Here is a 54,206-nt window from a genome sequence, read left to right as displayed (position 1 = left end):
TTCGACGGCGGCATCCTCCGCATCTTCGACGCCGGGCACCAGTTCGAGGCGCTGTCGATCCGCTGGCTGCGGCAGGCGGGCTTCGATTTGCGCGATCGCGGCGCCGATGGCGAGCAGTTCGGCTTTGCCGCCGCGGGCGATAGGCTGCGGGGCCATGCCGACGGCGTCATCGTGGCGGGGCCCGATGTCGGCATCCGCTGGCCGTCCCTCTGGGAGCATAAGGCGCTCGGTCAGAAGTCCTGGACCGATCTGGTCAAGCGCGGGCTGCGCCTGTCGAAGCCGATCTACTTCGCCCAGGTGCAGCTCTACATGGCCTATCTGGAGTTGGACGTCGCGCTGCTCACCGCGCTGAACCGCGACACGCTCGCCCTGCACCATGAAGTGGTGCCCTTCGAGCCGGACGAGGCCCAGCGCCTCTCGGATCGGGCCGTCGACATTCTGCGCGCCGCCGCAGCCGGCGAGCTCCCGCCGCGCATCGCCGTGGCACGCGACTTCTACCTCTGCCGCTTCTGTCCCTACGCCACTCGTTGCTGGGAGAACGCTCAATGATGCAGGCCGCGCCCTCGTGCACAACGCCGTTCGCGTTCAGCCTAATGCGCCACATCCTCCAGCACGAGCACCGCCTCTGGCGTCCCATCGTCGCTCACGAGGCGGCTGCCGCGCCGATCTACATTTTCCCAGATCAGGCGCGGTTCAATGACGATGACATCGAGCAGCTTGCCATCAGGAACCTGGAAAGCAGCCTCAAGCTGCCGCACCCGCACTGCATCTTCGAGGTGCCTGAGCAGGAGTATCCCGGCGCCTGCTTGGCGACCTACGCACGAGAGATCGGAACCGGCGTCGAGAGCTTTCTCTTCCGCTTCGATCCGGAGCAGCGGCGTTGGGGAGATGTGCTCTCCTATATCGAGTTCCTGCCAGATGGCTCGGCACGAGCGCTTGCCCATCCCCGGTTGGAGGCTCCGGCGCAGCAACAGATGCACCTGGAGGTTGCGTCCTCGATGGTCTGGCGCGCGCTCGGTGTCCTGTCGGTCCCGGGTCTGCTCACCGAGCAGCGCCTGTCGCGGCTGCGCCGGACACCCCTCGCGAAGGCCGGCCTGCGCGGCTGGAAGTACCACGTCGCCGATATTCGTTCGGCCGTGATCGCGCCGGCCTTGGAGGCACATCGCGGCTCCCATGCATCGCCCCGCTGGCATATCCGGCGTGGCCACTGGCGGATGCTCCAGGACGGCCGCCGTCTGTTCGTCCGCGAATGCCAGGTCGGCGATCCCTCCCGCGGCCGGGTGGTGAAGGACTACCAGGTCCAGCTGGGAGCGGCGGCATGACGGGCATCACGCCCTCCGACACCCAGTATCGCGCGATCGCTGCCATCCGCGACTGGTTCGAGAACGATACCGAGCAGCAGCAGGTCTTTCGCCTGTTCGGCTATGCCGGCACCGGGAAGTCGACCGTGCTGCGCTTCGCGCTGGAGGAGCTCGGCCTCGAGCACCAGCGCAGCGATGAGGATGGTGAATCCTGCACGCCGGGCGTGGTGACCGCCACCTTCACCGGCAAGGCGGCGCTGGTCCTCCGCCGGAAAGGCACGCCGGCGCGGACCATCCACAGCCTCATCTATTCCGTCATCGAGGCCACCGAGGAGGAGGTCGAGGCCGCGGAGCTCAAGATCGATGAGGCCGTCGCTGCCGCCCGCCACCTCACGGGCTTCGACCGCACCACCGCCCAGGCCAGCATCGAGGCCATGCGCCAGGCTGTGGCCGAGATGAAGCGCCCACGCTTCGCCCTCAATTCCAAGAGCGATGCCGCCCATGCCAGGCTCATCGTGCTCGATGAGGTGTCGATGGTCGGCGAGGAGATGGCGCGCGACCTGATGAGCTTCGGCAAGCCGATCCTGGTGCTCGGTGATCCGGGCCAGCTGCCGCCGATCCAGGGCGAAGGCGCCTTCACCAAGGACGCGCCGGACATCATGCTCACCGAGATCCACCGCCAGGCGGAGGAGAGCGCCATCATCCGCCTCGCCACCATGGCGCGGCAGGGCGAGGCGATCGCGTTCGGTCAGTACGACAGCCACGTCTGGAAGATGCGCAAGGGCGATGTCTCGCCGGAGCAGGCGCTGCGCGGCGGCCAGGTGATCTGCGGCATGAACGCGACGCGCCTGCAGCTGAACAATGCCATGCGCCGCGCCGCGGGCTTCGGGCCGGGCATGCTGCCGACCGGACCCGCCGAGAAGATCATCTGCCTGAAGAACCAGAATGACCTCGGCCTGATCAACGGCATGTTCATTACCCTCGACGACGTGGTCGATGAGGGAAGCCTCTACTTCTCGGCGGTGGTGACGGACGAGGACGGCAATCGGATCGGCCCGCCGCAGCAGGACGGCAGCCGCGGCCGGCTGCGCATCTACAAGGGCCACTTCGAGGATCACCTCGCCTTCGACAAGCAGCGCCACGATCGCGACTGGAAATCGAAGCGCATGCTCACCGAGGCGACCTTCGGCTGGGCCATCACCGGCCACAAGAGCCAGGGCTCGCAGTGGGAGAACGTGGTGGTCTGGGACGATGGTCTCGGCCGCACCGAGCTCGACCGCCGGCGCTGGCTCTACACGGTGATCACCCGTGCCGAGCAGGGGCTGGTCATCCTGGCATGACCCTGGTGCTGATCGATCTGAACGACGCGGGCGCACCGCCGCTCCGGCATGACCTGGCCGAGGTGCGGCGGCGGCTGGCGGACACCGCGCGGGACTGGCTGCCGCCGCTGTTCCCGAGTGCCCGCCGGGCGCCGGACGGAAAGACGCTGCGCTGCGCGGATCTGTCCGGCCGGCCGCCGCGGGGTGAGGGATCCTGCATCATCCATCTCGAGGGCCGCTTCGCGGGATGGGGCTTCGACCATGCCACGGGCGAAAGCGCCGGGCCGATCGACATCATCCGTCATGCCATTGGCGCCTCCGAGCCCCGGTTGTTCGACGAGGCCGCACGGCTCGCGCGGATGGATCTCCCTGCTCCACCGTCACGCGCACCAGAGCCCCGCCCGAACCACAGTCGCGAGGTCACGCGCCTGCTGGGCGCCTGCCAACCGCTGACCGGCACGGTCGCTGAGACGTACCTCCGCAGCCGAGGGCTGGCAGTACCGGACAGCCCCGACCTGCTGTTCCACCCCGATCTGCCGGACTTCGAAACCAAGCGCGGCTGGGCCGGGATGGTAGCGATCGTCCGCGACGGCGCCGGCGAGGCCACCGGCGGCATCCATCGCACCTACCTGTTGGACGATGGCTCGGCGAAGGCGCCGCCGGGGAAGAAGATGCTCGGGCCCGTCGCCGGCGGCTCGGTCCGGCTCACGGCATTCCCCGCAGATGGCCGCATCGGTGTCGCCGAAGGGATCGAGACGGCACTTTCCGCCCAGGCGATCTTCGGGGTGCCGACCATGGCAGCGCTCTCTGCGGATGGGCTGCGTCGGTGGCGGTGGCCGGAGGGCACCACCCACGTCACCATCTTCGCCGATGCTGGCCTGCCGGGCATGCAGGCCGCGGCGACGCTCGCCGATCAGCTGAACCTCGCGAACATTCCCTCCCGCATCGTCGCACCGCTGCATGGCGATGACTTCAACGATGACCTGCGGCAGGGCGCGCGCAGCGAGAACTATGCGGAGCCGGCACCAGCATCTCCATCTGAGGCAGGCGCGCTGCCCGCTGGCACCGCCACGCTGGACGAAATGCTCGCCGCGGCATCGGCGCTGACGAACCCACCGGATATGGCGCCGCTGTCGGCGCTGCTCGGCCGGTTGGTGACGGCGCGGCTGGAACCGCTGCCCGAACGGCAGGTCCTTGCCGCGGTGAAGTCCGCCACAGGCATCGCCGTCTCCATTCTGGAGAAACAGCTAACGGAGCTTCGCCGCCGGCTGAATGCCACCGGTGATGTCCACACCGCGCCGATCCGACCGCGCTGGTCCGCCCTACTACGGCTCGACCTCAGCGGCATCCCTGAGCGCAACGAGGCCAACGTCATAACGGCCCTATCCCTGGATCCCGCGTTCGCCGGCGCACTGGCATTCGACGAGTTCAGCCAGGAGATCATGATCGCCCGGCCGTTGCCCTGGGAGGGCACCGAGATCGCGCTGCCGCGCCCGTGGGGCGAGGCGGACGACGTACGCTGTGCCGAATGGCTGCAGCGGCATGAGATCAACGTCCCGCCCATCGTCGTTGGGCGCAGCGTGGTGGCGGTGGCCCGCAATGTCCGCGTGCACCCCGTGCAGGACTATCTCAGTGCGCTCGCCTGGGACGGCACGCCGCGGCTCGATGGCTGGGCATTGACCTATCTCGGCGCAGCCGACACGCGCCTGAACCGTGCCATGGCGTCGCTGTGGATGATCTCCGCCGTCGCGCGGATCATGCAGCCCGGCTGCAAGGCCGACCACATGCTCATCCTGGAGGGGCCGCAGGGTATCCGGAAATCAACAGCGCTGAAGGTGCTGGCTTCGGAGCCCTGGTTCACCGACGAGCTTGCAGAGCTGGGATCGAAAGACGCCGCGCAGCAGATGCGGGGCGTGTGGATCATCGAGATGGCCGAGCTCGACGCGATGGGCCAGGCTGATGTCTCCCGCATCAAGGCCTTTCTGAGCCGCACGACCGATCGATACCGCCCTCCCTATGAGCGTTACGTCGTGACTGTGCCGCGGCAATGCGTGCTCGCCGGAACGGTGAATCCGGACACCTATCTGCGCGATGAAACCGGCAATCGGCGCTTCTGGCCGGTGCGCTGTGGCGACATCGACCTCGACGGGCTGCGTCGCGATCGCGACCAGCTCTGGGCCGAGGCCGTCGTCCGCTATCGCGCCGGCGCACCATGGTGGATCGAAGACCGGGCGATGGTTGCCGAGGCTAGTGCCGCGCAGGAGGAGCGCTACCAGGGCGACGCGTGGGATGGGCGTATCGAGCGCTGGCTGGTGTGCGAAAGGCGCCCGGTCAACGTCGGCTTTGGGCAGCACGAGGATTGGCAGGATCGCTACGTGCCACGGCAGAAAGCGCTGGCCGATGTCTCGATCGGCGAGGTGCTTGAACAGGCGCTCGGCATCGAGGCCGCCAAATGGACGCGCGCCGAGCAGATGCGCATCGGGGCGTTCTTCCGCGCGAGGAAGTGGGTGAAGTATCGGACGAGGACCTCACCTCGTGAATGGCGATACGTGGCGCCCGGGATGCCGGTGCCATGACGCGCCGGCTCCGCTGTCCAACCTCGTCCAACCTTGTCCAACCTGCTCGGCGGAGGTTGGACAGCCGGAAGTCCAGGTCTTCTGGGACTTTCCGCGCATCACGCCGTCGTTGTCCAACCTGTCCAACCTTTTCCCTTAGAGCCATATGCGAAGGGTGTAGGTTGGCCAGACATACATTCTCCTATACGGGTTTAAGGAGATGGTCGGCAGGTTGGACAGGTTGGACGGATCACGCCAACCGACTGATTAGTAATGGAAATTCCTGTCCAACCTGGGCGAGCCAGGTTGGACGGGGTTGGACGGCCAGCCTCCAACAGCGTCGAGGCCCGATCGCCCGAGCGCCGCCGGCACCTCGATCAGTTCCTCGAATCCGGACGACGACGGCGAGCTCCGCCAAGAACCGCGCCGTCGCCGCCCTCACCACGATCATCCCCTCTCGGAGACCATCATGGCTGTTGCGACTCTCACCATGCCCGCCGCGCACGCAAGCGGCCCGCCTATCGCCCTCCCCCCCGCGATCAGCCTGGCGCACCACGCCGTACTCGCTCTCGACCTCGGAACCACCACCGGCTGGGCACTGCGGTCGCGTGACGGCGGAATCACCTCCGGCACCATGACCTTCAAGCCGACCCGGTTCGAGGGTGGCGGGATGCGCTTCCTGCGCTTCCGCGGATGGCTGGCCGAGGTCGCCGCCCTGTGCGGCGGCGTGGCGCGGATCGTGTTCGAGGAAGTCCGCGCGCATGCCGGCACCGACGCGGCGCACATCTACGGCGGCTTCCTCGGCACGCTGAGCGCCTGGTGCGAGGAACACGAGGTCCCCTATGAGGGCGTCCCGGTCGGCACGATCAAGCGCTATGCCACCGGCCGCGGCAATGCTGACAAGGCGAAGATGGTCGCCGCCATCGAGGCCCGCGGCTTCGCTCCGGCCGACGACAACGAGGCGGATGCCATTGCCCTTCTGCTCTGGGCAACCGAGCCTGCGGGAGGCCGCACATGAGCATGCACGGTGCACCGCTGGCGCCCCGCTCCTGCCTCAACCGTGGCACGCGCAGCCCGACCAGCGACACGGAGGTCAACGCCATGCGCGCCGCCGCCTGGCATCGGCACGGCGTCGCCGCCTTGCCCGTCGCCGACATCACCGACGACTGGCTGCGCCAGGCGATCACCAACGAGGCCAACCGGCGCTGGGGCCGACGCAACGGGGAGATCCACCATGGCCGGTAAGCGCAGGACCAGAGCCGCAAAGCCGAAGGGCGAGGACCTGGCAATGCCCTCGAAATGGCGGCTGCAGCACGGGCCAGTGGGGGAGCCGATGCGCGAGGCCGATCCCGAGACTGGCCTGCCGGTGGTGCATCGCCGCACGGTCGACACCCTCGGCCAGATGCTGGCCAACGGCACCATCACGCAGGAGATGCACGACGCCGGCGCAGTGTTCCGCCGGCAGTTCCGCGTCGCGGCGCTGGATCAGCTGCGTGCCATGCCGCTGATCCGCATTCCCGGCGGTTCTGGCGATTCCCTCACCGATCGCCAGGTCGCAGCACGCGAGCAGGTCGCGCATGCCATGATGGCGCTGGGCGGCTTCGAGAGCGCCGCCGGCTCCTGCGCCTGGCACGTGGTCGGGCTGGAATGCTCGGTGCGGGAATGGGCGCTGCGCCAGGGCTGGGGTGGGCGCAGCGTTGGCCACGCCCAGGCGCAGGGCATGCTTGTCGCCGCACTGGGTGTCCTGGCCGCGGCCTATGGGCTGGTGCCGACCCAGCGAGCGGCATGAGTCCGTCATTCCATGCCGAGCACGAAGGCGGCGGCCTCGCCGATCAGCGTGAATGGCAGGGCGGGATGATGGGCCAGGATGGCGTCGTGCACCGCCTTGCTGGTGTCGATCCTGGTGAAGGGATCAGGAGGTCGCCGCGCAGCCCACGCGGCGGCCAGCGTCGAGACGCTCAGCCACGGCGGAGGGAGGCGGGGCGGCTCGCCATCGGGCATGCCGACGCATATCGCCCCTATGAGAACAATACAAGAACATGATAGAGAGACCGTGCTCACGAAGGAGGACGGTCATGGCAGCACGGCAGCGGGCGGCGATGCGCCCTCTCGATGTGGCGCTCGTGCGTCTGCAGACCATGGCGGCGCGCGGGGTGCAGCCGACCCGAATGGCCCGCGAGGTCGAGATCATCATCGGCGAATGGCTTGGTGAGGTGGATGCCGATCCGGCTGACGTGAAGACCCGGCTCGACGAACTGCACGAGCAGCTGGCGTCCGGTGTCGTCGATGCCGAGGAGCAGGTGTCCTACGTCGATCCAGACGAAGCAGCCGCGGTGAAGCAGGCAGGCGTCACCTTAGCGGCGCTGGTCGCAACGCGTGATGCGGTGGAGCGGGCGCGCGACACGCTGTAGCGGCGGTGCTGCTGCAGCGTGCTGCGCTGTTACAATTCACCCGCTGGCGGAGCGGAATCCGCATCTCGTAGACTCTGCCCACGATGACGAATTGCGGGTGCAGCCTTCTGCACCGCGGCTCGCCAGCCACAGCGTCGCTCAATCGAGACAGTGGCTCGCGAGCCGCAGGGTCCTTCCTGGGCCCGGCATATGCGGGGGGCGGAAGCGCGCGAGGTTCCTAGCGCTAGGCCAGTTTTCCAGGTTGCCAGCGTCGCGCCGTTGCCAGCCGCGCCGGCCACCATTCCACGATCACGCAGGTGCAGATGCCCCAGGCCCCATGGTCTGCGAGCGCCGTCGAGGCGCGCGCGGTCGCCGCGCTGCTGCCCTATGCCGGCAATGCGCGCACGCATTCCGCCGAGCAGGTGGCGCAGATCGCGGCCAGCATCCTCGAGTTCGGCTTCGTTGCGCCGGTGCTGGTCGACGAGCGCGGCGAGCTCATCGCCGGCCATGGCCGTCTGCTGGCCGCGAAATCCCTCGGCCTCGACACCGTGCCAACCATCGTCCGCGCCGGCCTGACCGACGCGCAGAAGGCCGCGTATCGCCTCGCCGACAATCGCATCGCGCTGAATGCCGGCTGGGACGAAGCGCTGCTCGCGGCCGAGGTCGCGAAGCTGCAAGAGATGGGCGGCGTCGATCTCGCCCTGACCGGCTTCGACGGGACGGAGATCGAGCGGCTGCTGGCCGGGCTGGAAACCGATGCCGGCAACCTGCCGACGCCGGCGGTTGCCAGCGGTGCCGAGCCGGCCCCTGGCAACCAGCAACCCGCGGAGCCGGCGGAGGACCCCGCGGATGCGGAGCCGGAGCCACCGCGCCAGGTCGTCGCCCGGGTCGGCGACATCTGGCTGCTGGGCGAGCACCGCCTCGCCTGCGGCGACAGCACCGACCGCTCCAGCGTGTCGCGCGTCATGGCGGAGGATCGCGCGGCGCTGCTCTTCACGAGCCCGCCCTACGGGAACCAGCGGGACTACACCACCGGTGGCGTCTCGAATTGGGACGCGCTGATGCAGGGCGTGTTCCAGCATCTCGATGGCGTGCTCCGGCGCGATGCGCAGGTGCTGGTGAACCTCGGTCTGATCCATCGCGAGGGTGAATGGCAGCCCTACTGGCAGAGCTGGCTCGACTGGATGCGGACGCAGGGCTGGCGGCGCTTCGGACTGTATGCCTGGGACCAGGGCCCGGGCTTGCCCGGTGACTGGAACGGCCGCCTCGCGCCGGCCTTCGAGCTGGTCTTCCACTTCAATCGTGAGGCGCGGCAGGCGAACAAGGTCGTGCCCTGCAAATGGGCCGGCACGCCGAACAAGGGCAGCGGGCTGCGCGCCGCCGACGGCGAGGTGAAGGCCTATACCCATGTCGGCCTCCCCGTGCAGGAAATGCGCATCCCCGACAGCGTGCTGCGCATCACCCGTCACAAGGGCCGAGGGATCGAGACCGAGCACCCGGCGGTGTTCCCCGTCGCGCTGCCGGAACTGCTCATGCAGACCTATGCCAATCTCGGTGACGTCGTTTTCGAGCCGTTCGCAGGCTCCGGCACCACCATCCTCGCCGGGCAACGGACGGGTCGGAAGGTGCGGGCGATCGAACTGGCGCCGACCTATGTCGACCTCGCCATCGCGCGCTACCGCATGCTGTTCCCTGAATTGAGCGTCACGCTCGACGGCGACGGGCGTGACTACGACGCCGTCGCTGCGGCACGCGCGAGCCTTCAGGCAACGCCCGATCAGGGCGGTAAGGGTCTCTCCGATGCTGCCTGACCTCCGCGTCGAGATGATGCCGGTAGCGTCGCTCGCGCCCTATGCCGCGAACGCCCGCCTGCACCCGACCGAGCAGGTGGCGCAGCTGGCCGCTTCGATCGGCGAGTTCGGCTTCAACGTGCCCGTGCTGGTGGACGATGCAGGCGTGCTGATCGCCGGGCATGGGCGCGTCCTTGCCGCGAAGGCGCTCGGCCTCGAGGAGGTGCCGGCGATCCGGCTCGGGCATCTGACCGAGGCGCAGGCGCGGGCCTTCAGGCTGGCCGACAACCAGCTGGCATTGACCTCGACCTGGGACGAGACCCTGCTGGCCGCCGAACTGCGCGCGCTGCGCACCGATGAATTCGACCTCGGGCTAATCGGCTTCGACGGCGCGACGCTCGATCGACTGCTGGGCGAGGCGTCGTCAGATGCGCCGGCTGCACCCACCGGGGATCCCGACGCTCCGGCGCCCGAGCCCTCCGAAGCTCCTGTCGCTCGGCCCGGCGACCTCTGGCTGCTGGGCTCGCACCGCCTCCTCTGTGGCGACGCCACCAGTGCCCGCGATGTGGCCCGGCTGCTGGATGGCGCCCAGCCGCATCTGATGATCACCGACCCGCCCTACGGCGTGAACTACGATCCGGAATGGCGGAACGAGGCGGGCGTGTCGGCCACGATGCGTACCGGCAAGGTGGCGAATGACGACCGCGCCGACTGGCGCGAGGCCTGGGCGCTGTTCCCCGGCGACGTCGCCTATGTCTGGCATGCCGGGGTGCATGCGCGCACCGTGATCGAGAGCCTGGAAGCGGCCGGCTTCGTGGTCCGCAGCCAGATCGTCTGGGCGAAGTCGCGCTTCGTGCTGGGGCGCGGCGACTATCATTGGCAGCACGAGCCCTGCCTCTATGCCGTCCGCAAGGGCGCGACCGGCCATTGGCAGGGCGCGCGGGACCAAGCGACGCTCTGGCCGATCAGCACGGGCGGCGACGAGGATGCCGCGACGGTGCACGGCACGCAGAAGCCGGTCGAGTGCATGCGCCGACCCATCGTGAACAACAGTGCGCCCGGCGACGCCGTCTACGAGCCGTTCTCCGGCAGCGGCAGCACCATCATCGCGGCGGAGACGACGGGGCGCATCTGCTACGCGATGGAGCTTGATCCCCGCTATGTCGATGTCGCCGTGCGGCGCTGGCAGGCCTTCACCGGCCGTGCTGCCGTGCTCGCTGGGGAGGAGCGGGTCTTCGATGACGTCGCCGCCACCCGCGGGGTGCGGGCGGCGGCGTGATCCGCGTGCGCTGCGCGCGTCAGGCCGGCAGGTGGTAGATGGTGAAGGAGCCCTTCGAGCCCTCCTTGTTCGGCCCGACTTGGCGAACCCGCTCCAGCACCTGCACCTCGATGCCCTGGCGCTTCTTCAGGCCCGCGAAGAACCCGCGCACCGTGTGCTGCTGCCAGCCCGTGGCCTCGCAGATCTGCGCGATGGTCGCGCCCTCCGCGCGGCGGAGCATCGCCAGCACCGTCTCCTGCTTCGTGCCCTCGCGCGGCTTCCGCGGGGCGCCGGGCTCGCGCGGCGCGCGGGGCGGCTTGCCGGCGAGGCTGCTGCGCAGCATCTCGATCGCGCGGGAGATCGGGTTGTCGGTGGCGTCCTGCGCCGGACTCGCGTCCCAGGCGGCCAGCACCGCCGCGGCGGAGTCGCGCAGGCTGGCGCGCGGGGCGGGTGTGGGCGCGCCCTGGGCAGGTTCGGCTTCCTCCGCGGGGGCATCCTCCTCGGCGGCGTCGTCCGCGCCTGTGGGCGCCGTGTCGGGCACGCTGCCCTCGATGCCGGAGCAGTCTGGCTCGCCGACTCCTGCGCCGCCCTCGTTCGGGTCGATACCAATGGCGCGCAGCCCCTCGTCGGTGATGCGCGCCACGATCCAGGTCCCGTCGTCATCCTGGCGCCAGCCGAGCCCGACATGCTCCCGCGGCGCGTTGATCTCGGTGAGCAGGTTGTTCTTGATCAGGCTGCGGAACACCGCGTTGCGCGCCGCCGCCGGCAGCGTCTTCGGCGCGCGGGCGAAGCCCATCTCGTGCTGCGCGGCGGCGCTGAGGATCACGCGCTGGCTGTCGGAAAGCTTGGTCATGATGGTGATCTCCGGTTCCGGGCGCCGACCGTCGGCCCCTACTGCCGGGAGCCCCGCCGGCTCGCCGGTCGGGGCCGCGGCGGGGTTTGCCTCGCGCTACTCGGCGAATTCGCCGCGCTTGAAGTAGCAGTCCGTCACGCTCGCCAGCCGGCTGTTCCAGTGTTCCAGCGTCGCGGCCTTGCCCCAGAGGACGTCCTCTGCATCCGCCCCGAAGTGATCCGCGCTCATCTGCTGAAGCTCCGCCACCATCGCGTCGAAGCGGGCCTTCTGCTGCAGGAAGGCTTCGAGGCTCCTTTCCTGGTTGCGGGCGGTGCGGGCTTCGCGGTCGGTCATCGTGCTCTCCGTCGTGGTGCAGGGGATCCCTGCGCGTGACGGACCATTCGCGCTGCGGCGGGGGCTGAGCCAAGCGCCATCGCCGCGATGGCAATTGCTATCTTCGAGGGATCTCGATCACATCATGATCGCCACCGCGCAGCCGGGCCGCGTGGCCTCGCAGCGCGAGGTGGCGCGCCGCCTCGGCGTTTCCCACACAGCGCTGCAGAAGGCGCAGCGCGCCGGCCGCATCGCGCCCGAAGCCGATGGCGCTTGGGACGTCGAGAAGGTCCGGGCGCGGCTGGCGGACAGCAGCGATCCCGTCCGGAAGACGGCGACTCTGGTGCAGCCAGTGGCTTCAGCACGCCGGCCCTCGCCGCCGCCGCCCGTCGCTGCCGTGCCACAGTCCGCCGACCCGCTGCCGCGCGCCGCGCAGAACACGTTCCACGACGCGCGCACCGCGAACGAGGTCCTCAAGGCGCAGGAGCGCCGACTGCGACTCGACGAACGCAAAGGCAAGCTGGTCGATAAGGCGCGCGCCCTGCTGCTGGTGCATCGCCTCGCCAAGGAGGAGCGCGACGCCATCCTCGCCTGGCCCGCCCGCGTCGCCGCCGAGATGGCGGCCGAGCTCGGCGTCGATGTGCATCGTCTGCAGACCATGATGGACACCCGCCTGCGCCAGCATCTCGCCGCGCGCCACGACGTCCGCGTGCAGGTGTCGTGATGGCGGGCGAGCATCTGTTGGAGGAACTCGGCCGCTTCGACGGCGACGCCGAGATCCTGCAGGCCTGGCGCGACGGCATGGCGCCCGAGCCAGCGCTGCTGGTCTCGGAATGGGCCGACCGGCATCGCCTGCTCGGCTCGCGGGGCTCGGCCGAGCCGGGACCCTGGCGCACGGCGCGCACGCCGTATCTGCGTGAGATCATGGACGCGCTGTCCCCGGCCCATGCGGCGCGGCGCGTCGTGTTCATGAAGGGCGCCCAGGTCGGCGGCACAGAGTGCGGCAATAACTGGATCGGCTATGTGATCCACCACGCGCCGGGGCCGATGCTGGCGGTGCAGCCGACCACGGAGTTGGCCAAGCGCTTCTCGGACCAGCGCATCGATCCGTTGGTGGAGGAGACGCCGGCGATCCGTGAGCGGGTCGCGCCGGCGCGGTCGCGGGACAGTGGCAATCGCCAGCTCAGCAAGGAGTTCCCCGGCGGTCAGCTGGTGATGACCGGCGCCAACAGCGCGGTCGGCCTGCGCTCGATGTCGGCGCGCTTCCTGTTCCTCGACGAGATCGACGCCTATCCCGGCGATGTCGAGGGCGAGGGCGATCCGATCGCACTGGCCGAGGCCCGCGCGCGCACCTTCGGTTGGCGGCGCAAGATGCTGCTGGTCAGCACGCCGACGATCGCCGGGCTGTCGCGGATCGAGCGCGAATACCTTGCCACCGACCAGCGGCGCTATTTCGTGCCTTGCCCGCATTGCGGCGCGATGCAGTGGCTGCGCTTCGAGCGACTGGTCTGGGATGAGGGCGAACCCGACACCGCCCGATACCTCTGCGAGGCCTGCGACGCGCCGATCGGGGAACAGCACAAGGCGGCGATGCTGGCCGGCGGGGCCTGGCGAGCGACCGCGGAGCCCACCGATCCCCACGCGGTCGGCTTTCACATCTCGGCGCTCTACTCGCCGCCCGGCTGGATGCCGTGGTCGGAGATCGCCCGACTGTGGCTCGCCGCGCAGGGCGACGACCGGGCGATCAAGACCTTCCGCAACACCGTCCTCGGCGAGACTTGGCAGGAGGCGGGCGAGGCGCCGGACTGGCAGCGCCTCTACGACCGCCGCGAACACTGGCCGGTCGGCATGGTGCCGATGGGCGGCCTGCTCCTGACCGCCGGCGTCGACGTGCAGCGCGACCGTCTCGAGGCCTCGATCTGGGCCTGGGGGGAGGACCGCCAGTCCTGGCTGGTCGAGCACCGCGTGCTGGCGGGGAACCCGTTCGAGGGCGCGGTGTGGGAGGAACTCCGGCGGCTGCTGGGCGAGACCTGGCGCCATGCCTCGGGCCATCGCCTGCCCATCGCCATGGCGGCGATCGACAGCGGCGACGGCATGACCACGGCGGAGGTCTATGCCTTCGTGCGGCGGGCCGGTGCCGGCCGCGCCATCGCGGTCAAAGGCCAGGACGGGTTGCGCGCCGCGATCGGCCAACCCGCGGCGACGGAGGTGCGGCGCAACGGGCGCAAGCTCGGCGGCCTCAAGGTCTGGCCGGTCGGCTCGTCCTTCCTCAAGGCCGAGACCTATGGCTGGCTGAAGCTCGATCGCCCGACCGAAGAGAGTGGGGATCCCTTCCCCGCCGGGTTCCTGCACCTGCCGATCCATGCCGCCGGGGAGGAGTTCTGCCGGCAGCTCACCGCCGAGCAGCTGGTCGCACGCGCTGGCCGCAACGGCTTTCGCCGGCTCGAATGGGTGAAGACCCGCGAACGCAATGAGGCGCTGGACTGCCGCGTCTATGCGCGTGCGGCCGCCGCCGCGCTCGGCATGGATGGCTGGGGCGAGGGACGCTGGGCGCGGATGGCCGACGCGCTGTCGCTGCCGGCCGACGAATCATCCTCCGCGGCGGCGCAGACATCGTCCGCCGCTGCACCGCCGACCCGCCCTCGCGCCTGGCTTGCCCCGCGTGGTGGCTGGCTGCGCTGAACCTGGAGATCATGATGACTGCCATCGTCCCGGTGCGCACCAGCATCGCCGCCGGCCAGGCTCTGAGCGGACCCGTCGCCAGCGTCGGCTACGGCGTCTGCCTGCTGCTGCTCCCTGCCGCCTGGACCGACGCCCCAGTCACCCTGCAGGGTTCGCTCGACGAGGGCGAACCCGCGGCGTGGGCGGATCTCTACGACCACCTCGGCAACGAGGTGGTGCTGACGGTCGCCGCCGGCCGGGCGCTCACACTGCCGCCGACGCTGCTGCTCGGCTGGCGTTGGCTGCGGCTGCGCTCGGGCCTCGGTGCCGCGCCAGTGAATCAAGCGGCGGAACGCCTAATCACCCTCGGTATCCGGCCGCTCGCATGACCGCACTGTTCCAGCACTACCTGCCACCGGCGCCGACGATGCTGCCCTATGTGTCGGGGCGGTTCTACGCCTCGCAGCATGCGCGCGCCGTTGGCGGCGCCGTCGCGGTGACGGCGAACCGGCTCTATTGCGTGCCCTATGTCCTCGCGCGGCCGGGGCTGTTCTCGGCCATGGCGGTGAGCGTGACGACCGGCGCCGCGGGCCTCCTGCGCATGGCTTTGGCTGCTGACGATGGAGCGGGGCATCCCGGGCGCCTCATCGAGGAGCCGGCAGTGGACGCCGACACCACCTCTGCCGGCAACGCGCTCTGCCCCTTCGCGCAGCCACGCTGGATCCCGGCCGGGGTCTGGTGGCTGCTGCTGTGCTTTTCCGGCACGCCCTCGGTGCGGGGCACCAGCACCCAAGCATTCAGCGGCGGCAACACGCTGCTGCTCGGCTCGGCCGCGGCGGATGGCGGGGCCGGCGGCGGCACCACCGGCAGCGAGAACGGGTTCTTCGCGGCGCTGACCCACCAGGCCGGTGCGCCGATCATGCCGAACCCGCCGAGCGGTCTGTCCTATCTCGTGAACGCCGCAGCACCCCTGCCGACGCTGCGGGCCTCCTGATGGACCCCGCTGTCCTCGCCTGGGCGCTGGCGCAGCCGGCCGGCAGCCGGGCTGCGGTGCTGGCCGCGGCCTATACCGGTGGCACCACGCGCGTCACCTTCGACGGGCGCACCGTCGAGTACCGCAGCCTCGACGAACTCGGCCGGGCCTTGGCGGTGCTCCGCGGTGCGGAGATGGCCGCGGCGCGGAGGCCTTCAATGACGCTGGCGAGCTTCACGCGCGGGGGTGGTGCGTGATCGATCGCATGACGCGCCGCCTCCGCGATGCCTTAAATGTTCTGCGCGGCTATGCCGCCGCCCAAGACCATCGCACTTCGACCTGGGCGCCCTCCGGCGGCAGCGCGACGGCCGAGGTCGGCACGGCGGCGGCGACGGTCGCCCGCCGCGCACGCGATGCCGTGCGCAACGACCCCTACGCCAGCCGCATTGTCGATCTCTGGACCGGCAATGCCATCGGCGCCGGCATCACCACCCGCTGGCCGGACGACGCCCACGGCCGCACCTGGCAGCGCTGGGCGGAGAGCACCGCCTGCGATGCGGAGGGGCGGCTCGACCTCTATGGCCTGCAAGCATTGGTGATGCGGGCGGTGGTCGAGAGCGGCGAATGCTTCGTGCGCTTCCTGATGGTGCCGCCATCGCCGGCCAACCCGATCGGCTTGCGGCTGCAGGTGCTGGAGGCGGATCACCTCGACACGGCAAGGAACGGGGTGGTGGAGGGCGTGCCGACGATCCAGGGCATCGCCCTCGGCGAGGCGGGCGAGCCGATCGGCTACTGGCTGCACCGCGTGCATCCGGGCGCTGCCTGGATCCTGCCTGGCGCGACCTGGCAGAGCAGCCAGCGGATCCCGGCGTCGGAGGTGCTGCACGTCTACCGCAAGCGCCGGCCCGGCCAGCTGCGCGACGTCTCCTGGCTCGCGCCCATCCTCCTTCGCCTGCGCGACCTCGGCGACTACGAGGCCGCCCTGCTCATGAAAGCCAAGATCGAGGCCTGCCTCGCCGCCGTGGTGACGGAGGAGGGCGACGAGGCGCTGACTGGCGCCGCCGCCGGCCTCCTACGGGATGCGCAGGGCCGGGCGGTCGAGAGCTTCGAGCCGGGCATGATCCTGTATCGCCGCGGCATGGGCTCGGTGGAGGTGGTGAACCCGTCCGGCGGCGGATCGCACGCCGCCTTTGCTCGGCGCGCCCTCGAGGCTGCTGCGGTGGGTGCCGGCCTCACCTACGACCAGGTCTCCGGCGACCTGACCCAGGCGAACTACTCCTCGCTCCGCGCCGGCAAGATCGAGTTCCGCCGCCTCTGCGAGCAGGTGCAGTACGGCATGCTGATCCCCATGCTGGTGCGCCCCATCGCGGAGCGCTTCCACGTCCAGGGCGGGCTGCTCGGACTGTGGGGCGCGGAGATGCCGGACGGCGTCAGCCACGTTCCCCCGGCGCACGAGATGATCGATCCGCTGAAGGACACCACCGCGCTGATCGCCCAGGTCCGCGCGGGCTTCGTGCCGCAGCCTGAGGCGGCTGGCGCCTTCGGCTACGACTTCCGCGCCGCGGTGGAGATGATCCGCGAGGCCAACGCCCTGCTCGACGAGGCCGGCATCTCGCTCGACACCGACCCGCGCCGGGTCGCGAAGTCTGGCGCGGCGCAGGACGCCGCGCAGATGGCCGCGGTCGAGATCGCCGCGACCGGTGCCGCGGTGCCGCAGCGCGAGACCCCAGCACAGGCCTGACCATGACCGAACCTATCGAACCGGGCGGCAGCAATGCCGGGCCGGAGCCTGCTGCTGCGCCCACCGCGGCGGACGTTCCGCTCGTGGCGCAGCGCGCGATCACCGCGCCTGCCACCGTCGACCGCGCCGCGCGCACCGTCGAGGTGGTGTGGAGCACGGGCGCCCGCGCGCGGAACTTCGTCCCGGCCCTCGGCCTGATCACCGAGGAGCTGGAGATGTCGCCGAACGCGGTGCGCATGGAGGCGCTCCGCTCCGGCCGCGCCCCGGTGCTCGACACCCATCGCCGTGGCGGCGCGCGCGACGTTCTTGGCCGCGTCACCGCCGCCCGCCTCGAGCGCGGGCGCGGCTACGCCACACTGCAGTTCAGCTCCGCGGCCGACGTCGAGCCGGTTTGGCAGCGCATCGCCGACGGCACGCTGCGCGCGGTGAGCGTTGGCTATCGCGTGCACCGCTACGAGCCGCGGCCCGACGCCGCGACCGGCGAGACGGTCCACCGCGCCGTGGATTGGGAGCCCTTCGAGATCTCCATCGTGCCGGTTCCCGTGGACCGCGACGCGGCGGTGCGTGGTGAGGCGCCGCAGGGCGCGCCCGCCACCGCGATCGAGCCTGCCCTGCCTGACGAGGATCCACCCATGCCCGAGACGACGCCGGCCGAGCCGGCTGCTGCCCCGTCGGCGCCGCCCTCCGCCGCGCCGTCCACCCCGCCCCAGGAGCCCACCGTGACCACCACACCCGAGCCAACCCGCGCAACACCGGACCTCGACGCGGTCCGTGCCGAGGCGCAGCGCGCCGAGCGCGAGCGCATCACCGGCATCGACACCGCCGTGGAGGCCGCCCGCGCCCTCCTGCCCGCCGAGCACATCACCCCGATCCGCGCCGAGGCCATCGCCCAGGGCTGGACCGGCGACCAGGCCCGTCGCGCCCTGTTCGATGCCCTGGTGGCGCAGGGGCCGCGTCCCTCCATCCCCGCCCGCCCGGAGACCGGTCCGGGCCACAACGATCCGGCGCAGATCCTCGACGCCATGGCCGAGGCACTCGCCGCCCGCGCCATGCCCGGCTACCAGCCCCAGGGGGATAACGGACGGGCCGGCCGCCACGCCGAGTTCATGGGCTGGCGGCCCTCGGACATGATCGGCGAGCTGCTCCGGGCCCGCGGCGAGCGCAGCGTGCCCCGCAACCCCACGCTGCTCGCCGAGCGCGCCTTCCACACCAGCTCCGACTTCCCGCTGCTGCTCGCGGCCGCGGCCAACAAGATGCTGCTCGCCGCCTACCAGCCCGCGCAGCCGACCTACCGCCAGATCTTCCTCCGCCGTGACTTCCGCGACTTCAAGCCGCACCGGCACCTGCGCATCGGCGACTTCCCGACCCTGCTGCCGCTCGCCGAGAACGGCGAGATCCAGGTCGGCACCATGTCCGAGAGCCAGGAGATCGTCCTGCTGCAGACCTTCGCGCGACGCATCCGCGTCACGCGGCCGATGCTGGTCAACGACGACCTCGGCGCCTTCACCGACTTCGCCGCCGCCATCGGCCGCCGCGTCGCCGAGTTCGAGAACGCCACCGCTTACAACTTGCTGAACTCGGCCAATGGCGACGGCCCGACGCTGACCACCGGCAGCGCGCCGGTCTTCGCCACCGGCGTGGCGAGGGCCAACAAGGCCAGCACCGGCACCGTGCTCGACACCGACACCATCGGCGCCGGCCGCACCGCCATCATGAAGCAGCGCACGCTGGACGGGCTGCCCATCTCCATGGGCCAGGCCATGCGCCTGCTGGTCGGGCCGAACCAGGAGCTGGCGGCGCGGCGCGCGACCGTCACCGTTGCCGCGAGCGAGATCGGCAAGGCGAACGTCTTTGCCGGCTTCGTGCAGCCGGTGATTGAGCCGCTGATCCAGGCGAACCGCTGGTACCTGTTCTCCGACCCGGTCGCCGCACCGGTCTATGTCTACGGCTATCTCAACGGGGCGGAGGGGCCGCAGGTCACGACCGGCCCCGTGCAGGGCGCGGATGGCGTCGAGGTCAGCGTGATCTTCGACTTCGGGGTCGGCGCCATCGACTGGCGCGGGGCCTGGTTCAACCCGGGCACCTGATCCCGCCGCTTCCCTCCTTGCCACCCGCTTCGCGCCAGGGCGCCGCCGGAACTCCGGTCGGCGCCCTGGCACTTTCAGGAGACCCTTCCATGCGCAACTGCATCCGTCCCGACGCGCGCTCCATCCCGATGGTGGTGCCCTACGCGGGGGGCATCCTCTCTGGCCAGGGCATGCTGGTTGGCGCCTTCTTCGGGGTGGCGGCCTCCGACGCCGCCCAGAACGCCAGCGTCGACTGCGAAACCCGCGGTGAGTTCGAACTGATCAAGGAGCCCGCGCTTGCCATCAGCCAGGGCGCGCGGGTGTTCTGGGACAACACCAACCGCCGCATCACCACCACCGCGACCGGCAACTTTCAGGTCGGGCTCTGCACCGCGGCGGCGCTGGCGGCCGACGCCACGGTGCGGGTGATGCTGGCCCGCGTGCCGGCCTCGGGGGCGTGATGGCCGCGCTCCTGCCGCGCGACCGTGCACGGCTCGGGGGCGTGCACCGCGACCTGGTGCGCGTCGTCGAGCGCGCCCGCCAGGCGGTGCCCTTCATCGTCACCGAGGGGCTGCGCTCCCGCGAGCGCCAGGCCCGGCTGGTCGCGATCGGTGCCTCGCGCACGATGAGCAGCCGGCACCTCACCGGCCATGCCGTCGATCTGGCCTACTGGCTCGACGACGGCGACGGTGCGGTGGAGCAGGGCGAGATCCGCTGGGATTGGATGCTCTACGAGCAGATCGGCGCGGCGATGAAGGCCGCGGCGAGAGACCTCGGCGTGCCGATCGTCTGGGGCGGCGACTGGGCCTCCTTCCGCGACGGGCCGCACTTCGAACTCGACCGCAAGGCCTATCCCTGATGGGCGCGGCGATCCTCGCGCTGCTCGGCCGGCACGCCGTGCCGCTCGCGCTGGGCGGCGCGCTGCTGCTCTCGGCGACTGTTGCCTGGCACTTCCGGTCGCAGCGCGACGCCGCCCGGCTGGATGCCGCGACGGCCCTGCGCACCGCCGAGGCCAATGCCGCTGCGCTCGCCCGAGCCACCGCCGAGCACGCGCGCCACATCGCCGCGCTGACCGGCGAGGCCGAGCGCGCCCGCGCCCAGGCCGCGCGCCTTGGTGCCAATCTGGAGGCCCTCCGCCGTGACCCGAGCCATGCTGCCGGCGCTGCCCCTGTGCTGCGCGATGCTGTCAAGCGCCTGCGCGCCGGCCGCACCGCCGGAGATCCGGCTGCTGCCGCTGCGCCTCCCTGACGCGCTGCTGGTCTGTGCCGCGGCGCCGGTCCTCCCTTTCGGGGATGGCCTGACCCAGGGGCAGGTGGCGGAACTGCTGCTGGCTTACGACGCCGCCCATGCCGACTGCGCCGGGCGGCTCGCCGCGGTACGGCGGCTGAATCCCACCGACAGGGGCGAGCAGTGAACGCCTTCGCCGATGCCATGACCGCGCTGGTCGCCGATCCGAACCTGGGCGCCGAGGCGGTCTATCGGCAGGGCGGCACCGGCCCGGCAGTTCCGGTCCGCGTTCTCCGGTCCTCGCCCGACCGCGTGGCCGACGCCTTCGGCACCGAGATCCTCGCGGCCACCGACATCCTCTCCGTCGCCATCGCCGTCCTGCCCGAGCTTGCCGCCGGCGACAGCTTCGCCCTCGGTCCTGACCTGCTCACCGTCACCCATGCCGAGCGCGATGCCTCCGGCACCGCCTGGCGCGTGCTTTGCCGGAGATAGGAGCCCCATCCCATGCCGCAGAACGCCCTGACCCTGCTGGAGATCCTGCGCGACCTGCTGCTCGGCGCCGCCGCCGGCCTCGCCGGCGGCTTCGTACGCTGGAACAACCCGGAACGCCGGCGCTTTGGCTGGTGCCTCGCATGGGAGGTGCCCTCCGCCGCCCTGGTCGGCAGTGCCGGCTATGCCCTCGGCGGCTTCCTCGAGTTCAACGAATACGGCCGGTTTCTCTTCGCCTTCGTGTTCGGCTACCTCGGCCAGGCGGCGCTGCACGACCTTGCCGTCGCCATCATCCGCCATCGCACCGGCCTGCCGCCCGGCGGCGGCACGCCGTGAGGCTCGCGGCCCGCATCGTCGGCGACCTGCGCCAGGTGCTCGCCGCCGAGGTGCGCGCCGGCGAGCGCGCGGCGATGACGGCGATCCGCGCCGAGACCGAGCAGGTGAAGCAGGAGCTGCGGCGGCAGGTGACCAGCAGCTTCGGCGGCAACGCGCGGGGGATCGCCAATGCCTGGCGCTCGCAGGTGTTTCCCCGCAGCGGCCAGTCACTGCGCCCCGCCGGGCTGGTCTGGACCAAGGTGCCGAACGTCATCGACGCCTTCGAGCGTGGTGCGCTGATCCGCGCCAAGGGTGGAGGGAAGTTCCTGGCGATCCCGACCGGCTTCAATGCGGCGCGGGGGCGGCGGGGCCGCGGCGAAAAGGGCCTGCGGGTCACGCCGGCGCAGATGGTCGCCTCCGGGCAGGGCTTCCTCCGGCCGTTCAAGTCCGGTCGAGGCTTAGTCTGGTGTCTGCCGCTCCGTCAGGGCGAGCAGACCGGTCGGCGCCGCCGCACCCGGCTGCTCGCCGGCGGCCTCGCCGAGATCGGCACCGGCAACCGCAAGGGCCGCGAGGCCTGGGCCCGCGGCATGCTTGCCCGCGGCATTGTGCCGATGTTCCTGCTGCTGCCGCAGGTGAAGCTCGCCAAGCGGCTGGACGTGAAGGGTGCCGCCGAACGCGGGCTGCGCCGGCTGCCCGGGCGCTTCGTCACGGCCTGGGGTCGGACGCATGCGTCCGACGAGAGCGGGAGGGCGGCGCCATGAGCGTGCGCGAGACCGCGATCGCGGCACTGCAAAGTCGGCTCGGCACAGCCTTGGCCGGCAGGAACCCGGCACCTCTGGTCCTGCGCGGCGAGACCGCGCCGCAGCGCCTGCCGCCGGGCGGGCTGGTGGTCATCCGCGACGGCGAGACCGTGGAGGAGACGGCGATCCTCTCGCCGCTCGCTTGGGCCATCGAGCATCGCGCCGAGGTCGAGGTCACCGTTGGTGGCGCGACGCCGTCGGCGCGTAGCGCGCTGCTCGACGCCCTGCTGGTGGACATCGCTGCCGTCATCACCGCCGACCGCACCCTCGGTGGCGCGGTGGAATGGGTCCAGCCCGGCGCGCCCGATTTCGAGGATGTCGAGTTCGAGGGCGCCGCCGCAGCACGCGCTGCCTCGGTCCCCGTCGTGCTGTTCTTCACCGTCGCCGGCTCGCCGCTGGCCTGACGCTCCTTCCTCCCGCTGATCCCGGAGATCTCCGATGCCCCGTGCCATCGGCGCCAATTGCCGTCTGCTCATGATCCCCGAGGCCACCTACGGCACCGCGCCTGCGGGCGACTGGCTGCGCATGCCGTTCCTGTCCTGCGACCTCGGCGCCGAGCAGCCCTTGCTCGATGCCGACGTGATCGGCGTCGGCAGCAGCCGCGATCCCGCCGCACCCTTCCTCGACACCGTTACCGTGCAGGGCCAGGCCGTGGTGCCGGTGGACTTGGTCAACATCGGCCACTGGCTGCGCCTGCTGCTCGGTCCGCCGACCACCACCGGCACCAGCCCGAACTTCATCCACAGCTTCGGCTCGGGTGCCGCGGCGCTGCCGTCCAACAGCATCGAGATCGGCTATCCGGATGTGCCGAACTACGATCTCTGCACCGGCGTGCGCGCCGACACGCTGGAGATCGACTTCTCGCCGACCGGTCCCGCCACCGCGACCTTCGGGCTGATGGGGCAGGGCTCGACGCGCGGCGTCTCGAGTTCGGGCGGCACGCCGACCAGCGCCGCCTATACCGCCTTCCACAAGGCGCAGGGGGCGATCAGCCGGAACGGCGCGGCGCTCGCCCAGGTGACGGGCGCGCGGCTCACCTACGCCAACGGCATGGAGATGGTGCGCACCATCCGCGCCGACCGGAAGGTGGAGGGCGTGGATCCAGGCATCGCGCGCGCCACCGGCCAGATCACCGCGCGCTTCGCCGACACCACGCTGCTGACCCAGGCGCAGAACAACGCGCCGGCGGAGTTCGCCTTCAGCTATGCGATCGACGCCAACCGCTCACTCACCTTCACGCTGCACGAGGTCTATCTGGCGCTGGCAAAGACCCCGGTGGAGGGCCCGGGCGGCGTCGAGGCGAGCTTCGAGTTCCGCGCGGCCTATAACGCAACCGCCACGCGCATGATGACGGCGCTGTTGAAGAACCAGCAAGCCGCAGCCGGGTACGCGTGATGCTCATGCCTGCGTAAGGACAGTCTTGGATGAAGAGCCCGACCTTCCGCAGCAGCATGCCTTCAGCAAAGGGCCGACTTGGCCTCCTGACCAGCCTTCGACGCGGGCAGAGGTCCTACCCTACCAACTCAGCTCCCGATTTACGCTGGCATGGACAATCCCGAGATCAATGGACCTGAAGTACGGGTGCCAGGGTCGCGGCGCGATGAACGCCATCCGTCCTCCACCGCCATCCCACACGGGCACGACCGTGCCAGCGAGGCCGGCGCCGCGCGATCGCAGTTGGATCTCTGCAATCACAGCCCGCTGCGTCTCAGGGGCCTTGAGGCCAAAATCGGAGGCGAGCGGCGCAATGATGAGATCGACGCCTTGCTCGCGGATGTGGGCGATGGTCAAGCTCGGCATGGTGCGACTTTCCTCCGCTCAGCGCGCGAGTAACGCGGGCAGAAGGTTGTGCTGCTCATTGAGCGTCGGCGCGTAGTGCCGGATCAGACGCCGCTCGGCTTCGGCGTAACCGATCAGATCGGTGACAGCCGGGACATGCACGAGCAGGTAACGGGCGCCGCGACGGATCGCCTCATCGCGTCGTTCGTGGCTGGAAAGACGCCGGCTAAGCGACTCGGCGCGGCCGACGTAAATGGGGATGTAGGTTAGCCCCTGACGCGCCGCGAAGATGTAGACCGCGTTCGCCGCCGATGGGTAGGCGTGGATGTCGTAAACTGCAAAGCGGTAGCGATAGTCGACGCCGTCGTCGCCCCAGACCTGGTCCAACGGGACCGGCGGCGGCGGCAAGCCGGCGAAGACCGATGCAAGGGGGCTGTTCCGGGGGGACAGGTAAGACATTGATATCGCTCCTGCAAACGCGCGGGACCTGCCGCCGTCGAAGCTGTTGACGGAGTCGCAGGCGATGGTTTACAAGACATACCAATGAGGCAATTTTGTCAATGATAAAGGAGGATGTCATGCTCGGTGACCGCTTGCGCCTCGCACGAAAGCGGTCCGGTATGTCGCTGCGCGCGCTTGAGGATGCCGTCTCCGGAAAGGTCACCGCGCAAGCGCTCAGCAAGTACGAGCGCGGCGAAATGACCCCGAGTTCAGACGTGCTGCTGGCGCTGAGTCGCGCGCTCAAGGTGCCGGTGCCCTACCTGCTGGCCGTCGAGGAAGCGAAGCTCGGCGAGGTGGACTTCCGCACCCGTGCGAGCACTTCGGTGAAAGACCGTGCGCGTGTCGAGGCCGCGGTGCTGGAGTGGGTGGAGCGCTACCTGCAGCTCGAACGCATCCTTGGCCTCGACAGCGCGTCGTGGTCGGCGCCGTTCGGCGCGCTCCGGGGCGTGAAGTCGCTCGATGACGCAGAGGCACTCGCCGATGACGTGCGAGAGGAGTGGAAGCTCGGACTCGACCCGATCCCGAACCTAACCGAACTCCTCGAAGAGAAGGGGCTGAAGGTTCTGCTTGAGGATCTGCCGGATTCGGTATCTGGCTTCACCTGCCTGGTGCAGCGGCCAGGTGGGCTACCACCAGTGCCCGTCATCGTGGCGAACTGCAGGAAGTCGCTTGAGCGTCGGCGCCTGACTTTGGCGCATGAGCTCGCGCATCGCATCATCGATCCGGCTGGCCTCACCGAGAAGGAAGAGGAGCAGGCGATGACCCGCTTCGCCGGCGCACTCTTGATGCCGCGCGACCATCTGATCCGCGAAGTCGGCGCGCGACGGCACCTGCTGAGCTACCGCGAGCTCATCGATCTGAAGCGCATCTACCGCGTGAGCGGCGCGGCACTGCTCGTGCGCCTACGCGATATCGGCGTCATCGATCAGGCAAGCCTGACCTACGCCTTCCAGAGCGTGGCGCGCAGCTGGCGTTCGCAGGAGCCGGAGGAACTCGAACCAGTGGGCGAGCGCGGCATGCGCGAGAAACCGCGCCGGCTTCGGCGGCTCTGCATGCGGGCGGTCGCAGAGAAGCTGATCGCGCTGCCAAAGGCGGCCGATCTATTGCGCGAGCCAGTGGCCCATGTCGAAGCGGAACTGAAGGGGCCGCAGGCGGTCGATGCGGATCATCATCAGTGACACGAGCGCCCTGATCGACTTGCGCAAGGCGGCGCTCCTCGAGGCGCTGCTGCGGCTGCCCTACGAGATCCAGGTGCCTGATCTGCTGTATGAGGACGAACTCCTCAGCATCCCAGCGGGCGAGAAGCGGGCACTGGTCCGGCAAGGCCTACGCGTGATCGGCCTGAGCGGCGCACTGATCGACCGCGCAGTCGCCCTTGAACGTGAGAACCCGGCGCTGCGGCTCTATGACTGCTCCGCCTGGGCCCTGGCTGAGACGACGCAGGACTGCATCCTGCTCACCGGCGACGGCCGATTGCGCGCAGCGGCTGGCACAGCCATCGAGGTTCACGGCGTGCTCTGGGCGTTCGATGAGGTCCATCGCCATCGCACCGCAGATTCGGTCGTATTGCGCGCTGCGCTTGTCGCCTGGAGCGAGGATGCGACTGTCTGGCTCCCCGACGGCGAAATACGGGCACGGCAGCGCCGACTTGGCGGGCGCGGATAGTCGGTCGCAGCGGGCCGAATAGGGTAGCGGACAGAAACAGGTGTTCGCCATCCGCGCGCTATGGCCGCCGCCGTCGTTTCTCAACGTGCCCAAGCCCAAATTGCGAGGTTTTCTCGATCTGAGATTCCGCGCTTCTCTCCGTGCGCCGGCTACCTGAAGCAGCCAATACATCGCCCCCCGATCGCGCCGCTGTGCCGGAAGGCTCACGCGGATCATGCGCTCCCGCTATTTCATCGGAGAAGCTGATGCTCACCCTCGACCTTCCGGCCGAGCCGTACTGGCTCGACCTGCCACGCGGCGTCCGCGTCGAGATCCGCCCGGTGACCACCGCAGTGATGGCCGCCGCGCAGGCGGCGGCCGCACGTCGCCTCGCCGCGATCCGCATCGCGGACCCGGACCTCGATCCGGACATGTCGCGCGGCCTGTCCTTCGCCTTCCTGGTCAAGGGGCTCGCCCGCCACGCGGTCACCGCGTGGGAGGGCGTCGGTGATGCCGCCGGCAAGCCGCTGCCGCTCTCGCCCGAGGCGGTCGAGCGCTTGATGGACCACGACGACATCGCCGCCGCGTTCTGGGACCGCGCCACCGCGCCCGTCGCCACGGTGGCCGCCGAGGGAAACGGCTGAGGGCTCGCGCCGCCTGGCATTTCGGCCGCGGGCCCGACTACTGCCGCGGCTGCGCCGCCCTGGAGCGCGACTGCGCCGACGCTTGTCCCTATGCCGCCCACGCGCCAACCAGCATCGAGGGCCACGCCTGCTGGGCCGCCGGCACTGCCTGCGCCGAGGCGACGATGGTCGGCCTGACGCTCGACACGGCCGGCGCGTTGGCTGCAGCGCGCGAGATGGGCGCGGCAGGATGGGCCGCCACCGAACTGCTGCTCGCCATGCGCATCGGCATGGCCGAGGGCGCCGCCACCCGCCGCGAGGGGGAGACGACCTGACATGGCCGACGCCACCCGCCGCGTCTCGGTCCGCCTGTCGCTGGACGACGCCGCCCGGGTCAAGGCCGGGCTGCGCGAGGTCGGCGAGACGGGCCAGCGCTCCCTCGATCAGATCAAGGGTGGCGCCGAGCGCGCCTCGCGCTCGCTGGAACTGCTGGACGTCGCTGTGCGCGGCATCCAGCTCGCCGGCGTGGCGGTGGCCGCGCGCGCCTTGGTCCAGGCCGGCGATGCGCTGACCCAGAGCCTGTCGCGCCTGCAGAACGCCACAGGCTCGGTCGAGCGCGCCAGTTCGGTCTACGAGGCGCTGTACCGCAACGCGCTCTCCACCGGCGTCGCCGTCTCCGAGAGCGTCGACGCCTTCCAGCGCTTCTCGATCGCCGCCCGCGAGATCGGCGCTACCTCCGACCAGGTGGTACGCCTGGTCACCGGGCTCCAGCGCGTCGCTATCGTCTCCGGCGCTTCCACCAGCGAGATCTCCTCCGCCACCCTCCAGCTCGCCCAGGCCCTGGCCTCCGGTGTGCTGCAGGGTGACGAGCTGCGCTCCATCCTCGAGGCCATGCCGCTGCTGGCCGAGGGCTTGGCCCGCGAGCTCGGCGTCTCCATCGGCGAACTGCGCAAGCTGGGGAGCGAGGGCAAGCTCACCGCCGAGAGGGTCTTTCCCGCGCTGCTACGCGCCACCGAGCGGCTCGGTGCCGAGCTCGACAAGGCGCCGCTCTCCCTCGGCCGCGCCTTTGGGCAGCTGACGGCGTCCACCGAAAACTTCCTCGGCCAGCTCGATCGCGCCATCGGTCTCTCCAACGCCCTGGCCCGCGCGCTGTCGGCCGCCGCCCGCGCGGTCGATGGTGTCCGCCAGGGCGCCGGCCTGCTCAGCGAGGAGGAACGCTTCGCCGGCATGCGCCGCCAGGCCGAGGCGCTGGCGGCGCAGATCGCCCGGATCGAAAGCGAGAATGACGGCCGGCCCAGCCTCACCGCCCCAACCCGCCGCGGCAGCATCCGCCCCGGCCTGGTCGGCGCCGCCGAGCAGCAGGCCGGGGTGGATCGTGCTGCCCGGCTGGAGGAGCTGCGTCGGCAATACACGGAGCTCCAGGCCGAGATCACCCGTGGTGAGCAGGCCGCCGGCGAGCGCCAGCGCAGCGAGCAGGAGAGCGCCGCTGCTGCCGCGGCCGAGGCCCGCCGGCGCCGCGCGACGCAGGATGTCCAGGAGCTCACCCGCGACCTCGACGACCGCTTCCGGATCAACCGGGAATACGAGGAGCGCGTCCGCCGGCTGCGTGAGGCCGAGGCTGCCGGTGGCGTCACCGCCGCCGAGCGCACCCGCCTCGAGACCCTGGCGCTGCAGGAGCGCGACGAGGCGCTACGCCGGCTGGAGCCGCGCGTCGCCGCCGTCCGCCGTGCCAGCACCGAGGGCGCGCGGGAGGCGCGCGAGGCCGAGCGGGAGCTCAACGAGCTGCTGCGCGAGCGCGAGCGGCTGATCCAGCAGAACGAGACCGCCTATGAGCGCTACCAGCGCCGTCTCGCCAATCTCTCCAGCCTGATGGAGCGCGCCGAACGGGCCGGCCGGGCGGTGCCCGACGAGACCATCCAGCGCGAGGCGGTCGCGGCGATGGAGGAACTGGAGCGCGCCGAGCGCCGCGTCGAGGAGGGCGCCTCGCGCACCTCGGACGTGGTGCGGGAGCTGGGCCTGACCTTCTCCAGCGCCTTCGAGGACGCCATCGTCAAGGGCGAGAAGTTCTCCTCCGTGCTGGAGGGCCTGCTGCAGGACATCACCCGCATCCTCGCCCGCAAGGTCATCACCGAGCCGTTGGGCAATGCCGTCTCGGCGGGGCTATCGAGCATGGGCGCGGGGAGCTGGCTCGATTCCATCGGGGCCGCGATCGGTGGCCTGTTCCGCGCTGAGGGCGGGCCGGTCGCCGCCGGCCAGCCCTATGTCGTCGGCGAGCGGGGCCCCGAATGGTTCGTCCCGCGCCAGGCAGGCACCGTCCTGCCGAACGGCACCGCGCTGGGCGGCCCGACCATTCACACCAGCATCACCATCGACGCCCGCGGGGCCGATGCCGGCGTCGAGGCGCGGCTGCGGCTGCTCGCTGGGCAGATCGCCCGCCAGGCCTCGGCGATGACGCTGGACGCCATCCGCCGCGGCGGCGCGGCCTACGACACGGTGCGCGGATAGCGGGGAGGGCGAGCCATGACCGAATACGCCTGGCCGCCCTCGCTGCGGCCGTCGCGGCTGAGCTTCTACCTGCAGCACAACACGCTGCGCTTCGTCTCGCCGGTCAGCCGTGCCACCCAGGTGCTGCGGCGCGACGGGGCGAGGTGGATCGCCGAGGCGAGCTTCGATCCCCTCAACCGCGTCCAGGCTGGCGTGCTGGAGGGGCTGCTCGCGGCGCTGGCCGGATCCGCCAACACGGTGCGCATCTGGGACTGGCGGCGCGAGTACCGCACGGGGGATCCGCGCAGCCAGGGCGAGGTGCCCGCGGGGCCGTACTCCTTCTCGGACGCCACCATCTTCACGGACGGGACGGGGATGGTGGTGGGGAGCGGCACGCCCTCACTGGCGGCCGGCGCCGCGCGCGGGGCGCTATCCCTGCAAACCCAAGGCTGGTGGCCGAACGCCGTGGCGGTCGGGGCGGGGGACCATATCGGCCTCGCCGGCCGGCTCTATATGGCGACCGAGACGGTCAGCGCCTCCGGCACCGGCACCGCCACCATCCCGATCGCCCCGCCGCTGCGCGCTGCGGCCCCGCTCGCCGAGCCGCTGGTGCTGACGACGCCGACCGTCGCCATGCGCCTCGCCTCCGACGACGAGGGCGCCAATCCGACCCGGCCAGGGCGCTTTACCGCCATCACCATCCGCCTCGAGGAGGCCTTGCCGTGAGCGAGGGCATCACCGCCACGCCGCGCCTCTCGCCCCAGGCCGCGGCGGCCGCCACGGCACCGGTCGCGACGCCAGTGGTGCTGGTGGAGCTCGACTTCGCCTCCGGCCCCATCCGTGCCTGGACCGGGCTCGGGCCGCTGCAATGGGCCGGTGTGACCTATGAGGGCATGGGCACCATCGGTGCCGTCTCCGACATCGAGGAGACCGCCGAACTCAGGGCGGTGCGCATCACGCTGACGCTCTCGCCCGTGCCGCAGGAGGTGGTGGACATCGCGCTGGCCGAGCAGTCCTTCCGCCTGCGCCCGGCGCGGCTGTGGGGTGCGCTGCTCGATGCCGAGGGCGCCTTCGTCGCCGACCCGTTCCCGCTCTGGGCCGGGCTGATGGACACCATGCAGGTGGTGGACGGCGCCGAGCCCCGCATCTCGCTCACCTGCGAGAGCCGCCTCGTCGACCTCGAGCGCGCCGAGGTGCGCCGCTACACCGATGCCGACCAGCAGGCCGAGTATCCGGGGGACCGCTTCTTCGAGTTCGTCCCCGCCCTGCAGGAGGCGGAGATCCGGCTGCCCGCCAGCTGATGGCCCGGCTGCCGGATTGGCCTGTCCGGCTGGCAGCCCTGCTGGCCGCAGCGGAGACACGTCCGTTCGATGCGCATCGCTGGAACTGCGGGCGGTTTGCTCTCGCCTCTGTCGAGGCGTGCACGGGTGCACGGACGGGGATCCGGATGCGGTCCTCCCTCGAGGCCACGGCGGATGGCGCCGGCTTCCCGCGCATCCCGCCCGCTTTCGCGCGGGCGGGCGATGTCGTCCTGGCGGGCGATCCGCCGCGGCTCGGCGTCGTGGTCGATGGTGGCCGTGCCGCCTTCGTCGGGCCGCGAGGTCTGATCCGCGTCCCGCTCACCACCTGCATCACCGCGTGGCGCATCGACTGACGCCTCGGAGGACCGCGCCCGATGCCTGCCGCTGTTCCCCTCATCGCCGTCGCCGCGGCCGGCGTCGCCTCCGCCGCGGTCGGCGGCGGGCTGATCGGTGCCGTGGTCGGCGCTGGCGCCGCCTTCATCGTCTCCGCCATCGGCCAGTCGGTCTTCCCGCAAAAGCAGAAAAAGCAGGTCAGCCTCAGCCCGCAGGCGGCGGCGATCGCCGGCTTCGACGCCGGCCAGCCCGGCGCCGGCCGCACCCAGGCCTTCCGCCAGCCGGTCACCGAGCACCAGATCGTCCTCGGACGCTGCAAGGTGTCGGGGCCGATCGTCTTCCTGCACTCGGCCACCGACGATGAGGGGCGCGCCGACGGCTACTTCTATTCGGTGGTGGTGCTCGCCGCGCACCGCGTCCGCGCCATCGGCGAGGTCTTCCTCGGCGACAAGGTCGAGAGCGATCCGTCGCTCGCCGGGCTGGTCCGCATCGACCGCCATCTCGGCGAGCCCGACCAGCCGGCCGACGCCAACCTGATCGCCGAGACCGGCGGCCAATGGACCAGCGAGCATCGCGGGCGCGGCCGCGCCCATGTCGCTGTCCGGCTCAAGCTCACCGCCGAGGCCTTCCCCGCCGGCCCGCCCAACATCGCCGCCATCGTCGAGGGCGCCGACACCATCCTCGACCCACGCACCGGGGCGACAGGCTGGTCCGACAACCCGGCCCTGCTGCTCGCCTGGCACCTCACCGCGCCCTTCGGCTGGCGCGCGTCCTGGTCCGACATCGACATCCCCGCGCTGATGGCGGCCGCCAACATCTGCGACGAGCTGGTCGGCACCAGGGCCGGGATCTACGAGCGCCGCTACACCGCCAACGGCGTGCTGTCGCTCGCCGAGGGCAAGATTGCCATCACCCGCAAGCTCGCCGCCGCCATGGCCGGCGCGCTGGTGGTCTCCGGCGGGCGGTTCTTCATCCATGCCGGGGCGCCGGCGCTGCCCGCCGCCACCCTGACCTCGGATGATCTCCGCGGCGACGTCACTATCCAGGGCGCCCGGCCACGGCGGGATCTCTTCAACGGGGTGCGGGCCGTCTATGTCGAGCCCGCTGCCAACTGGCAGCCGACCGACGCCCCGCCGCTGCTGGCCTCCAACTACGTCGCCCAGGATGGCGGCGAGATGATCTACCGCGACCTCGAGTTCCCGCTCACCACCTCGGTCAGCACGGTGCAGCGGCTGATGAAGGTCGAGCTGGAGCGCAACCGCCGCCAGCGCACCGTGGCCTTCCCCGCCAACCTCTCGGCCCTGCGGCTCAGGCCCTGGGAGGCGGCGACGGTCGCCCTCGACCGCCTGACACCCTTCCCTGCGCGGGTCACCGCCTGGTCGCTCGCCGCAGAGGGCGGCGTCGACCTCACCCTGGAGGAGGAGGACGCCGCGGTGTGGGACTGGAACCCGGCGGTCGACGAGCGCGCCACCGGGTCGAACCCCGCCGTGGTGCTGCCCAACCCGGGGGTCATTGCCGCGCCCGTCAGCATCACGGTGGAGACGCCGACGACGACGGCCTTTGCCGCGCTCTCCCTGTCCTGGTCCGCGGTCGGCTCCTCCCACCTTGTCGGCTATCAGGTCGAGTTCCTGCCGGCCTCGGTGGCCGCCTGGCAGGGCTACGGCGGCTCCCTCGGCGCCACGGCAGCCGCGATCCCCACGGCCGAGCCGAGCGGCTTCCGGGTGCGCGCGGTGGCGCGCAGTGGGGCGGTGTCGGGCTGGCGGCAGGCGCTGGTCCCCGCGGCGGTGGCGACGCCCACGGCGACGGGGATCAGTGGCGGGGTCCGCCTCTCCGGGGGCTTCCCGTCTGGCGCGGTGAAGTTGCAGGTGTTCGAGGCGACGACCAGCAGTCTCGCCGCCGCGGCCAAGCTGCCCGAGGAGCCGACCAGCCTCTTCTGGGACCGCGCCGGCCTCAGCGCCGGCGACACCCGCTGGTACTGGCTGCGCGCGGTCTCGGCCGAGGGCAACGTCTCGGCCCTGGCCGGGCCGGTGACAGCGACCGCGCTGTAGGGAATTTTACCATGCCCGCCCGCATCGACGACCTGCTGGTGCTCGACACCGCGGTCAGCAAGACCGATCTTGCCAAGTACCTGCGTGACCGCGAGACCGTGCTGCCGTCCGACTTCGGCGGCCTCGGCGATGGTGTTGCCGACGACCGTAGCGCCATTCAGGCGGCCTTCGATCGCGCCGCGACGGACCAGAAATTCGCCGTCATCCCGCCCGGCACCTGGAACGTCTCCGCCGGTGTGGTCCTCGGCGGCGGCGCCCGCGGGCTGATCATGCACGGGGTGCTCCGCTACACGGGCACCGCGCCGGCCACTGTGCTGACGCTCGGCGATGGCGGCACCACGCGGAACGGCGAGAAGCACTTTGCCGGGCTGCAGGTCGTGCGCGCCACCCAGTCCGACTGGCTCGACGAGGCCGACATCGGCATCCTGGTGCGCAACATCGACGCCTCGGTGGTCGAGCTGCGCCTGGTCTCGGGCTTCACCATCGGCCTACGGACGCTGGGCGACGGCCGCGGCGTCGAGGACAGCACCTTCCATCTCGGCCGGATCCTCAACAACCGGATCGGCCTCGACATCCGCTGCGCCACCGCCACCGCCTGGAACACCTCGATCCGCTACTATGGCGGCCACTTCGCGATCGCGACGGGAATCAACCCGACGATCGATCGCTTCGGGATCCGGCTGTCCAAGGCCGATGGGGCCTATGCCAACCACAACCGGCACGTCTTCGATGCGCCGAACTTCGAGCTGCGCCAGCTCGATCCCAACCTCGCCATCCCTTTCCTGAACGAGACCAGCGGCTCGGCCATCATCGGCCGGGCGCTGCGCATGGAAGCCTGCTCGCCGATCGTCGCCCGGCACACCGCCGCGGCGCAGGATTGCGAGTACGAGGTCGCCTGGTCCAACACCTACCAGGTCGGCATTGACTACGCGGCGACCGCGACCCGCTGCGGCAACACCGTGCTCAACCGGCATCGCGCTCCGGCGTCGCGGCACCTCCGGCTGCTGGGGTCCGTGCCCAACGTCCGGGCCAAGGCTTTCCGCCACAGCGCGACCGAGATCGGCGTCGAGGGGCTGGCGGTGGTCGCGACCTCGACGACCTCGGCCACGACGCTGGCCGGGCTGTCCTTCAACGGGTTGGACGACATCACGCCGACCTCCCGCGGGTTGCTGCTCGAGGCGCAGCGGGGGCTGGCCTTCGTGGTGGAGTGCGGGCAGGCGAAGGAGTTCGCCCTGGTCCATTCGCTCGTCGGGGGCGCCGACGGCGGGCGGATCTTCGTGCGCTGCTTCGATGCGGCGATGAATGTGCGGGACAATGTTGCCGGCGACGCCCTGGCCTCGATCACCACGCTGCTGTGGAATGTCCCGTCCAAGGCCTGGACCGGCGGTGCAGCCATGGCCGACGCCTCACTGAACAAGCGGATGACGGTGCGACTCGGCGCAGGCGTGGCCTTCGCGCAGATCGGCATCGTCGGCTTCGATGGGCAGATCGAGGTCGAGGCGCTGCGGCTCTACAGCTTGCCGGAGGCCGCACCAGCGCTGCTCTGCGGCACGCCCGCACTGTCGGTGGGGCAGCGGGAGTTTGCCGCGGAGATGGCGTTGGATCTTCCAAGCCTCGCACCCGGCGCGACCAGCCTGCTCGACGTCACCGTCAATGGCGCGCGTCAGGGCGACCTCGCCTACGCGGCGCTGGCCTCCTCGACGCGCTTCATTGAGCTCGACGCCGCGGCGTGGTCCAACAACACCGTGCGCGTTATGGCCAGGAACATCTCGCCGACGGCGACCTTCGACCTGGGCGCGGCAACGCTGTCAGTCACTACAACAAAGCGGCGCGTGCCATAGCGAGATATGTGACGTTCGCCTTGACCTTCCCATGCCAGAAGGGTGCAGGCTGATTCTTGCTCGATGCCGAGAGAGGGCGAATCGATGCCGTGCCCACGTCCGGTTGTGCTCGAACGCGAACTGCTAAGCCTGCTGCGGCGGGCCATAGCGGAAGAACGCCTCGATGTGGCCGATCACCTGCTGCGCGCGCTCGAGATCCTCGCGCCGAGCCTTGTCCCGGGATCGGCCTTGGCCCAGGCATACCTCACCGTCAGCAAAGCTCCGCCGACACATCGACGCGAGCATGGCGCCCTAAGCGTGGAAGCCGAAACACCCCACTCCTCCACTGGCCATGTTGGCCCGGGCGCTCGCCGCGCGACTGCACGGCGATCCCGCCCCCGCTGACCGAAGCGGCCCAAGACCGCTTCAGGCGACCGCTCGCCCATCGGCGTCTCAGCCGATGTAGCGCACCTCCGTCATCATCCCCGATGCGAGATGCGGCATGTGATGACAGTGGAACATCCATTGCCCCACATTCTCGGCGTCGAGGGCGATCGTGACACGTCCCATCGCCGGGACGTGAATGGTATCCCGAACGGCCCCCGCATAGCGTTGTGACCCAAAGCCAACCACCTGGAAGACATGACCGTGCAGGTGCATCGGGTGCGCCATCATGGACGCATTCTCCATCGTCAGCTCGATCCGCTCGCCCTTCCCGACCTCAAGGATCCGGTGCCGACCCCAGGGCCGACTGTCGATCGACCAGGAATAGGGCGCCATGCTGCCGTTCAGGGTGACACGGAGCGCCCGATCGGGGTGCTTCGCCAGCAATGGGCTGCCGGCGTGAAGGCGCAGCTCCTGCGCGCCGTCGAAGGGTGCTGATGCAGCTTCCGCCAGCAACGGAATCCGCGCAATCGCGGCCCTGGCTGTCGCGAGCACCAACCCCGTCCGTTCGCGGGCGCCTTCGCGTAACGCGAGGATCGGAAACGCGCCGCCCCCACGCGGAATCTCGAGCTGGATATCCACCCGCTGCCCCATCGACAGTCCGAAGCGGCCTTGCGCCTTAGGTTCCACGGCATGTCCGTCGACTGCCACCACCGCGCCTTGCAGCGCGTCGGTGTCGATCCAGAACACGGTCGCGCTTGCGCCGTTGATGATGCGCAGGAGCACGCGCCCGCCGGGCTCGACCCTGATCACCTCGGGATCGGTCAGCGTTCGGTCATTTGCCAGGTAGGCGTCGAAGTCGATGTCGTTGAGGTCCATCGCCGCGGCTGCTGGGCCAGAATGGCCCGCTGCTCCATGGCCACCGCCAGCACCGTGGCCAGCCCCACCGCCGTCAAGGCGGGCAAGATGTGCGCCGAGCGGCGCGAAGGAGTAGTCGTGCAGCATGAGCACGACTTCCTGCCGATCGGCCCGAATGTCCTGTGCCGTGCGGACGATCAAGGGTGCGGCGAGCAACCGCATTTCCTGGTCCGGAACGTGGGCGTGCATCCAGTGCGTGCCGGCATTCGGGGCGAAGTCGTAGTCGCGCTGCGCCCCGGGTGCGAGCATCGGCAATGGCGCATCGGGCACGCCGTCCTGCTCGACCGGTGGCGTCTGGCCGTGCCAGTGGATGATGGTCGGCTCGGCAAGGCCGTTCAGCAGTCGGACGCGGAAGCGCTCGCCCGGCGGCAGCATGATACCGTGTCCGCCATCCTCACGGACAAGCCCCAGGACGGTGGCGGCGCGTCCATTGATGTCGAGTACTCGCGTCGTGGCACGCAACAGCGGTATGTCTGTCCCGGCGCCCCCTGCACGGCTGCCGCCGCCGATAGTAGCCATGCCGGCTGCGGCTGCGGTGAGCATGATCGATCGACGTGAGAGCGGCATGTCTCGGTTCCTCGAAGGAGAGCGACGACGAAACATTGGTCGCCGAACGAGACCGCAGGCTTTCAGCTTGATGACAAAAGATGTCTGGGCGTCGAGCGGAAGACCCTAGCGGGAGGGTGAGGACTGCCCCGGCGCGGCCTGCTGCCGGGAAGACCCGCCTGATGTCCCGATGCCCGGCAGGTCGCCATAGAGGGCGCGGAAGCCAAACTCGAAGCTGATGTCGCGGAGTCGACGCATGGTCCTGACAGTCACGGTCGTCTGCTCGATGGCCGCCTGCTCCATCGTCCGCCAGGGGCTGTCGGTCGGCAAGCCAGCGCCCTCGCTGCGAACGTGGCCGGCGAGGGTCGCGACGCCGTACATCCAGGGAACGAACTTCTCCGAGAGCAGATAGCGGCTGCTGCGCATCGGATGCAGCCACTTCAGCATCGCGGCCGCGACCGGATTCGACATGGCGCGGACCCAGGGGGAGACGAACACCCCGTAGGCCTGATCCATCGCCTCCGAAAGCCGGCGCACGTGCTCGAAGGACGCTGGTGGCGCGTCGAACGGAAGATCCTCGATCCGCCGAGCCTCGAAGGCGATACGATACTGCGGGCGATGGCAGTTGGGATCGCCTGTGGGATTGTCGATGATCATTTCGTAGAGCCCGGGGTCGAGCGCGTCGACGTCCGGCAGGGCTTCCAGGATAGCCCGGTGCTCGAAGCGGGCGACCGACGCCGACACGAAGATGCCGAGATGTCCGACCTTCCTGTCGATGAGGTAGACGATGCGCTGCCCTGAAGCCTTCAGTTCTTCGGTGCTGCGGTAGACGCGCCGGATCCAGGCCAGCGACTGGTGCGGCGGGCTGATGTCGTCGCCGTAGGAGGTGAAGACGACCAGCGGGCTCTTCAGGCTCCGAAGATCGATAGGTACGCCGTCGCCGAGATCCAGCACACCACGCTCGAGTTCGTTGCCGATGAAGAGATGGCGGACGATGGCAGTGATCTCTTCTCGGCTCAGCGCATAGAAGCCGTGCCACCAGCGCTCGAAGGCGAGGAAGCGATCGTGCTCGCCGATCGGATCCTGGAATAACGCTGCGTACTTCTCCCACAGCGTGTTCTCTGGCTTGAGCATCTCGAAGTTCTGCACGAGCCAGGCGCCGTCGAACTGGCCGTCGCCGAGATCGGCGAGTAGTCGCACCGGCCAGATGCCGCCTGTCAGCCCGCCAGCCAGGCGCATCGGGTTTACTCCGGGTTCGCCGGACCAGTAGGAGAGCGGCGAACCGTTGAGGACCACGGGCCCGAGCGCGCCCTTGCAGTGCAGCGCGAGCAGGATGGCCGCCCAACCCGCCTGGCAGTTACCGTAGAGGATTGGCAGCTTGCCCGGATGCCGCGCGATCACCTCATCCGCGAAGCGGCGCAGCGCATGCAGCACATGGATCAGAGTCTGGTCGGGACAGGGCGCAGGGAAGAAGCTGACGAAGTAGACCGGATAACCTTCGTGCAGGGCGATGCCCAGCTCCGACGCGCGGCGGAAGCCACCGATGCCTGGCCCGTTGCCCGCGCGCGGGTCCATGACGATCAGCGGTGGCTTGTCGGGATCGAGGCAATGGTCTGCCTCGTCCGTTCCGTAGGCGGTGATGCGGAGGAGGGCATAGTTGACCGGCTGCTCGAAGCGGCGTGCGTCGAGCAGCGTTTCATGCCGGAACGCGAGTACGTCCGGCGCGCCCGAGGCTTCGCGTTCCAGCACGTCGTTCGCGCGTTCGCGGAGCGCGTCCCAGAACAGGATCGAGCGTTTCCAGGCGTCCATGCCGTAGGCCCAGGCATCGCCAGGCCCTGGGACCGCTGGCGGCTCCAAGGGACGCTGCGTCAGCTTCGTTGCCGGACCATGCATCGACCACTATCCCAGTTGGAGGAAAGCCGCTGCCGGCGGGGCATGCGCCCGCCGGCAGCGGGGCGTCTCAGCGGGCTGGACCGCCCATGCCCCGCGCCATGGGGCCTGGACCAGCACCAGGCACGATGATCCAGGACAGCGCCTCGACGGTGCGACGCTGGCCATCATCCAAGGCCGGGAGCAAGGCAGCAGCCGCCTCGCGGCAGGCTCGGGCGCGCTCGAGTTCGGCGGACAGGCGTGCCTCCTGGGCTGCAAGCCGCTGGTCGAGCCCAGCACCGGCGGCGGGGACCGAGATGCGCTCGCGCGCGGTGCGGAACCGCGTTGCTGCCTCCCGGATCTTGGTAGCGAAGGCATTCCACGCCGCTTCCTGGTCGGGCCGGACGCGCAATTCCGTGCGCAGGAAGGCGAGGCCGCCTTCGAAGCGTTCGGCAAGCAGGTCGTGAATCTGGTCGGCCATCGGCCCGCCAGGACCCATGCCGGCGCCCGGCCCGCCGGGCATGTCCCGCATGGGCATGCCGCCGCCCATCATCCCCGGCATGCCATCGCGCATCATGCCGCGCCGGCCCATACCACGGCGGCCGTCGTCATCCTCGACATCAACCTGGATGCCAGGGCCGACATTGATGATGACGTTCATCGGCGAACCGTAGCCGCCATGATGGCTCATCATACCCATGCCGGGCCGGCCTTCGCCGCCGCCCATCATCATCGGCATGCCACCCTGGCCACCACCCATCATACCCATCATCCCCATGCCGCCACCCGGGCCAGGGCGGGGTACGGCAGGCGCCGCGGTCGATGGAGCCGGCTGCGCCGGTGCTCCCGGGGCAGCAGCGGCATCTGCCGGATGGTGCGGATCCGCCCCTGGCGGCTGCTGCGCCATCACCGGCCAGGCGAGCAGCAGGGCGGCCACCGCGGCACCGCCTCTGGTCATGTATGCGGACATGGCACTCCTCCTTCGATCCAGCCGGTCCGGCGTGCTCCGGCATGGGGCACGCAGGACGGCCAAGCAGATGATCCGCCGTGTCGGGCATGCTGGTCGCCGACCGCGACCAAGCCGTCCGGCGCATCCTGTCTCATGCAGACACCTCGGCGTTTCGCCGCGCGATGTCCTGCCGCAGGGCGGCCAGCCGATGTTCGCCCTGCCGCCCAAGCAACCGCGCGTTCAGCGCCACCACCACGGTCGAGAGCGACATCAGCGCCGCGCCCATCGCCGGCGTCAGCAGCAAGCCCCAGGGGATCCCCACGCCGGCGGCGAGCGGGATGGCGATCACGTTGTAGCCCGTCGCCCAGGCCAGGTTCTGCGCCATCTTCGCGTAGGTCGCGCGGGCCAGGGCCAGGATCGCCACGACGTCGCGCGGGTCGTTCCTCACCAGCACGATGTCGGCCGCCTCGGCCGCGACATCCGTCCCGGCACCGATCGCGATGCCAAGATCGGATTGCGCAAGAGCCGGGGCGTCGTTCACGCCGTCGCCGACCATGGCGACCGTGAGGCCATTGGCCTGGATGGCCTGCACGGCCTCGGACTTCTGGTGCGGCAGCACCTCCGCGCGCACCTCGTCGAGACCGAGTTCGCGCCCGACCTGCTCGGCAACTGGCTTCGCGTCGCCCGTCAGCATCATGCAGCGCAGGCCCAGGGCCTGAAGCTGGCGCACGGCCTCGCGGCTCTCCGGCCGCACGACATCGGCGAGCGCGACCGCGCCGGCGACAACACCGTCGGCCACCACGAAGACCACGGTGCGTCCGGCCTGCTGCTCGGCCGCAACACGGCTGTCCGTGGCGTCGATCCCGCGCCGGCGCAGCGTGCCGGGGCTGACCACCTCGATCTCGCGCCCATCGATCGTCGCCCGCGCACCCTCACCGGGGAGGTTGCGGAACCCGGTGGCCGCCGGCAGGGCGATGCCGCGCTCGCTCGCGCCGCGCAGGATGCCCTTGGCGATCGGATGCTCCGAGGACGCCTCGAGCCCGGCGGCGAGGCGCAGCACCTCCGCCTCGTCCATCCCAGCGCCGAGCGGCACCACCGCGGCGACACCGAACCGCCCCTCGGTCAGCGTGCCGGTCTTGTCGAACACCACGGCCTGCAGACTGCGCGCGCGCTCGAAGGCGGCGCGATCGCGGATCAGCAGCCCGTTGCGCGCGGTGAGCTCGGTGCTGACGGCGACCACCAGCGGCACCGCAAGCCCCAGCGCATGCGGACAGGAGATGACCATCACGGTCACCATCCGCTCCAGCGCGAAGGCCAGCGGCGCGCCGAGCAGCAGCCACACCACGAAGGTGCCGCCACCCACGCCGATTGCGACCCAGGTCAGGATGCCCGCGGCGCGGTTGGCAAGATCCTGCGTGCGGGACCTCGTCGCCTGCGCCTGCTCGACGAGCCGGATCACCTGCGACAGGTAGGTCTCGCCGCCGGTGTGGTCGATCCGCACGGTCAGCGCACCGTCACCGTTCACGGAGCCGCCGACCACGCGCCCCCCCGCGGTCTTGTCCACCGGGCGGGATTCGCCGGTCAGCATGCTCTCGTCCACCGAGGAACTGCCCTCGGTCACGGTGCCATCCGTCGGCACCTTCTCGCCGGGCCGCACCAGCACCAGGTCGCCGGGCTTGAGCGCGGCGATCGGCACTTCCTCCTGCGCGCCGTCGGCGCTCAGGCGCGTCGCCGTCGAAGGCATGAGCCGCACCAGGGCCTGCAAGGCGCCGGATGCGCCGAGCACCGACTTCGCCTCGAGCCAGTGCCCGAGCAGCATCACCAGGATGAGCGTCGCGGTTTCCCAGAAGAAGACCTCGCCGGCGAGGCCGCCCAACACCGCGACGGAATAGATGTAGGCAGAGACGATGGCGAGGCTGACCAGGGTCATCATCCCCGGCTTGCCCTGGCGCACTTCGCTCGACAGGCCGGTGATGAAGGGCCAACCGCCGTAGAAGAACACCACGGTGGCGAGCGCCGCCTCGACCAAGCGGTCGCCGGGGAAGGCGATGATGCCTGGCAGGCCGACCAGCATCTGGATGTGCTGCGACAGCAGCACCACACCGAGGGTCAGCGGCAGGCAGATCCAGAAGCGCCGCCGGAAATCGGCGACCATGGCCCCGTGATCGTGGCCGGCATGGCCATGGCCTGCATGGCCGTTTCCGGCATGCGCGCCCTCGGTCGGCGTGGACATGGTCATGGCGCCCGAAGGATGGCCCTGATGGTGGTGATGGTCGTGATGGTGCTCGGCAGTCATGCCTTCATGTCCTTGCCTGTGTGCCGTGGTGCCGCTGTCGCTGCTCATGACGATCGGGCGGCCCCCGAGGCCCCTCCGCCGAGGCGGGGGAACCAGGCCGGAACCCGCGCCTGCCAGGCCGCGTATTCCTGTCCGAAGCGTTCGGCCGCCTCGCGCTCCTCGCGATGGGCGAGGTGCAGGTACATCGCGACCAGCACCGGATACATCAGCAGCGTCACCAGCGTCGGCCACTGCAACAGGAAGCCGGTCATGATGAGGATGAAGCCGGCGTACTGGGGGTGCCGCAACCGCGCATAAGGCCCGGTCGTTGCGAGGCGCCCGGCGCGCACGGCGCGGAACAGCACCGGCCAAGCCGCCGCCACCAGCCAGAAGCCGCCGATGATCAGGGCGGTGCTCAGGAGGTGAAACGGCCCGAAATGGGGATTGATGCCGAACCCGAGCATCATCTCGGGCAGGTGGCCCGCATCATGGCTGAACCAGTTCACCCCCGGCCAGCGCGTCTGCAACCAGCCGGAGAGCAGGTAGATCGTCAGCGGGAAGCCGTACATCTCGGCGAAGAGCGCGACGATGAAGGCCGAGAAGGCGCCGAAGCTCCGCCAGTCCCGCGCGTTCAGCGGGCGCGCGAAGCTGTAGGCGAAGGCGATGAAGAGCGCAGCATTGGCGACCGCGAACACCCAGAAGCCGTAGCCTTCCATGCTGGTCATCGGGCGTCTCCGGTTCCCTTGCTGCTGCCGCCATGTCCGGCGTGTCCACCGTGACCGCCGTGCATGAACATGTGCATCAGGGGACACAGCAGGATGATGCCGTAGGGCAGGTACTGAATGACGTGCGCGGTGTGCTCGAACAGCAGGTAGATCCCTGCGACGATGCCGAAGGCGATGAAGACCAGGCCGCTCCGGCTGCGCCAGAAACTCGGCTCCGGCGATGGATCGGCCTGATGGTGGACGTGGCCGGACATGACATCTTCTCCTCTGGATCTTCCCGACTGTTGGGGTCTTCAGCGGCGTTGGCGGTCGATCACGTCGGTTTGGATGAAGGCATCGCGACGTTTCGGGCTCTCGTCTCTGGACTCGCGCCTTCGGCCTCGGCTTCGCGTGGCGAGGAAGCATCCGCTGGAGAATCGCTCGCCATGGTCATGCAGCATGCGTGCAGCCTGGGGATGACCTCGAGCCAAGCCCGCAGCGGCGCCGCGGCCAGTTCCGCGAGAGCCAGCCCGAGGCCTGTCTGTGCGACGAGTGCATCCATCGGATTTCGCGCGGTCGCGAACCGAGTAGCTGCCTGTGATGCATGCTCCACCGCGCTGCGCGTCATCGCCAGATGCGCCGCGATCGCGCTTTGCTGGTCGCCCTGCAGCCGGCGCAGCGCCACGATACCCATGGGTTGGCGATGGGCAGGATCTTCTGCGTCTGCGGCGGCGAACCAGGGCATGAGTTCCGTCAGGTGCCACATCGTGTCGGCCAGAGGTCCATGCTCGGTGCTGCTCATGCTCATCATCCCCTTTCCGCTGTGCCGCGGCGCGGGCCGGGTCCCCGGCCCGCGGAACCAGTGGCCTCAGCGCGCCGGCAGGCGCGCGAGGATGGCGCGAAGCTGCGCAATCTCCGCTTCCTGCGCGGTGATGACGGCCTGCGCCAGGGCCCTCACTTCTGAGTCCTGGGCGTATTCGAGGGTGATGCGCGCCATGTCGATCGCACCTTGATGGTGCGGGATCATGCTGGCGGCGAAGTCGCGGTCCGCATTGCCGCTGTAGGTGATCGCCATGTCGCCGTGCATCTTCGCGTTGGCCGCCATGAAGGCCGCGGTGGACGGTGACGCGGCGGCGCCGGGGGCTGCCTGCTGCATCGGCATGCGACCCATCGGCATCTGCCCCTGCGGCATCTGGCTTGGGGCCATCTGCGCCATCGGCATGCCGCCGCCCTGCATCATGCGCTGGTGCATCTGCTGCATGGCCTGCGGCGTCATCATCATGCCGCCGCCAGGCTGCGCCTGCGGTGCGGGGCTCGGCGCCGCCTGCGCCGGCGCCTGCGGCTGCTGGCCGCCATGCCCATGCGGGTCGGCGCCCTGCGCCCAGACACCAGCCCCAAGGCCGGCGGTCAGCGCGGCAGCGAGGGCGAGAGTGGACTTCAAACGAGGCATCGAAGGCATTCCCTTGCTCGGATTGTCCTGCCTTGCGTAACGGCAGGCTACGTCGTCCGTGTTGTTGCTTCGTGACAAAACATTGCTGCCGGGCCGCTTCACCCCTGCAGCCGCTCCGACTTCCAGCCAGCGGAGCGAAGCTCGCGGTCGAAGCGTTCGGCGTCTGCTGCGCGGCTCTGGATCCTGACCTCGCGTGTGCCGAGGTCGAGCGTCACCTGCGCGTCCGGATCGACGGCCCGGAGAACCTTGGTGACGCCCTTTGCGCAGCCACCGCAGCCCATGTTGGAGATCCTGAAGCGAAGCATCTGACCCTCCTGGAGGTTCTTGTTCCGATGACGGGAAGCCTCGGGCTTCCCATTGTGGGAAGGTCAAAGCCTGCTTCATGACAAAGCATTGCGGCGCGCCTCGCGGCTTCCGGACATGCTTTGTCGCGAAGCGATCATCGCAGGGACATGCGGTGGCGGGAGGTTGTTCATCGGCCATCAAAGGAGAGCCGATCCATGTCCGTCCTGCCTCGCCGCGACCTGCCGCTCCTGCTCGCCGGAGCGGGCCTGTTCCTCGCCGCGCCGGCGGCGCGCGCCGCCGAAAACTGCGTTGGAACGATCTTCACCGCCGATGAGGGGAGCGCCAGCATCAGCGCCGTGGACCTCGCATCGGGCCGCATCTCCACCGTCGCCGTGTCGGTCTCGCCGCACAACGTGCAGGCGGTGGGCGACGGCCGGCGGCTGTTCGTGGTCGGGACCGCCGCGGGCGCGCACGGTTCGGATCACGCGCGGGCCGAGGGCCGCCTGGTCGTCCTCGACACCGTTCCCGGCGCCGCGCCGCGCGTCGTCGCGGAGATCCCCGCCGGGCGGCATCCCGGGCATGTCGTCGCCGATGCCGCCGGCGAGCGCGCCTTCATCTCGGACTCGGAGGCGGATGCGCTGCTGGTCGTCGACGTCGCGGCGCGCCGGGTCGTCGCGAGCGTGCCGGTCGGCGACTACCCCCACGGGCTGCGCCCGAGCCCGGACGGGCGTGAGGTGTGGCTGGCCAATGTGAAGGACGGCACCGTTTCGGTGGTGGATGTCGCAGCCGGCCGTGAGGCCGCGCGGATCCAGGTGGGTCCTGCGCCGGTGCAGGTCGGCTTCCTGCCGGATGGTTCGCGGGCCTATGTCTCGCTGCGTGACGCCAACGCGGTCGCCGAGATCGACACCCGCAGTCGGCGGGTGCTGCGCCGCATTCCGGTCGGGCGTGGGCCGATACAGGTCTACGCCACGCCGGATGGCCGGCTGCTCTATGTCGCCAATGAGGGGACACGGCGCGCGCCGGGCACAACGGCCTCGGTGATCGACGTCGCGACGGGGACCGTCGTCGCCACGATCGAAACCGGTCGTGGCGCTCATGGCGTGGTGGTCTGCGGGGCAGGAACCCGCGCCTTCGTGACCAACCTCTACGACGACACCCTGACGGAGATCGATGTCGCGACCCAGGCCGTGCGACGCAGCTTCCGCGTCGGTCGCACGCCGAACGGCGTGACCTGGTCGCAGTCCTGAACCATCACCTGGGGCGGCCGGTTCAGATCGGCTGGCCGCCCCTGAAGCGCATGAAGTGCGAGTGACGCCCGGCCGCGTCGAAGGCCATTACGTCGTAGATGTCGTCGGGCTGGCCGGGGACTTCCATCCCGGGCGCACCGACCGGCATCGCGGGCACGGCCAGGCCGAGCAGGCCCGCCGGACGCCCGGCGAGCACACGGCGCACCGCTTCCGCCGGGACGTGGCCTTCCAGCACGATGCCCTGCACGCGGGCCGCATGGCAGGACAGCAGATCGGCCGGGGTGCCGAGCATGCGGCGCACGGGTCCGAGCGCGGGAAGCACCGTCTCCCGCACGGTGAAGCCGGCCTCGCGCATGTGCGCGACCCAGCCGCTGCAGCATCCGCAATTCGGGTCGCGCCAGACCTCGACGAGGGGCCCGCCCTGCGCCGCGGCCGGCAACGCGGCCAGCACACCGAGCCCTGCCATCAGATCGCGCCGTCGGATCGTCATCCTCGTCATTTCCTTCCGTCCACGCGCGGGATCGTCAGCGTTGCGACCAGGCCGCCGCTGGGGTGGTTGCGCAGCGAGACCGTCCCGCCATGCCGTTCCGCGACCTGCCGCGCGATCGTCAGACCCAGGCCGGAGCCCCCGGACTCAGGGTTACGGGCAGGATCGAGCCTGCGGAAGGGCTCGAAAGCCGCTTCCAGCTCCTCATCCGGGATGCCCGGGCCGTCATCCTCGACCGCGATCTCCACCGCGGTCCCGCTGTCGCGCAGGGACACGCGCGCCACGCCTCCGTATTTCACCGCATTGCCGATCAGGTTCGCGAGGGCTCGCTTCATCGCGATTGGCCGGCACGCCAGCCGCGCCTGCGACGGACCATCATAGGACGCCCGGTGCCCGGCATCGGTCGCATCGTCGCACAGGGTCTCGAGGATCGCAGCGAGGTCGGCGACACGCAGCGGTTCCTGCTCGGCCTCGCCGCGCAGATAGGCAAGGGTGGAGGCAATCATGGCCTCCATCTCGTCGAGGTCGGCGTCGATCTGGCGCTGCGTATCGGCATCCTCGATGAAGCCAGCGCGCAGGCGCAACCGGGCGATCGGCGTGCGCAGGTCGTGGCTGACGGCGGCGAGGGCCTGGGTACGGTCCGCGATCAGGCGATCGATCCGCGCCTGCATGCGATTGAAGGCCTGCGCGGCCTGGCGGACTTCCCGGGGGCCGTCCTCGGGCACCGGCGCGGTCTCCCCAGGCCGGCCGATGCGGTCGGCGGCGACCGAGAGCGCGCGCAGCGGCCGCCCGATCAGGCGCACGACGAGGAAGCCGAGCACGAGAATGCCTGCGGCCATCACCGTGGTGGACAGCGTGGTCGGCAGGAGAGTGCCGTGATCCGCGACGATCGGGCGGAACAGCGCGGCCGCGAAGTTCAGCCAGGATCCGTCCGGCAGTTGCAATGCGCCCACCAGCAGGTGGCGGCCCTGCTCGCCCGTCGGTGCGCCGTTGCCGGTCTCGTCCAGATAGCCGAGCCGCATTCCCGCATCGGCGAGGTTCGGCTCGAGTTCCAGGAGACGCGCGCGCACCGCTTCGACGCGGGGGCTGACCTCGTCGGTCAGGCGGACCGTGGGGCTCGCCGTCCAGTGCATGTCCAGCTCCGCCGAGGACAGCGCATGCGCCATACGGTCGCGGTCAGCCGCAGGCAATTCGGCCACGGCCCGCTTCGCACCCGCCAGGCGCTCGGCCAACTGATGCTCGCGCGCGGTGCCGATGACGGCCTCGGCACCACTCTGGTGCAGCCACAGGCTCCCGAGGTGGAAGACCAGCAACCCGACCAGCAGGACCAGGACGATCCGCCCGCCAAGCGTATCGGGCAGCAGCCTGCGCATCAGCCGCGGGTCACGGCCGGGATGAACATGTATCCGGCGCCGCGGATGGTTTTGATGAGCGCCGGGCTCTCATCCGTCGGTTCGAGCTTCCGCCGCAGCCGGCTCACCATGACGTCCACCGAGCGGTCGATGCTGTCCGAGACGCGGTTCCGCGCGAGGTCCAGCAACTGGTCCCGCGACAGCACCCGCTGCGGGTGTTCGCAGAAGGCGAGCAGCATGTCGTACTCGCCGCCGGACAGGTCCACGGAGGTGCCATCCGGCGCCGCCAGTTCACGCCGGCGCGTGTCCAGCGCCCAGCCGGCGAAGAGGATGCGGTCGCCGACCAGTTCGGCGACCGGGGCCTCCTCGGCCGGTCGCGCGCGGCGAAGCACCGCCCGGATGCGCGCCAGCAGCTCCGGCCGGCTGAACGGCTTCGGAATGTAGTCGTCCGCCCCGAGTTCGAGCCCGACGATGCGGTCCGTTTCGTCGCCGCGGGCGGTGACCATGATGATCGGCACGCGCGTTTTCGCCCGCAGCGCGCGGGTCAGATCGAGGCCTGATTGCCCCGGCAGCATCACGTCGAGCAGGATGAGGTCGACCGGCGCATTGCCCAGTGTTTCCCACATCTCGCGCCCATCGCGCGCGCCGGTTACGCGATAACCGTTCTGGCGCAGGAACTTGGCGATCAGCGTGCGCATCTCGCCATCGTCCTCGACGACGAGGATATGAGCCTCGGGCGGGAGGGTGTCGGGCATCATCGGTTGGGCTGCGGCCTCCCGGTCAGTTCTGGTCCATCGGCGTGAAGCGGGCCTGCGCCGGCCGCTGCCCCTGCAGGGTCAGCGTGATGACCGCGCGCATGCCGCGGACGGCGGTGAAATCGCCCTGGCCTTCCAGGAGATTGTCACGGCTGGGCGCCAGGGCAACGGTCGCCTGCCGTCCACCGGCCAGCACCACGGCCTGGGCCGTGGCGCCGCTCGCCGGCAGGGGACGGTCGCTGGCGTCGAACAGGTAGAGCCTCAAGGTGTTCCCCTCCGCCACCAGTTCCGCATGGCTGGAGCCGAGATCGACCTTCTGCCCGCCGTTCGGACCGCGCTGCGGCTCATGGGCCCAGGCGGCGAGGGGAGCGAGCGATGCCGCCAGGATACCGGCGGCAAGGGTGCGACGAGCGAACATCATGTTGTCCTTCATGGTCAGTAGGCCTCCGCCGTCTTCAGTTCCTGCTGGCGTTCGCGCAGCCGGTCGAGGGCCGGTCTGCCGAAGCGGTGAAACAGCAGCGGCGTCAGGAAGGTGTCGAGAAGGGTTGCGGTGACGAGTCCACCGAAGATGGTGATGGCCACGGGATGCAGGATCTCCTTGCCGGGCTCGCCCGCGCCGATCATCAGCGGGATCAGCGCGAAGCCGGCAGAGAGCGCTGTCATGAGGACGGGCGTCAGGCGTTCGAGGCTGCCGCGGATGACGAGGCCGAGGCCCCAGGGCTCACCCTCCAGCAGCGCCAGGTTCAGGTAGTGGCTGACCTTGAGGATGCCGTTGCGCGTCGCGATGCCGGCGAGCGTGATGAAGCCGATCATGGAGGCGACTGAGAGCGGCTGACCCGCGATCCAGAGTGCCGCGATCGCCCCGACCAGCGCCAGCGGCACGTTGCCCATGATGATCAGCGCGAGTACCGCCGAGCGGTAGCGGCTGTAGAGCACCATGAAGATCATCGACAGCGACACCAGGGAGAGCAGCGCGATCAGTTGCGACGCTTCCTCCTGCGCCTGGAAGGTGCCTTCCAGGGCGAGGAAGTAGCCCGGGGGCAGCGCGGATGCCGCCATCTCGGCGCGAATGCGCTCGACGATCGCGCCCATGTCGCTGCCGTCGGTATTGGCGAGGACCACGATGCGGCGCCGCCCGTTCTCCCGCAGGACCTGATTGGGGCCGTCGGTGTCGCGGAGCTCGGCAAGCAGCGACAGCGGGACCCTGCCGCCCGGCGTTTCGACCATCAGCGCGGCGAGGCCGGCACCGGTGCGGTCGGCGTCGGCGAGGCGCAGCACCAAGTCGAAGCGGCGGCTGCCATCCACCACCTCGCTGACAACCTGGCCGCCGGACATGTCCTGCACGGCGCGGGCGATGGCGGCCGCCGAGACGCCATAAAGCGCCGCCCGCTCATGGTTCACCGCGACCTGGAGCTGGGGCACGCGCACCTGGCGTTCCACCTGCAGGTCGGTGAGCCCCGGGATCCTGGAGAGGCGCTGCTGCATCTGGCCTGCCAGCGTGCGCAGCGTGTCGAGGTCGTCGCCATAGATCTTCAGCGCGATCTCGGCCCGCACGCCGGACAGCATATGGTCCAGGCGATGGCTGATCGGCTGCCCCACATTCGCGCTGCCCGGCAGGATGGCCAGCCGCGCCCGGATATCCGCCGCGATCTCGTGCTTGCCGCGTGCGGAAGGTTGCAGAGTGACGTCGATCTCCGAGGAGTGGACGCCCTCGGCGTGCTCGTCGAGTTCCGCGCGCCCGGTGCGGCGGCCGATCGATCGGACCTCCGGCACCTGCATGATCAGCCGCTCGGCCGCGGTGCCCAGCCGGTTCGCCTCCGTCAGGCTGATTCCAGGCTGGAACTGCAGGCTGATCGTCAGCGTCCCTTCGTTGAAGGGTGGCAGGAACGCGCGGGGCAGGAAGGGGATCGTGGCGATGGCCAGGGCAACGCCGATGCCGGCCGCCATGAAGACCAGCCGTGGCCGCCGGAAGGCCCAGAGCAGGGCGCGTTCGTTGGCCCACTTGAGCTTTCGCACCATCCACCCGTCGCCATGATCCATCCGCTTCATGCGTGGCAGCAGGAAGTAGCAGAGCACCGGCGTCACGGTGATCGACACGATCAGCGAGGCGAGGATGGAGACGATGTACGCCACGCCAAGCGGCGCGAAGAGCCGCCCCTCGATGCCCGAAAGTGCGAAGAGCGGCACGAAGACCAGGATGACGATCATCGTCGCGTAGACGATGCCCGATCGCACCTCCTGGCTCGCCTGCGCCACCACCGTGAAGACGGGGAGCGGGTTCGCCTTCTCCCGGTTCTCGCGCAGCCGCCGGAAGACGTTCTCCACGTCCACGACGGCATCGTCCACGAGCTCCCCGATGGCGATGGCGAGGCCGCCGAGCGTCATGGTGTTGATGGACAGGCCGAGCAGGTGGAAGACCACCACCGTGATCAGCACCGAGAGCGGGATCGCCGCCAGCGAGATCGCCGTCGTCCTGACATTCAGCAGGAACAGGAAGAGGATGACGGTCACCACCGCCATGGCCTCGAGCAATACCTTCTGGACGTTGCCGATCGAGGACTGGATGAAGTCGGCCTGACGGAACTGCACGCGATCGGCGGTGACGCCCGGCGGCATGACGCGCTGCAGCTCGGCGAGAGCCGCCTCGACGGCCCTGGTGAGCGCGACGGTATCCGCGGCGGGCTGCTTCTGGATCGACAGGATGACGGCAGGGCGCCCCATGCTGCCGGCCTCGCCGCGCTTGAGCCGCGCGGCAAAATCCACCGAGGCGACCTGGCGCAGCAGGATCGGCTGGCCATTGCGCAGGGTGAGCGGGGCATTCGCCAGGTCCTCGAGGCGCGTCGTGCGGCCGATGTTGCGGATCAGGTACTCCCGCCCGGCCTGATCGACATAACCGCCGCCGGAATTGGTGCCGAATTGCCGGAGGGCGGCGACGATCTGCTCATGGGTCACGTCGAGCGCGTTCATGCGCGTGACGTCCGGCGTCACGCGATACTGGCGGACCTCGCCGCCGATCGGGATCACCTGGCTGACCCCGGGAATGGTCAGCAGGCGCGGACGCACGACCCAGTCGGCCTGCTCGCGGAGTTCCATCGGGCTGGCGCGGCCGTCCGTGGACATGGACACCAGCATGATCTCGCCCATGATCGAGGAGACCGGCGCCATCTGCGGAATGACGGCGGGCGGCAGTTGCGCGCGCACCAGCGACAGGCGTTCCGAGACCTGCTGGCGGTTGACCCAGATGTCGGTGCCCCAGTCGAACTCCACGAAGACGATCGAAAGCCCGACGCCGGAAACGGAACGCACGCGCGTGACGCCAGGCATGCCGTTCATCGCCGTCTCGATCGGGAAGGAGACGAGGAGCTCGACCTCCTCCGGCGCCAGCCCCTCGGCCTCGGTCATCAGCGTGACGACGGGCTTGTTGAGGTCGGGAAACACATCGACCGGCAGGCGCGTCAGCGTCAGCGAGCCATAGACGACGAGGATGGCCGCGGCCGCCAGGATGAGCAGGCGGTTGCGCAGGCTGGCAGAGACCAGGGCGTTGAACATGCTCAGCGGACCTGGGCGATCAGGCTGGCGGCCTCGGTCACCACCCGCGCGCCGCGCTCGAGCCCGGCCGTCACCAGCACCTGGCGGCCATCGAGCGGCTGCACGCGGACCGGGCGAGGGACGAAGCGCTCGGCCCCCGGCATCTCGAAGACCACCTGCGGACCGTCGGCGCTGCGGACCACGGCCGCCGCCGGCAGTACGATGCCGCCGGCGCGGCGCGGGGTCTGGACCGTCACGGTCACCGGCGTGCCGACGGACAGCCCGGCCGGCGCCTCGGTGATGCGGAACTGGAGCGGCACGGCTTGCTGCCGGAGGGAAAGACCCCGGCCGACAAAGGCCAGCGGGAGGCGCTGGCCGCCGGAGGTGACCGCGTCGGCGCCGGTGATCTCCGCCACGGCCGCTGCGTCGAAAGCGACGGCTTCGACCCAGAGCCTGCCGGGATCGACGATGTCGAACAGCGGTTCCTGCGCCTGGATCACCTGGCCGGCGGCGACGCGAACGACGCTGATCAGACCGGCGGAGGGCGCTACGATCGGCTCCCGCCCCGTCACCGCCGGCAGGTTCGCGGCGCGGCGCTGACGCAGGCCTTCGAGATCGGCGCGGGCATCGCTGATCTCCCGCGCCGCGACGGTGCCGGTCAGCGCGGTCAGCCGGCGGACCCGCGCCTCGCCGATGACGATCAGTGCGTCAAGTTCCGCGATGTTGGCACGCACGCCGACCCGGTCTTGTGCGGCCATGATGGGCACGACAAAGCCGAGCACATCGCCGCGTGCGACGCGCTGGCCAAGGGTCGGGAAGCCGCCTTCCGGTGGCTCGATGCGGCCGGCTTCGGACGCCTGGACACGGCCGGACGCATTGGGGTCGGGGATCACCTGACCGACCAGTTGCACCGAGACCGGCGCCTCCGTGCGGTCCACCAGCACGGTGCGGACGCCAAGCAGACGTTGCGTCGGCTTCGGGACGAACACGCTGCCGTCAGGCTGGCGCCGGGGCTGGTCCATCGGCTGCGCCATGGCGGCGAACGGCGCGCCCAGCAGGAGGGCCAGCGCCATCGTGCTCGTGCGGACGCGGCGCGCGGCAGGAGGCGCGGTTGCAGCCTTGGTGGGTGCGGCCTCGGCCGCGAGGCGGATGCCGATCGTCGCCGGCGTGTTCTTCTCGACCTCCGGCGGAAGCGGCCGCGGTGCCGCGGCGCGGCCGATGAGGAAGCCGATCAGCAGCAGCCCCGTAGCAAGGCCCCAGAGGATCGGCTCACGGAGGGCAGCCATGGCGCGGTCGCGGAGGCCGGAGCTGCCGGCGGTCGCCACGGCAGAGGCAAGCACCGCCAACGACACCGGCAGAAGGTCCATGTCGTCGCCGGCGGTCACGGTGAGGACCAGGTCGCGCGTCCCGGGCTGTGCGAAGGCCGGGTCGGCAATGACATACACGGCCTCGCTGGCCCGTTCCGCCGTCAGTTCGCGCCCGTCGAGGTTCACCTGGACGCTCGCGTTGTCGATCGGCGCCGTGCTGGCAAAGCGATCGAGATAGATCCAGAGACGGCCGTCTGGGCCGAGCACCGTGACCACCTCGAAGAGGTCGGACCGCGCCTCGGCGCGCGGCGCCGCCGAGGCCGGCGGGGCAGGCGCATCGCCGTGATCCTCGCCTTCATGGGCAAGGGCTAGCCGCGTGATCGCGATCAGCGGCAGGAGCAATGCCGCGACGGCGAGGCCGCGGCGTCGGATGGCACGGATCACGGTTCGGCTCCGATGGCCTGGTTCAAGTGGGAGGTCGCGCGGCGCAGGTTGAGCTGCGCGCGGCGGCGGAGGCACCGGCAGGTAGCGCTGCTGCGGCGAGAATGACAGCGAGCGCGAAACGGAGACGCAAGGAAACCCCCTCGACAGAGACGAGCGGGGGGCACGTTGCAGGGCCTCTTGGTCCTGAAGTTTGCTCGTTCATGACAAAGTATTGCCGGCCCGGGTTTGAGCCGTCGCCGGAGGAGGCGCATGCTTCCCCCTCCGGCTTCGACGACCGGGCGTTGCGTGGGCTACGACCCCGACCCGGCCATGAGATCGAGGGACGACTGCCATGAGGGGCCCACTCCGACGATTTCGGGGAGCGTATGCGGCAGTCGCGCAGCGGCCTCGTCGTCGTACTCGATGTCCACGTTCTCGCCGTTGACCAGGACATTGCTGACCGGCCGCGAGGTCACGCTCGACAGCACGGTAGTGTCGTAGATCGGCGTGAAGTCGGGGCCCGACCCGTAGCCCACGACCCGTGCAATCGTGATGGGCGACGCGACGGTGGAGTAGGCCGTGATCCCTGTGCGGCCGAGCAGCGTCGGCGCGAGCGAGACGACGGGTGAGCCATCCGCGAAGGCGGGCGGGGACCACGCCGCCGCGATCATGCTGAAGGCGAAGCCGGCGAATGCCAGCGGACGGAGAAATCTTGCCATGTCGTTTTCGTCCTCGTGATGGGCGCCGCCAGGTGACGGCATCTCCACGGACGAATGTTCATGAGCCACGTTTCCGGCGATTGGCTCGAGCACGTCAAAGATTGATCGTTGCGCAAAATTGTGTCTGCTCCGTCAATTTGTGACGGCAGCGGTCGTGAATCATTCTCATGGTTTGCGATAAGGGGGAAATGTCGAGAACCTGGATCGGCGCGCCGTGCCAGAGACTTTCCGTTCCCGGTTCCCACCGCTGCTCCAGTCGGCCTCATCGAAATTTGTCTCTCCGGGCCAGGGCGCCGCGCTGAGGCGCAGGTTTGGCCGGTGTTCGGCGCGGAAGTGGAGTGGGCCCCTGGAGGCGGACAGGTTCAGGCGGCTGATTTGACCGGCGGCCGGGCGTGTTGCTCCTCGAACTGCACGGGGCTGAGATA

At 70.2% G+C, this 54,206-nt stretch carries 58 protein-coding genes (1 of these 58 running past the window's edge); 36 read left to right on the top strand and 22 right to left on the bottom strand.

Annotated elements, in window-relative coordinates; translation table 11 throughout:
• The 7 genes from GXW74_RS22620 to GXW74_RS22590 form a co-directional block, all read left to right on the top strand.
• On the top strand, window positions 1-549 hold the 3' portion of the coding sequence (locus GXW74_RS22620) for a hypothetical protein (protein ID WP_211848858.1). 225 nt of this gene lie to the left of the window's left edge; the window shows 549 of its 774 coding nt (coding positions 226-774); its start codon lies beyond the left edge, outside the window; it ends in the stop codon at window positions 547-549.
• Window positions 546-1,322: a hypothetical protein gene (locus tag GXW74_RS22615; RefSeq protein ID WP_211848857.1), complete on the top strand. Its 777-nt coding sequence runs from the start codon at window positions 546-548 to the stop codon at window positions 1,320-1,322. Before GXW74_RS22620 ends, GXW74_RS22615 begins: the two co-directional genes overlap by 4 nt.
• Window positions 1,319-2,641 carry an ATP-dependent DNA helicase gene (locus GXW74_RS22610; RefSeq protein ID WP_211848856.1) on the top strand — a complete coding sequence of 441 codons (1,323 nt, stop codon included), beginning with the start codon at window positions 1,319-1,321 and terminating at the stop codon, window positions 2,639-2,641. The genes GXW74_RS22615 and GXW74_RS22610 overlap by 4 nt, the downstream gene beginning before the upstream one ends.
• The gene (locus GXW74_RS22605) at window positions 2,638-5,196 is read left to right on the top strand and encodes a VapE domain-containing protein (RefSeq protein WP_246523901.1); all 2,559 of its coding nucleotides are present in this window, start codon (window positions 2,638-2,640) and stop codon (window positions 5,194-5,196) included. The genes GXW74_RS22610 and GXW74_RS22605 overlap by 4 nt, the downstream gene beginning before the upstream one ends.
• Before the next feature lie 448 nt (window positions 5,197-5,644).
• Window positions 5,645-6,193, top strand: coding sequence for a crossover junction endodeoxyribonuclease RuvC (locus GXW74_RS22600; protein WP_211848855.1), 549 nt, complete (start codon window positions 5,645-5,647; stop codon window positions 6,191-6,193).
• A complete protein-coding gene (locus GXW74_RS22595; protein ID WP_211848854.1) occupies window positions 6,190-6,420 on the top strand; it encodes a hypothetical protein in 231 nt (76 codons plus the stop codon). Before GXW74_RS22600 ends, GXW74_RS22595 begins: the two co-directional genes overlap by 4 nt.
• A gap of 43 nt (window positions 6,421-6,463) precedes the next feature.
• Window positions 6,464-6,964, top strand: a complete 501-nt coding sequence (locus tag GXW74_RS22590; RefSeq protein WP_246523898.1) for a hypothetical protein — start codon at window positions 6,464-6,466, stop codon at window positions 6,962-6,964.
• 5 nt (window positions 6,965-6,969) lie between these two features.
• Here the strand turns inward: GXW74_RS22590 and GXW74_RS22585 are convergent, their stop codons facing one another.
• Window positions 6,970-7,176 carry a hypothetical protein gene (locus GXW74_RS22585; protein WP_211848852.1) on the bottom strand — a complete coding sequence of 69 codons (207 nt, stop codon included), beginning with the start codon at window positions 7,174-7,176 and terminating at the stop codon, window positions 6,970-6,972.
• Between the two features lie 74 nt (window positions 7,177-7,250).
• Between GXW74_RS22585 and GXW74_RS22580 the strand changes: the two genes are divergently transcribed.
• From GXW74_RS22580 to GXW74_RS22570, 3 genes are all read left to right on the top strand, one after another.
• Entirely contained in the window at window positions 7,251-7,586 is a 336-nt protein-coding gene (locus GXW74_RS22580) for a hypothetical protein (RefSeq protein WP_211848851.1), read from the top strand.
• A 302-nt stretch (window positions 7,587-7,888) separates the two neighbouring features.
• Window positions 7,889-9,376, top strand: coding sequence for a site-specific DNA-methyltransferase (locus GXW74_RS22575; protein ID WP_211848850.1), 1,488 nt, complete (start codon window positions 7,889-7,891; stop codon window positions 9,374-9,376).
• Window positions 9,366-10,634 (top strand): site-specific DNA-methyltransferase, encoded by a 1,269-nt coding sequence (locus GXW74_RS22570; RefSeq protein ID WP_211848849.1) that lies wholly within the window; start codon window positions 9,366-9,368, stop codon window positions 10,632-10,634. The genes GXW74_RS22575 and GXW74_RS22570 overlap by 11 nt, the downstream gene beginning before the upstream one ends.
• Window positions 10,635-10,653: 19 nt before the next feature.
• Here GXW74_RS22570 and GXW74_RS28145 read toward each other — a convergent pair whose 3' ends face one another.
• Window positions 10,654-11,466 carry a DUF3489 domain-containing protein gene (locus GXW74_RS28145; RefSeq protein WP_246523893.1) on the bottom strand — a complete coding sequence of 271 codons (813 nt, stop codon included), beginning with the start codon at window positions 11,464-11,466 and terminating at the stop codon, window positions 10,654-10,656.
• 96 nt (window positions 11,467-11,562) lie between these two features.
• Window positions 11,563-11,799, bottom strand: a complete 237-nt coding sequence (locus tag GXW74_RS22560; RefSeq protein ID WP_211848848.1) for a hypothetical protein — start codon at window positions 11,797-11,799, stop codon at window positions 11,563-11,565.
• 124 nt (window positions 11,800-11,923) lie between these two features.
• Between GXW74_RS22560 and GXW74_RS28140 the strand changes: the two genes are divergently transcribed.
• From GXW74_RS28140 to GXW74_RS22515, 9 genes are all read left to right on the top strand, one after another.
• Window positions 11,924-12,502, top strand: a complete 579-nt coding sequence (locus tag GXW74_RS28140; RefSeq protein ID WP_246523891.1) for an elements of external origin — start codon at window positions 11,924-11,926, stop codon at window positions 12,500-12,502.
• On the top strand, window positions 12,502-14,460 hold the full coding sequence (locus GXW74_RS22550) for a phage terminase large subunit family protein (RefSeq protein ID WP_211848847.1): 1,959 nt from the start codon (window positions 12,502-12,504) through the stop codon (window positions 14,458-14,460). Before GXW74_RS28140 ends, GXW74_RS22550 begins: the two co-directional genes overlap by 1 nt.
• A 14-nt stretch (window positions 14,461-14,474) precedes the next feature.
• The gene (locus GXW74_RS22545) at window positions 14,475-14,828 is read left to right on the top strand and encodes a hypothetical protein (RefSeq protein ID WP_211848846.1); all 354 of its coding nucleotides are present in this window, start codon (window positions 14,475-14,477) and stop codon (window positions 14,826-14,828) included.
• The gene (locus GXW74_RS22540) at window positions 14,825-15,433 is read left to right on the top strand and encodes a hypothetical protein (protein ID WP_211848845.1); all 609 of its coding nucleotides are present in this window, start codon (window positions 14,825-14,827) and stop codon (window positions 15,431-15,433) included. The genes GXW74_RS22545 and GXW74_RS22540 overlap by 4 nt, the downstream gene beginning before the upstream one ends.
• Window positions 15,433-15,669 carry a phage head-tail joining protein gene (locus GXW74_RS22535; RefSeq protein ID WP_211848844.1) on the top strand — a complete coding sequence of 79 codons (237 nt, stop codon included), beginning with the start codon at window positions 15,433-15,435 and terminating at the stop codon, window positions 15,667-15,669. The genes GXW74_RS22540 and GXW74_RS22535 overlap by 1 nt, the downstream gene beginning before the upstream one ends.
• Window positions 15,670-15,677: 8 nt before the next feature.
• The gene (locus GXW74_RS22530) at window positions 15,678-17,153 is read left to right on the top strand and encodes a phage portal protein (RefSeq protein ID WP_211848843.1); all 1,476 of its coding nucleotides are present in this window, start codon (window positions 15,678-15,680) and stop codon (window positions 17,151-17,153) included.
• Window positions 17,154-17,155: 2 nt separating this feature from the next.
• Window positions 17,156-19,240, top strand: coding sequence for a prohead protease/major capsid protein fusion protein (locus GXW74_RS22525; RefSeq protein WP_211848842.1), 2,085 nt, complete (start codon window positions 17,156-17,158; stop codon window positions 19,238-19,240).
• 89 nt (window positions 19,241-19,329) lie between these two features.
• Window positions 19,330-19,680: a DUF2190 family protein gene (locus GXW74_RS22520; protein WP_211848841.1), complete on the top strand. Its 351-nt coding sequence runs from the start codon at window positions 19,330-19,332 to the stop codon at window positions 19,678-19,680.
• Window positions 19,680-20,078 carry a M15 family metallopeptidase gene (locus GXW74_RS22515; protein WP_211848840.1) on the top strand — a complete coding sequence of 133 codons (399 nt, stop codon included), beginning with the start codon at window positions 19,680-19,682 and terminating at the stop codon, window positions 20,076-20,078. Before GXW74_RS22520 ends, GXW74_RS22515 begins: the two co-directional genes overlap by 1 nt.
• Here the strand turns inward: GXW74_RS22515 and GXW74_RS22510 are convergent.
• On the bottom strand, window positions 20,069-20,371 hold the full coding sequence (locus GXW74_RS22510; protein ID WP_211848839.1) for a hypothetical protein: 303 nt from the start codon (window positions 20,369-20,371) through the stop codon (window positions 20,069-20,071). The two genes, GXW74_RS22515 and GXW74_RS22510, sit on opposite strands and share 10 nt — an antisense overlap.
• Between GXW74_RS22510 and GXW74_RS22505 the strand changes: the two genes are divergently transcribed.
• The 6 genes from GXW74_RS22505 to GXW74_RS22480 are packed head-to-tail and all read left to right on the top strand — an operon-like array spanning window position 20,358 to window position 23,445.
• Window positions 20,358-20,633 carry a hypothetical protein gene (locus tag GXW74_RS22505; RefSeq protein ID WP_211848838.1) on the top strand — a complete coding sequence of 92 codons (276 nt, stop codon included), beginning with the start codon at window positions 20,358-20,360 and terminating at the stop codon, window positions 20,631-20,633. The genes GXW74_RS22510 and GXW74_RS22505 overlap by 14 nt on opposite strands.
• Window positions 20,630-20,938, top strand: a complete 309-nt coding sequence (locus GXW74_RS22500) for a head-tail joining protein (protein ID WP_211848837.1) — start codon at window positions 20,630-20,632, stop codon at window positions 20,936-20,938. The genes GXW74_RS22505 and GXW74_RS22500 overlap by 4 nt, the downstream gene beginning before the upstream one ends.
• A gap of 12 nt (window positions 20,939-20,950) precedes the next feature.
• On the top strand, window positions 20,951-21,271 hold the full coding sequence (locus GXW74_RS22495; RefSeq protein WP_198369500.1) for a phage holin family protein: 321 nt from the start codon (window positions 20,951-20,953) through the stop codon (window positions 21,269-21,271).
• Entirely contained in the window at window positions 21,268-22,011 is a 744-nt protein-coding gene (locus tag GXW74_RS22490; protein ID WP_211848836.1) for a DUF6441 family protein, read from the top strand. Before GXW74_RS22495 ends, GXW74_RS22490 begins: the two co-directional genes overlap by 4 nt.
• The gene (locus GXW74_RS22485) at window positions 22,008-22,454 is read left to right on the top strand and encodes a hypothetical protein (protein WP_211848835.1); all 447 of its coding nucleotides are present in this window, start codon (window positions 22,008-22,010) and stop codon (window positions 22,452-22,454) included. Before GXW74_RS22490 ends, GXW74_RS22485 begins: the two co-directional genes overlap by 4 nt.
• Window positions 22,455-22,488: 34 nt before the next feature.
• Window positions 22,489-23,445, top strand: a complete 957-nt coding sequence (locus GXW74_RS22480) for a phage tail tube protein (RefSeq protein ID WP_211848834.1) — start codon at window positions 22,489-22,491, stop codon at window positions 23,443-23,445.
• Between the two features lie 120 nt (window positions 23,446-23,565).
• Here the strand turns inward: GXW74_RS22480 and GXW74_RS22475 are convergent, their stop codons facing one another.
• Entirely contained in the window at window positions 23,566-23,850 is a 285-nt protein-coding gene (locus GXW74_RS22475; protein ID WP_211848833.1) for a hypothetical protein, read from the bottom strand.
• Between the two features lie 18 nt (window positions 23,851-23,868).
• The gene (locus GXW74_RS22470) at window positions 23,869-24,288 is read right to left on the bottom strand and encodes a GIY-YIG nuclease family protein (protein WP_211848832.1); all 420 of its coding nucleotides are present in this window, start codon (window positions 24,286-24,288) and stop codon (window positions 23,869-23,871) included.
• A 119-nt stretch (window positions 24,289-24,407) separates the two neighbouring features.
• Here GXW74_RS22470 and GXW74_RS22465 point away from each other — a divergent pair, with 119 nt between their 5' ends.
• From GXW74_RS22465 to GXW74_RS22420, 10 genes are all read left to right on the top strand, one after another.
• Window positions 24,408-25,508 (top strand): helix-turn-helix domain-containing protein, encoded by a 1,101-nt coding sequence (locus tag GXW74_RS22465; protein WP_211848831.1) that lies wholly within the window; start codon window positions 24,408-24,410, stop codon window positions 25,506-25,508.
• Window positions 25,489-25,995: a PIN domain-containing protein gene (locus tag GXW74_RS22460; RefSeq protein WP_211848830.1), complete on the top strand. Its 507-nt coding sequence runs from the start codon at window positions 25,489-25,491 to the stop codon at window positions 25,993-25,995. Before GXW74_RS22465 ends, GXW74_RS22460 begins: the two co-directional genes overlap by 20 nt.
• A 245-nt stretch (window positions 25,996-26,240) precedes the next feature.
• Window positions 26,241-26,618 carry a hypothetical protein gene (locus tag GXW74_RS22455; RefSeq protein ID WP_211848829.1) on the top strand — a complete coding sequence of 126 codons (378 nt, stop codon included), beginning with the start codon at window positions 26,241-26,243 and terminating at the stop codon, window positions 26,616-26,618.
• 164 nt (window positions 26,619-26,782) lie between these two features.
• A complete protein-coding gene (locus GXW74_RS22450) occupies window positions 26,783-26,932 on the top strand; it encodes a hypothetical protein (protein ID WP_211848828.1) in 150 nt (49 codons plus the stop codon).
• Between the two features lies 1 nt (window position 26,933).
• On the top strand, window positions 26,934-29,102 hold the full coding sequence (locus GXW74_RS22445; RefSeq protein WP_211848827.1) for a tape measure protein: 2,169 nt from the start codon (window positions 26,934-26,936) through the stop codon (window positions 29,100-29,102).
• A gap of 15 nt (window positions 29,103-29,117) precedes the next feature.
• Complete coding sequence (locus tag GXW74_RS22440) at window positions 29,118-29,807, top strand: hypothetical protein (RefSeq protein WP_211848826.1); 690 nt, start codon at window positions 29,118-29,120, stop codon at window positions 29,805-29,807.
• On the top strand, window positions 29,804-30,382 hold the full coding sequence (locus tag GXW74_RS22435; protein ID WP_246523889.1) for a hypothetical protein: 579 nt from the start codon (window positions 29,804-29,806) through the stop codon (window positions 30,380-30,382). The genes GXW74_RS22440 and GXW74_RS22435 overlap by 4 nt, the downstream gene beginning before the upstream one ends.
• Complete coding sequence (locus tag GXW74_RS28780; protein ID WP_211848825.1) at window positions 30,382-30,735, top strand: DUF6950 family protein; 354 nt, start codon at window positions 30,382-30,384, stop codon at window positions 30,733-30,735. Before GXW74_RS22435 ends, GXW74_RS28780 begins: the two co-directional genes overlap by 1 nt.
• A gap of 21 nt (window positions 30,736-30,756) precedes the next feature.
• Window positions 30,757-32,763: a phage tail protein gene (locus GXW74_RS22425; protein ID WP_211848824.1), complete on the top strand. Its 2,007-nt coding sequence runs from the start codon at window positions 30,757-30,759 to the stop codon at window positions 32,761-32,763.
• An 11-nt stretch (window positions 32,764-32,774) separates the two neighbouring features.
• The gene (locus GXW74_RS22420) at window positions 32,775-34,604 is read left to right on the top strand and encodes a hypothetical protein (RefSeq protein ID WP_211848823.1); all 1,830 of its coding nucleotides are present in this window, start codon (window positions 32,775-32,777) and stop codon (window positions 34,602-34,604) included.
• Between the two features lie 432 nt (window positions 34,605-35,036).
• On the opposite strand, the gene GXW74_RS22415 is transcribed toward GXW74_RS22420, so the two are convergent.
• The 9 genes from GXW74_RS22415 to GXW74_RS22375 form a co-directional block, all read right to left on the bottom strand.
• Window positions 35,037-36,452 carry a multicopper oxidase family protein gene (locus tag GXW74_RS22415; RefSeq protein ID WP_211848822.1) on the bottom strand — a complete coding sequence of 472 codons (1,416 nt, stop codon included), beginning with the start codon at window positions 36,450-36,452 and terminating at the stop codon, window positions 35,037-35,039.
• Window positions 36,453-36,557: 105 nt separating this feature from the next.
• On the bottom strand, window positions 36,558-38,240 hold the full coding sequence (locus tag GXW74_RS22410) for a DUF3141 domain-containing protein (protein ID WP_246523886.1): 1,683 nt from the start codon (window positions 38,238-38,240) through the stop codon (window positions 36,558-36,560).
• 151 nt (window positions 38,241-38,391) lie between these two features.
• Window positions 38,392-39,270, bottom strand: a complete 879-nt coding sequence (locus GXW74_RS22405; protein ID WP_211848820.1) for a Spy/CpxP family protein refolding chaperone — start codon at window positions 39,268-39,270, stop codon at window positions 38,392-38,394.
• A 130-nt stretch (window positions 39,271-39,400) separates the two neighbouring features.
• On the bottom strand, window positions 39,401-41,545 hold the full coding sequence (locus GXW74_RS22400; protein WP_211848819.1) for a heavy metal translocating P-type ATPase: 2,145 nt from the start codon (window positions 41,543-41,545) through the stop codon (window positions 39,401-39,403).
• Window positions 41,546-41,589: 44 nt separating this feature from the next.
• The gene (locus GXW74_RS22395) at window positions 41,590-42,249 is read right to left on the bottom strand and encodes a methyltransferase family protein (protein WP_211848818.1); all 660 of its coding nucleotides are present in this window, start codon (window positions 42,247-42,249) and stop codon (window positions 41,590-41,592) included.
• Window positions 42,246-42,503 (bottom strand): DUF2933 domain-containing protein, encoded by a 258-nt coding sequence (locus GXW74_RS22390; RefSeq protein ID WP_211848817.1) that lies wholly within the window; start codon window positions 42,501-42,503, stop codon window positions 42,246-42,248. The genes GXW74_RS22395 and GXW74_RS22390 overlap by 4 nt, the downstream gene beginning before the upstream one ends.
• 59 nt (window positions 42,504-42,562) lie before the next feature.
• Window positions 42,563-43,030, bottom strand: coding sequence for a hypothetical protein (locus GXW74_RS22385; protein ID WP_211848816.1), 468 nt, complete (start codon window positions 43,028-43,030; stop codon window positions 42,563-42,565).
• Between the two features lie 66 nt (window positions 43,031-43,096).
• Window positions 43,097-43,678: a CopM family metallochaperone gene (gene copM / locus GXW74_RS22380; protein ID WP_246523883.1), complete on the bottom strand. Its 582-nt coding sequence runs from the start codon at window positions 43,676-43,678 to the stop codon at window positions 43,097-43,099.
• A 98-nt stretch (window positions 43,679-43,776) separates the two neighbouring features.
• A complete protein-coding gene (locus tag GXW74_RS22375; RefSeq protein ID WP_211848815.1) occupies window positions 43,777-43,983 on the bottom strand; it encodes a heavy-metal-associated domain-containing protein in 207 nt (68 codons plus the stop codon).
• 195 nt (window positions 43,984-44,178) lie between these two features.
• On the opposite strand from GXW74_RS22375, the gene GXW74_RS22370 reads away from it, so the two are divergent.
• Window positions 44,179-45,210, top strand: a complete 1,032-nt coding sequence (locus GXW74_RS22370) for a YncE family protein (RefSeq protein ID WP_211848814.1) — start codon at window positions 44,179-44,181, stop codon at window positions 45,208-45,210.
• Between the two features lie 22 nt (window positions 45,211-45,232).
• On the opposite strand, the gene GXW74_RS22365 is transcribed toward GXW74_RS22370, so the two are convergent.
• The 7 genes from GXW74_RS22365 to GXW74_RS22335 form a co-directional block, all read right to left on the bottom strand.
• Entirely contained in the window at window positions 45,233-45,700 is a 468-nt protein-coding gene (locus GXW74_RS22365; protein WP_246523882.1) for a DUF411 domain-containing protein, read from the bottom strand.
• A gap of 5 nt (window positions 45,701-45,705) precedes the next feature.
• A complete protein-coding gene (locus tag GXW74_RS22360; protein WP_246523881.1) occupies window positions 45,706-47,070 on the bottom strand; it encodes an ATP-binding protein in 1,365 nt (454 codons plus the stop codon).
• Entirely contained in the window at window positions 47,070-47,807 is a 738-nt protein-coding gene (locus tag GXW74_RS22355) for a response regulator (RefSeq protein ID WP_211848812.1), read from the bottom strand. Before GXW74_RS22355 ends, GXW74_RS22360 begins: the two co-directional genes overlap by 1 nt.
• A 22-nt stretch (window positions 47,808-47,829) precedes the next feature.
• Entirely contained in the window at window positions 47,830-48,225 is a 396-nt protein-coding gene (locus GXW74_RS22350; RefSeq protein ID WP_211848811.1) for a hypothetical protein, read from the bottom strand.
• Window positions 48,226-48,239: 14 nt separating this feature from the next.
• A complete protein-coding gene (locus GXW74_RS22345; RefSeq protein WP_211848810.1) occupies window positions 48,240-51,353 on the bottom strand; it encodes an efflux RND transporter permease subunit in 3,114 nt (1,037 codons plus the stop codon).
• A gap of 2 nt (window positions 51,354-51,355) precedes the next feature.
• Window positions 51,356-53,083, bottom strand: coding sequence for an efflux RND transporter periplasmic adaptor subunit (locus GXW74_RS28675; RefSeq protein WP_211848809.1), 1,728 nt, complete (start codon window positions 53,081-53,083; stop codon window positions 51,356-51,358).
• 290 nt (window positions 53,084-53,373) lie between these two features.
• Window positions 53,374-53,781: a hypothetical protein gene (locus tag GXW74_RS22335; protein ID WP_211848808.1), complete on the bottom strand. Its 408-nt coding sequence runs from the start codon at window positions 53,779-53,781 to the stop codon at window positions 53,374-53,376.
• Between the last annotated feature and the right edge of the window lie 425 nt (window positions 53,782-54,206).

This window comes from Neoroseomonas eburnea, assembly GCF_018129005.1.
GTDB classification, from domain to species: Bacteria; Pseudomonadota; Alphaproteobacteria; order Acetobacterales; family Acetobacteraceae; genus Neoroseomonas; species Neoroseomonas eburnea.
Note: the sequence above shows the minus strand (reverse complement) of the source record. Positions and strands in the feature narration are given on the sequence as shown.

Coding starts and splice junctions, on each gene's coding strand:
- GXW74_RS22615 (WP_211848857.1), top strand. CDS start 546: ATGATGCAGGCCGCGCCCTCGTGCACAACGCCGTTCGCGTTCAGCCTA.
- GXW74_RS22610 (WP_211848856.1), top strand. CDS start 1,319: ATGACGGGCATCACGCCCTCCGACACCCAGTATCGCGCGATCGCTGCC.
- GXW74_RS22605 (WP_246523901.1), top strand. CDS start 2,638: ATGACCCTGGTGCTGATCGATCTGAACGACGCGGGCGCACCGCCGCTC.
- GXW74_RS22600 (WP_211848855.1), top strand. CDS start 5,645: ATGGCTGTTGCGACTCTCACCATGCCCGCCGCGCACGCAAGCGGCCCG.
- GXW74_RS22595 (WP_211848854.1), top strand. CDS start 6,190: ATGAGCATGCACGGTGCACCGCTGGCGCCCCGCTCCTGCCTCAACCGT.
- GXW74_RS22590 (WP_246523898.1), top strand. CDS start 6,464: ATGCCCTCGAAATGGCGGCTGCAGCACGGGCCAGTGGGGGAGCCGATG.
- GXW74_RS22585 (WP_211848852.1), bottom strand. CDS start 7,176: ATGCCCGATGGCGAGCCGCCCCGCCTCCCTCCGCCGTGGCTGAGCGTC.
- GXW74_RS22580 (WP_211848851.1), top strand. CDS start 7,251: ATGGCAGCACGGCAGCGGGCGGCGATGCGCCCTCTCGATGTGGCGCTC.
- GXW74_RS22575 (WP_211848850.1), top strand. CDS start 7,889: ATGCCCCAGGCCCCATGGTCTGCGAGCGCCGTCGAGGCGCGCGCGGTC.
- GXW74_RS22570 (WP_211848849.1), top strand. CDS start 9,366: ATGCTGCCTGACCTCCGCGTCGAGATGATGCCGGTAGCGTCGCTCGCG.
- GXW74_RS28145 (WP_246523893.1), bottom strand. CDS start 11,466: ATGACCAAGCTTTCCGACAGCCAGCGCGTGATCCTCAGCGCCGCCGCG.
- GXW74_RS22560 (WP_211848848.1), bottom strand. CDS start 11,799: ATGACCGACCGCGAAGCCCGCACCGCCCGCAACCAGGAAAGGAGCCTC.
- GXW74_RS28140 (WP_246523891.1), top strand. CDS start 11,924: ATGATCGCCACCGCGCAGCCGGGCCGCGTGGCCTCGCAGCGCGAGGTG.
- GXW74_RS22550 (WP_211848847.1), top strand. CDS start 12,502: ATGGCGGGCGAGCATCTGTTGGAGGAACTCGGCCGCTTCGACGGCGAC.
- GXW74_RS22545 (WP_211848846.1), top strand. CDS start 14,475: ATGACTGCCATCGTCCCGGTGCGCACCAGCATCGCCGCCGGCCAGGCT.
- GXW74_RS22540 (WP_211848845.1), top strand. CDS start 14,825: ATGACCGCACTGTTCCAGCACTACCTGCCACCGGCGCCGACGATGCTG.
- GXW74_RS22535 (WP_211848844.1), top strand. CDS start 15,433: ATGGACCCCGCTGTCCTCGCCTGGGCGCTGGCGCAGCCGGCCGGCAGC.
- GXW74_RS22530 (WP_211848843.1), top strand. CDS start 15,678: ATGACGCGCCGCCTCCGCGATGCCTTAAATGTTCTGCGCGGCTATGCC.
- GXW74_RS22525 (WP_211848842.1), top strand. CDS start 17,156: ATGACCGAACCTATCGAACCGGGCGGCAGCAATGCCGGGCCGGAGCCT.
- GXW74_RS22520 (WP_211848841.1), top strand. CDS start 19,330: ATGCGCAACTGCATCCGTCCCGACGCGCGCTCCATCCCGATGGTGGTG.
- GXW74_RS22515 (WP_211848840.1), top strand. CDS start 19,680: ATGGCCGCGCTCCTGCCGCGCGACCGTGCACGGCTCGGGGGCGTGCAC.
- GXW74_RS22510 (WP_211848839.1), bottom strand. CDS start 20,371: ATGGCTCGGGTCACGGCGGAGGGCCTCCAGATTGGCACCAAGGCGCGC.
- GXW74_RS22495 (WP_198369500.1), top strand. CDS start 20,951: ATGCCGCAGAACGCCCTGACCCTGCTGGAGATCCTGCGCGACCTGCTG.
- GXW74_RS22485 (WP_211848835.1), top strand. CDS start 22,008: ATGAGCGTGCGCGAGACCGCGATCGCGGCACTGCAAAGTCGGCTCGGC.
- GXW74_RS22480 (WP_211848834.1), top strand. CDS start 22,489: ATGCCCCGTGCCATCGGCGCCAATTGCCGTCTGCTCATGATCCCCGAG.
- GXW74_RS22475 (WP_211848833.1), bottom strand. CDS start 23,850: ATGCCGAGCTTGACCATCGCCCACATCCGCGAGCAAGGCGTCGATCTC.
- GXW74_RS22470 (WP_211848832.1), bottom strand. CDS start 24,288: ATGTCTTACCTGTCCCCCCGGAACAGCCCCCTTGCATCGGTCTTCGCC.
- GXW74_RS22465 (WP_211848831.1), top strand. CDS start 24,408: ATGCTCGGTGACCGCTTGCGCCTCGCACGAAAGCGGTCCGGTATGTCG.
- GXW74_RS22460 (WP_211848830.1), top strand. CDS start 25,489: ATGCGGATCATCATCAGTGACACGAGCGCCCTGATCGACTTGCGCAAG.
- GXW74_RS22455 (WP_211848829.1), top strand. CDS start 26,241: ATGCTCACCCTCGACCTTCCGGCCGAGCCGTACTGGCTCGACCTGCCA.
- GXW74_RS22450 (WP_211848828.1), top strand. CDS start 26,783: ATGGTCGGCCTGACGCTCGACACGGCCGGCGCGTTGGCTGCAGCGCGC.
- GXW74_RS22445 (WP_211848827.1), top strand. CDS start 26,934: ATGGCCGACGCCACCCGCCGCGTCTCGGTCCGCCTGTCGCTGGACGAC.
- GXW74_RS22440 (WP_211848826.1), top strand. CDS start 29,118: ATGACCGAATACGCCTGGCCGCCCTCGCTGCGGCCGTCGCGGCTGAGC.
- GXW74_RS28780 (WP_211848825.1), top strand. CDS start 30,382: ATGGCCCGGCTGCCGGATTGGCCTGTCCGGCTGGCAGCCCTGCTGGCC.
- GXW74_RS22425 (WP_211848824.1), top strand. CDS start 30,757: ATGCCTGCCGCTGTTCCCCTCATCGCCGTCGCCGCGGCCGGCGTCGCC.
- GXW74_RS22420 (WP_211848823.1), top strand. CDS start 32,775: ATGCCCGCCCGCATCGACGACCTGCTGGTGCTCGACACCGCGGTCAGC.
- GXW74_RS22415 (WP_211848822.1), bottom strand. CDS start 36,452: ATGCCGCTCTCACGTCGATCGATCATGCTCACCGCAGCCGCAGCCGGC.
- GXW74_RS22410 (WP_246523886.1), bottom strand. CDS start 38,240: ATGGACGCCTGGAAACGCTCGATCCTGTTCTGGGACGCGCTCCGCGAA.
- GXW74_RS22405 (WP_211848820.1), bottom strand. CDS start 39,270: ATGTCCGCATACATGACCAGAGGCGGTGCCGCGGTGGCCGCCCTGCTG.
- GXW74_RS22400 (WP_211848819.1), bottom strand. CDS start 41,545: ATGACTGCCGAGCACCATCACGACCATCACCACCATCAGGGCCATCCT.
- GXW74_RS22395 (WP_211848818.1), bottom strand. CDS start 42,249: ATGACCAGCATGGAAGGCTACGGCTTCTGGGTGTTCGCGGTCGCCAAT.
- GXW74_RS22390 (WP_211848817.1), bottom strand. CDS start 42,503: ATGTCCGGCCACGTCCACCATCAGGCCGATCCATCGCCGGAGCCGAGT.
- GXW74_RS22385 (WP_211848816.1), bottom strand. CDS start 43,030: ATGAGCAGCACCGAGCATGGACCTCTGGCCGACACGATGTGGCACCTG.
- copM (WP_246523883.1), bottom strand. CDS start 43,678: ATGCCTCGTTTGAAGTCCACTCTCGCCCTCGCTGCCGCGCTGACCGCC.
- GXW74_RS22375 (WP_211848815.1), bottom strand. CDS start 43,983: ATGCTTCGCTTCAGGATCTCCAACATGGGCTGCGGTGGCTGCGCAAAG.
- GXW74_RS22370 (WP_211848814.1), top strand. CDS start 44,179: ATGTCCGTCCTGCCTCGCCGCGACCTGCCGCTCCTGCTCGCCGGAGCG.
- GXW74_RS22365 (WP_246523882.1), bottom strand. CDS start 45,700: ATGACGATCCGACGGCGCGATCTGATGGCAGGGCTCGGTGTGCTGGCC.
- GXW74_RS22360 (WP_246523881.1), bottom strand. CDS start 47,070: ATGCGCAGGCTGCTGCCCGATACGCTTGGCGGGCGGATCGTCCTGGTC.
- GXW74_RS22355 (WP_211848812.1), bottom strand. CDS start 47,807: ATGATGCCCGACACCCTCCCGCCCGAGGCTCATATCCTCGTCGTCGAG.
- GXW74_RS22350 (WP_211848811.1), bottom strand. CDS start 48,225: ATGATGTTCGCTCGTCGCACCCTTGCCGCCGGTATCCTGGCGGCATCG.
- GXW74_RS22345 (WP_211848810.1), bottom strand. CDS start 51,353: ATGTTCAACGCCCTGGTCTCTGCCAGCCTGCGCAACCGCCTGCTCATC.
- GXW74_RS22335 (WP_211848808.1), bottom strand. CDS start 53,781: ATGGCAAGATTTCTCCGTCCGCTGGCATTCGCCGGCTTCGCCTTCAGC.